The organism is Clostridium sp. YIM B02500, assembly GCF_022324665.1.
GTDB lineage: Bacteria > Bacillota > Clostridia > Clostridiales > Clostridiaceae > Clostridium > Clostridium beijerinckii.
The window spans coordinates 57,672-102,287 of record NZ_JAKGTE010000021.1; the positions used below are offsets into that span (position 1 = coordinate 57,672).

The 44,616-nt window shown below is 29.4% G+C and carries 40 protein-coding genes, 1 other RNA gene, 1 riboswitch and 1 other annotated feature; of the genes, 12 read left to right on the forward strand and 29 right to left on the reverse strand.

Translation table 11 applies throughout. From position 1 onward, the window contains the following. Positions 1 to 809 precede the first annotated feature (809 nt). The 8 genes from hcp to L1S46_RS16920 form a co-directional block, all read right to left on the reverse strand. Positions 810 to 2,513, reverse strand: coding sequence for a hydroxylamine reductase (gene hcp / locus L1S46_RS16885; protein WP_077830463.1), 1,704 nt, complete (start codon positions 2,511 to 2,513; stop codon positions 810 to 812). Positions 2,514 to 2,810: 297 nt separating this feature from the next. Beyond that, entirely contained in the window at positions 2,811 to 3,566 is a 756-nt protein-coding gene (locus L1S46_RS16890) for a DUF438 domain-containing protein (protein WP_171788633.1), read from the reverse strand. 218 nt (positions 3,567 to 3,784) lie between these two features. Further along, the gene (locus tag L1S46_RS16895; RefSeq protein WP_171788634.1) at positions 3,785 to 4,423 is read right to left on the reverse strand and encodes an MBL fold metallo-hydrolase; all 639 of its coding nucleotides are present in this window, start codon (positions 4,421 to 4,423) and stop codon (positions 3,785 to 3,787) included. A gap of 40 nt (positions 4,424 to 4,463) precedes the next feature. Then, complete coding sequence (locus L1S46_RS16900) at positions 4,464 to 4,697, reverse strand: DUF2249 domain-containing protein (RefSeq protein WP_238900487.1); 234 nt, start codon at positions 4,695 to 4,697, stop codon at positions 4,464 to 4,466. A 351-nt stretch (positions 4,698 to 5,048) separates the two neighbouring features. Beyond that, positions 5,049 to 6,326, reverse strand: a complete 1,278-nt coding sequence (serS, locus tag L1S46_RS16905; RefSeq protein ID WP_077830460.1) for a serine--tRNA ligase — start codon at positions 6,324 to 6,326, stop codon at positions 5,049 to 5,051. A 66-nt stretch (positions 6,327 to 6,392) separates the two neighbouring features. Further along, positions 6,393 to 6,599: a binding site (T-box leader), on the reverse strand. Between the two features lie 359 nt (positions 6,600 to 6,958). Next, positions 6,959 to 7,615 carry a hypothetical protein gene (locus L1S46_RS16910; protein ID WP_238858528.1) on the reverse strand — a complete coding sequence of 219 codons (657 nt, stop codon included), beginning with the start codon at positions 7,613 to 7,615 and terminating at the stop codon, positions 6,959 to 6,961. A 442-nt stretch (positions 7,616 to 8,057) separates the two neighbouring features. Beyond that, positions 8,058 to 9,467: a DHA2 family efflux MFS transporter permease subunit gene (locus tag L1S46_RS16915; protein WP_238900488.1), complete on the reverse strand. Its 1,410-nt coding sequence runs from the start codon at positions 9,465 to 9,467 to the stop codon at positions 8,058 to 8,060. 147 nt (positions 9,468 to 9,614) lie between these two features. Further along, positions 9,615 to 10,184: a TetR/AcrR family transcriptional regulator gene (locus L1S46_RS16920; protein WP_238858530.1), complete on the reverse strand. Its 570-nt coding sequence runs from the start codon at positions 10,182 to 10,184 to the stop codon at positions 9,615 to 9,617. Between the two features lie 327 nt (positions 10,185 to 10,511). Here L1S46_RS16920 and L1S46_RS16925 point away from each other — a divergent pair, with 327 nt between their 5' ends. Next, positions 10,512 to 12,173, forward strand: a complete 1,662-nt coding sequence (locus L1S46_RS16925) for a glutamine--tRNA ligase/YqeY domain fusion protein (RefSeq protein ID WP_236895081.1) — start codon at positions 10,512 to 10,514, stop codon at positions 12,171 to 12,173. A gap of 265 nt (positions 12,174 to 12,438) precedes the next feature. Beyond that, positions 12,439 to 14,202 carry a methyl-accepting chemotaxis protein gene (locus L1S46_RS16930; protein WP_238900489.1) on the forward strand — a complete coding sequence of 588 codons (1,764 nt, stop codon included), beginning with the start codon at positions 12,439 to 12,441 and terminating at the stop codon, positions 14,200 to 14,202. Between the two features lie 82 nt (positions 14,203 to 14,284). On the opposite strand, the gene gltX is transcribed toward L1S46_RS16930, so the two are convergent. After that, positions 14,285 to 15,946 (reverse strand): glutamate--tRNA ligase, encoded by a 1,662-nt coding sequence (gene gltX, locus L1S46_RS16935; RefSeq protein WP_236895084.1) that lies wholly within the window; start codon positions 15,944 to 15,946, stop codon positions 14,285 to 14,287. Between the two features lie 264 nt (positions 15,947 to 16,210). Further along, positions 16,211 to 16,852, reverse strand: a complete 642-nt coding sequence (locus L1S46_RS16940) for a lactate utilization protein (protein WP_236895087.1) — start codon at positions 16,850 to 16,852, stop codon at positions 16,211 to 16,213. 690 nt (positions 16,853 to 17,542) lie between these two features. Here L1S46_RS16940 and L1S46_RS16945 point away from each other — a divergent pair. After that, positions 17,543 to 18,121 carry a serine/threonine protein kinase gene (locus L1S46_RS16945; RefSeq protein ID WP_077830452.1) on the forward strand — a complete coding sequence of 193 codons (579 nt, stop codon included), beginning with the start codon at positions 17,543 to 17,545 and terminating at the stop codon, positions 18,119 to 18,121. 88 nt (positions 18,122 to 18,209) lie between these two features. On the opposite strand, the gene lgt is transcribed toward L1S46_RS16945, so the two are convergent. The 5 genes from lgt to L1S46_RS16970 form a co-directional block, all read right to left on the reverse strand. Continuing rightward, positions 18,210 to 18,986 carry a prolipoprotein diacylglyceryl transferase gene (gene lgt, locus L1S46_RS16950; RefSeq protein WP_077830451.1) on the reverse strand — a complete coding sequence of 259 codons (777 nt, stop codon included), beginning with the start codon at positions 18,984 to 18,986 and terminating at the stop codon, positions 18,210 to 18,212. 277 nt (positions 18,987 to 19,263) lie between these two features. Then, a complete protein-coding gene (locus tag L1S46_RS16955) occupies positions 19,264 to 19,515 on the reverse strand; it encodes a TM1266 family iron-only hydrogenase system putative regulator (protein ID WP_011968754.1) in 252 nt (83 codons plus the stop codon). Between the two features lie 118 nt (positions 19,516 to 19,633). Next, the gene (locus L1S46_RS16960) at positions 19,634 to 20,674 is read right to left on the reverse strand and encodes a hypothetical protein (RefSeq protein WP_238900490.1); all 1,041 of its coding nucleotides are present in this window, start codon (positions 20,672 to 20,674) and stop codon (positions 19,634 to 19,636) included. Between the two features lie 14 nt (positions 20,675 to 20,688). After that, on the reverse strand, positions 20,689 to 21,723 hold the full coding sequence (locus L1S46_RS16965; RefSeq protein ID WP_011968752.1) for a phosphodiester glycosidase family protein: 1,035 nt from the start codon (positions 21,721 to 21,723) through the stop codon (positions 20,689 to 20,691). Between the two features lie 198 nt (positions 21,724 to 21,921). Further along, on the reverse strand, positions 21,922 to 23,289 hold the full coding sequence (locus tag L1S46_RS16970; protein WP_077305580.1) for an MATE family efflux transporter: 1,368 nt from the start codon (positions 23,287 to 23,289) through the stop codon (positions 21,922 to 21,924). A gap of 503 nt (positions 23,290 to 23,792) precedes the next feature. Here L1S46_RS16970 and L1S46_RS16975 point away from each other — a divergent pair. Both L1S46_RS16975 and L1S46_RS16980 read left to right on the forward strand, forming a co-directional pair. Further along, complete coding sequence (locus L1S46_RS16975) at positions 23,793 to 24,440, forward strand: hypothetical protein (RefSeq protein ID WP_065415872.1); 648 nt, start codon at positions 23,793 to 23,795, stop codon at positions 24,438 to 24,440. Between the two features lie 241 nt (positions 24,441 to 24,681). Then, positions 24,682 to 25,326, forward strand: coding sequence for a macro domain-containing protein (locus L1S46_RS16980; protein WP_023974219.1), 645 nt, complete (start codon positions 24,682 to 24,684; stop codon positions 25,324 to 25,326). 102 nt (positions 25,327 to 25,428) lie between these two features. Here the strand turns inward: L1S46_RS16980 and L1S46_RS16985 are convergent, their stop codons facing one another. Beyond that, complete coding sequence (locus tag L1S46_RS16985) at positions 25,429 to 25,971, reverse strand: NADH peroxidase (protein WP_011968748.1); 543 nt, start codon at positions 25,969 to 25,971, stop codon at positions 25,429 to 25,431. 409 nt (positions 25,972 to 26,380) lie between these two features. Between L1S46_RS16985 and L1S46_RS16990 the strand changes: the two genes are divergently transcribed. From L1S46_RS16990 to L1S46_RS17000, 3 genes are all read left to right on the forward strand, one after another. Next, positions 26,381 to 27,286, forward strand: a complete 906-nt coding sequence (locus L1S46_RS16990; protein WP_077831079.1) for a DUF5685 family protein — start codon at positions 26,381 to 26,383, stop codon at positions 27,284 to 27,286. Next, on the forward strand, positions 27,286 to 27,891 hold the full coding sequence (locus tag L1S46_RS16995) for a J domain-containing protein (RefSeq protein WP_077305572.1): 606 nt from the start codon (positions 27,286 to 27,288) through the stop codon (positions 27,889 to 27,891). The genes L1S46_RS16990 and L1S46_RS16995 overlap by 1 nt, the downstream gene beginning before the upstream one ends. 183 nt (positions 27,892 to 28,074) lie before the next feature. After that, positions 28,075 to 28,569 carry a hypothetical protein gene (locus L1S46_RS17000; protein ID WP_011968745.1) on the forward strand — a complete coding sequence of 165 codons (495 nt, stop codon included), beginning with the start codon at positions 28,075 to 28,077 and terminating at the stop codon, positions 28,567 to 28,569. A gap of 164 nt (positions 28,570 to 28,733) precedes the next feature. Here L1S46_RS17000 and L1S46_RS17005 read toward each other — a convergent pair whose 3' ends face one another. After that, on the reverse strand, positions 28,734 to 29,756 hold the full coding sequence (locus L1S46_RS17005) for a pyruvate kinase (protein ID WP_077831080.1): 1,023 nt from the start codon (positions 29,754 to 29,756) through the stop codon (positions 28,734 to 28,736). Between the two features lie 144 nt (positions 29,757 to 29,900). On the opposite strand from L1S46_RS17005, the gene L1S46_RS17010 reads away from it, so the two are divergent. Both L1S46_RS17010 and L1S46_RS17015 read left to right on the forward strand, forming a co-directional pair. Continuing rightward, the gene (locus L1S46_RS17010) at positions 29,901 to 30,383 is read left to right on the forward strand and encodes a DUF4883 family protein (RefSeq protein ID WP_077831081.1); all 483 of its coding nucleotides are present in this window, start codon (positions 29,901 to 29,903) and stop codon (positions 30,381 to 30,383) included. A 251-nt stretch (positions 30,384 to 30,634) separates the two neighbouring features. Continuing rightward, positions 30,635 to 31,474, forward strand: coding sequence for a PHP domain-containing protein (locus tag L1S46_RS17015; protein WP_077305569.1), 840 nt, complete (start codon positions 30,635 to 30,637; stop codon positions 31,472 to 31,474). A gap of 86 nt (positions 31,475 to 31,560) precedes the next feature. On the opposite strand, the gene L1S46_RS17020 is transcribed toward L1S46_RS17015, so the two are convergent. The 3 genes from L1S46_RS17020 to L1S46_RS17030 form a co-directional block, all read right to left on the reverse strand. After that, the gene (locus tag L1S46_RS17020) at positions 31,561 to 32,958 is read right to left on the reverse strand and encodes an aminopeptidase (RefSeq protein WP_023974225.1); all 1,398 of its coding nucleotides are present in this window, start codon (positions 32,956 to 32,958) and stop codon (positions 31,561 to 31,563) included. Between the two features lie 99 nt (positions 32,959 to 33,057). Next, positions 33,058 to 33,966, reverse strand: coding sequence for an HPr(Ser) kinase/phosphatase (gene hprK / locus L1S46_RS17025; RefSeq protein ID WP_011968740.1), 909 nt, complete (start codon positions 33,964 to 33,966; stop codon positions 33,058 to 33,060). A gap of 6 nt (positions 33,967 to 33,972) precedes the next feature. After that, the gene (locus L1S46_RS17030; protein WP_078115016.1) at positions 33,973 to 34,170 is read right to left on the reverse strand and encodes a DUF896 domain-containing protein; all 198 of its coding nucleotides are present in this window, start codon (positions 34,168 to 34,170) and stop codon (positions 33,973 to 33,975) included. 308 nt (positions 34,171 to 34,478) lie between these two features. Between L1S46_RS17030 and L1S46_RS17035 the strand changes: the two genes are divergently transcribed. Further along, complete coding sequence (locus L1S46_RS17035; protein ID WP_017211484.1) at positions 34,479 to 34,691, forward strand: hypothetical protein; 213 nt, start codon at positions 34,479 to 34,481, stop codon at positions 34,689 to 34,691. A 182-nt stretch (positions 34,692 to 34,873) separates the two neighbouring features. On the opposite strand, the gene ssrS is transcribed toward L1S46_RS17035, so the two are convergent. The 4 genes from ssrS to L1S46_RS17055 form a co-directional block, all read right to left on the reverse strand. Beyond that, a non-coding RNA gene (gene ssrS / locus L1S46_RS17040) (6S RNA) lies at positions 34,874 to 35,067 on the reverse strand. 56 nt (positions 35,068 to 35,123) lie between these two features. Then, on the reverse strand, positions 35,124 to 35,522 hold the full coding sequence (locus tag L1S46_RS17045; protein ID WP_238858537.1) for a hypothetical protein: 399 nt from the start codon (positions 35,520 to 35,522) through the stop codon (positions 35,124 to 35,126). A gap of 16 nt (positions 35,523 to 35,538) precedes the next feature. After that, positions 35,539 to 35,784: a DUF1292 domain-containing protein gene (locus L1S46_RS17050; protein WP_011968737.1), complete on the reverse strand. Its 246-nt coding sequence runs from the start codon at positions 35,782 to 35,784 to the stop codon at positions 35,539 to 35,541. Positions 35,785 to 36,055: 271 nt separating this feature from the next. Next, a complete protein-coding gene (locus L1S46_RS17055) occupies positions 36,056 to 36,604 on the reverse strand; it encodes a hypothetical protein (protein ID WP_023974228.1) in 549 nt (182 codons plus the stop codon). Between the two features lie 248 nt (positions 36,605 to 36,852). Here L1S46_RS17055 and L1S46_RS17060 point away from each other — a divergent pair, with 248 nt between their 5' ends. After that, entirely contained in the window at positions 36,853 to 37,656 is an 804-nt protein-coding gene (locus tag L1S46_RS17060) for an MBL fold metallo-hydrolase (protein WP_238900491.1), read from the forward strand. A 110-nt stretch (positions 37,657 to 37,766) separates the two neighbouring features. Here the strand turns inward: L1S46_RS17060 and L1S46_RS17065 are convergent, their stop codons facing one another. The 5 genes from L1S46_RS17065 to L1S46_RS17085 all read right to left on the reverse strand — a co-directional run bounded on the left by L1S46_RS17065 (position 37,767) and on the right by L1S46_RS17085 (position 44,236). Continuing rightward, positions 37,767 to 40,172, reverse strand: a complete 2,406-nt coding sequence (locus L1S46_RS17065) for a homocysteine S-methyltransferase family protein (protein ID WP_238900492.1) — start codon at positions 40,170 to 40,172, stop codon at positions 37,767 to 37,769. Next, positions 40,162 to 40,845 (reverse strand): vitamin B12 dependent-methionine synthase activation domain-containing protein, encoded by a 684-nt coding sequence (locus L1S46_RS17070; RefSeq protein WP_238900493.1) that lies wholly within the window; start codon positions 40,843 to 40,845, stop codon positions 40,162 to 40,164. Before L1S46_RS17070 ends, L1S46_RS17065 begins: the two co-directional genes overlap by 11 nt. 158 nt (positions 40,846 to 41,003) lie before the next feature. Next, positions 41,004 to 41,112: riboswitch (SAM riboswitch) on the reverse strand. Positions 41,113 to 41,214: 102 nt separating this feature from the next. Next, entirely contained in the window at positions 41,215 to 42,165 is a 951-nt protein-coding gene (locus L1S46_RS17075; protein ID WP_017211490.1) for an MraY family glycosyltransferase, read from the reverse strand. A 162-nt stretch (positions 42,166 to 42,327) separates the two neighbouring features. After that, positions 42,328 to 43,791, reverse strand: coding sequence for an MFS transporter (locus L1S46_RS17080; protein WP_238900494.1), 1,464 nt, complete (start codon positions 43,789 to 43,791; stop codon positions 42,328 to 42,330). Positions 43,792 to 43,864: 73 nt separating this feature from the next. Then, positions 43,865 to 44,236 carry a MerR family transcriptional regulator gene (locus L1S46_RS17085; protein ID WP_236895109.1) on the reverse strand — a complete coding sequence of 124 codons (372 nt, stop codon included), beginning with the start codon at positions 44,234 to 44,236 and terminating at the stop codon, positions 43,865 to 43,867. Positions 44,237 to 44,616: the final 380 nt, after the last annotated feature.

Sequence of the window (44,616 nt, forward strand, 5' to 3'; positions counted from 1 at the left end):
ATTAACTTCATAGTATTGGCTACATAATTAGGGGCACATTAAGATTATAAAGAAGTTAGCAGTTAAGCATTAAATATTCAAGAATGAATATGCCTTCTCAATATAGAGTCAAAAGACTTAACTTGAGAAATAAAGATGCAATCCTATAGTTAGAGTTTTCTATAATTGATTAGTTATTGTAGGGTTACGCGAAAATTGCAATTATGTTAGTCTGTTGCAATAAGGTTTGATTGTTATTTTCTTTATTTAAGGACTGTAGATAAACTTATTGTATGATAGGTTTATCTATGGTTTTTTGTCTTTATGAATATTTGAAAAATAATTTATGATAAGATTCTTTGCATAATACTTAACACTATTTAGGCGCTCAAAATTGCTTTAAATATTAAAAACTCATTTTACTCAGCAACTAAGTAGTTTTTCTATTATTTAGTCTTCTCTACTCTCTTAGCCCTGATGTTTCCTATAAATATTTATATATTTTCATATTTATATAGAAAAAAATGTTTATAGGAATATATAAACATATATTTATTTTTATATTTTTTCATATTTTTATATAAAACTATGAATCTATAAAAATATGAAAATTTCTCTATTAGTGAAAATAGATCGCTGAATATCTGCTTCATCCTTAAAAGGATATTAAAAATTAAAATAAATTCTTTTAAAAGCATTTAAAAAAATCCTAGCAGCAATCATGCTACTAGGATTATATACTTTAAATATATTGTAGATTATTAAATAGGGTGTTTCCTTATTTGATCGAACTTATTTTATTTACCATTGTAATTTGCCACAAATTATTTTTATGCTTCCATAAACATCTTCATGTCATCTTCTACATTAGTGATTCCACCAATTCCGAAGTTGTCCACTAATACTTTAGCAACATTTGGTGAAAGGAATGCTGGAAGTGTTGGTCCTAAGTGAATGTTTTTAACTCCTAAGTGTAATAATGATAATAATACTATTACAGCTTTTTGTTCATACCAAGCTATGTTGTATGAAATAGGTAATTCATTTACACTCTTTAATCCAAATACTTCTTGAAGCTTTAGTGCTATTACAACTAATGAATATGAGTCATTACATTGTCCTGCATCTAATACTCTTGGGATTCCACCAATATCACCTAAGTTTAATTTGTTGTATTTATATTTTGCACAACCTGCAGTTAAGATAACTGTATCTTTTGGTAATTTTTCTGCAAATTCTGTGTAGTAGTTTCTTGATTTAGCTCTTCCATCACAACCTGCCATTACAAAGAATCTCTTTATAGCACCAGATTTAACTGCATCTACCACCTTATCTGCTAAAGCTAAAACTTGGTTATGAGCAAATCCACCAACTATTTGTCCTTTTTCTATTTCTGTAGGAGCTTTACATTTCTTGGCCATTTCTATAACTTTAGAGAAATCTTTTGTCCCATCAGCCTTAGCTTCTATATGAGCACATCCTGGCATTCCTGTAGCACCTGTTGTAAATAATCTGTTCTTATAAGAATCCTTTGGTATAACTATACAGTTAGTAGTCATAAGGATTACTCCATTGAAGCTTTCAAATTCTTCTTTTTGTTTCCACCATGCATTACCATAGTTTCCTGCAAAATGACTATATTTTTTAAATTTTGGATAGTATTGTCCAGCAAGCATTTCTCCGTGAGTGTAAACATCTACTCCAGTTCCTTCTGTTTGCTCTAGTAACATTTCTAAGTCTCTTAAGTCATGTCCTGAAATTAATATTCCTGGATTAGTTCTAACTCCAATATCTACTGTTGTTATTTCTGGATGTCCGTAGCTTTCAGTATTTGCTTTATCAAGTAATGCCATACCATCTACACCAAATTTACCTGCTTCTAATGCCAAAGCTACATAGTCATCAACAGTTAAAGAATCATCTATTGTAGCAGCTAATGCTTTCGCCATAAATGCGTGAACTTCTTCGTTGTTGTATTTTAAGTTCATCGCATGCTTCATGTAAGCAGATAATCCTTTTAATCCATAAGTTATAAGCTCTCTTAAACTTCTTATATCTTCATTTTCAGTTGCAAGAACTCCAACTTTTTCTGCTTTTTCATCAAATTCTATTGTATTGTCAGCTGTCCAAGTGGCTGCTTCTGGCATAATCATTTCTGTAGTTTGCATTCCGAATATTTTCTTGAAGAAACCACCAGTTACTTTTACTTCTCCAACTTTACCACCAGAGCTAATTACTTTAGCTTTTAATTCCTCTCTTAATTTTAAAGTTTCTTTAACTCTATCTAAAATAGAATCTCTATCAAAATTAGCGTTTGTAATTGTTGTAAATAAGTTTTCTGTTATATATTTATCAACCTTACTATCCTTAACTCCAACTTTTCTTCCTTCATTACTTACTATAGCTAGTCCTTTAGTTACATATATTAATAAGTCTTGAGCCTTTGCTACATACTCATCCTTACCGCATACCCCTACTTTAGTACAGCCCTTACATCCAGCTGTTTCTTGACATTGATAACAAAACATTGACATATTATGTCCTCCTATTTCCTATTTTTCTTTTTATATAAATAATTAATAATTTCTTGTTAATCTCTCTTAACTTTGACAATTTAGAGTTTACTATATTACAAGTATCATTTCTGTAACATACGTTACTAAAATAAAATTAATATTTTTTAATTTCTATATTAGCTCTGTGCTACAGATATATATTACTAAAATACTCTACTTAAATCTGTAACAATAGTTACGCAATTTCAAAAATAAAAAGACAGCTAGTTTGCTGCCTTTTCTATTCCTACTATATGAAGATTATATTTATAGGAATTATGATTCTGGTGTAAAACTACAATATCCTATTTCATCACATCGTGTCTTCATACTATTCCATACATCCTTTTCAGTTATGGCTTCCACTGCTGTAGGGTATAATATATAATTTTCTTTAAATATATGATCTCTCAAATTGAATATAATATATTTTGCAGTTTCATCAACTTTTTCTTTAAATTCAATAAATTTTAATTTAGATACTTCTGTTGCTATTTGCTTCAAAAATTTTTTTTTTGCTCTTAAATCATCATGTTCCATTCTCATAATTCTTGTTGGTCCTGTAATTTTTCTATCTTCCATCTCAGCGAAAAGCACTTCTTCCTCTCTTTTATGGTGATTTTCTGCATCTAATATATTATCAATAACCTTTATTAATTCTTCAAATTCAATTAAATTGCTATCATAGCTTTCTAATTTTTGAATCTTTGAATTAATATCTTCAAGTTCTTTTAAAAATCCAAGAATTTTATCATGTTCTGCAATAAATGTGTATACAACATGCCCTGGTTCAATTTTATTCTTTATTTTATCAAGTTCTCCTCTTAAAACTTCCATATGAATATCACACAGATGCCTTAAATCCTGTGGATTCATTCCTTCTTCTATTAAATTTTGCTCCGCTATTGAAAGCTCAATAGGATTTATGTCAGACACAATCTCCAATGCTTCTTTTCTTAATGTATCTGTTATTCCATCTTTATTTAATTTTTGTAAAACTTCAGTCAAACTTTGTATTTTGGTATTATTCATCTCAAAATCCTCCTATGGATATATAAATTTATATATTCAGTATCTCTATGACCTAATTCTACTTAAATTTTTATTATAATAATGTGATTTAAATCAAAATTTCAAATATTTAAGTTATAAAAGAATTACCATTAGAATATTAAACGTTAAATTTAAAGAAAAAAGGTTATATTTAAGAATAAATTGATTTGTTTCTTAAATATAACCTTTATTTTATTTTATTTTAGTTTAAGACATGGCCCATGGCCTGTAGCTATAAGGTCAGGCTTTAACTTTTTTAAAGTTTCTTTTAAATCTTCCAGCTTATTATTGTCTGGTATTTGTTCTTGCCTAATGCTGTTTACTTCTGTATTCCAATCAGATTCTTTTACTGTGCCTATTTCTTTTCCCAGCGCAAACATCAAATCACTGCTAAAAAATATCCTACGTTTATTTTCTATAACTAATAATCCATCCCAAAGATGCATTTCCGAAGGGTAATTGATAAACTCTAATTCATAATTATCAGTATTTAAAGTTTCTTCTGCTTTCTTAGTAATAATTTCTGCTTTTATTCCAAAACCATTTAACTGACGCGCTGTAACTTCAGAGCAAATTGTTTTAGCTTTAGGAAAATGTTCTAATATTAATGATAATCCTCCACATTCATCTGCTTCAAAATGTGAAATAAAAATATACTTTAGCTCTTTACCATTAAGTACATCTTTTAAGTCTGGTAGCAAAGCTTCTGCCTGCATAACGTTACCTGTATGAACTAATAATGGTTCATCCCCTAATAACAAATATTGATGAAATGTAAGGTTAATTGGTTCAACATAGCTATTAAATTGGTATAAATCTTGACTTATAAATGGCATATTATAAAAACAACTCCTTTTCTATCTTATTGAATGTGCCTTATTTCTTTGTGATACCTATTCTCCATATTTCAGGTCCCTGCTCTAAATATTTCCACTCAAAGTGTTCTGGAAGGTTAACTATAAACTGCTGATAAAGTGGACGAGGATCATGATCATTTATAAGCTCCATTGTTTCACCTTGTTCAAGCTCTTCAAAGGCTTTAAATATAATCTCCTTTTTATGACCTCTTTCATAAATTCTAACATCTATACTAACAGCAAAACTTGACATAATTAATTCCTCCCTTAATATTATTATCTAAACTTCTTCTTAGATGATAATATTATAACCATTGTACTGGATTTTTAGCGTGATTTATATCACAGTGTCAGTAACTTTTGCTTTTATGTGTATATATTTCAATTTCTTTAGAATTCTTGTTTTTATATTAAAGTAATATTATGTAAACTATTCTTATAATTCTTAATCGCTACCATGTATAATATCTTAATCCACTACTAAAAATATTATTGAAAATATTTAATAATATTTTACTGTATGAAAAAGACAGCAAATTAATGAGCTTAATACCCCATTGATTTGTTGTCTTTCTAAATTTAAATATATCTGGTCAATCTTATTCTATTTAATTACTGTCATTCCACCCATGTAAGGTTGTAATGCTGCTGGAATATTTATAGAACCATCCTCATTTAGATTGTTTTCTAAAAATGCAATAAGCATTCTTGGTGGTGCTACTACTGTATTATTCAATGTATGAGCAAAGTACTTTCCATCTTTACCATCTACACGAATCTTTAATCGACGTGCTTGTGCATCCCCTAAGTTAGAACAGCTTCCTACTTCGAAGTATTTCTTTTGTCTTGGAGACCATGCTTCTACGTCTACTGATTTTACTTTTAAATCTGCTAAATCACCTGAGCAACATTCTAAAGTCCTTACTGGTATATCTAAAGAACGGAATAAATCTACTGTATCTTTCCACATTTTATCATACCAAGTCATGCTGTCTTCTGGCTTACATACAACAACCATTTCTTGCTTTTCAAATTGATGAATTCTGTATACTCCTCTTTCTTCTATACCATGTGCCCCTTTTTCTTTTCTAAAGCAAGGTGAGTAACTAGTCAAAGTTTGAGGAAGTGAAGTTTCTGGTAATATTGTATCTATAAATTTACCAATCATAGAATGTTCACTTGTTCCTATTAAGTATAAATCTTCACCTTCAATTTTGTACATCATAGCATCCATTTCAGCAAAACTCATAACTCCAGTTACAACCTGGCTACGAATCATAAAAGGTGGAATACAATATGTAAATCCTCTATTTATCATAAAGTCTCTTGCATAAGAAATTACAGCTGAGTGAAGTCTAGCTATATTTCCCATTAAGTAATAGAAACCATTACCAGCTACTTTTCTAGCACTATCTAAATCAATACCACTTAATTTTTCCATAATATCTGTATGGTATGGAATTTCGAAATCTGGAACAACTGGTTCACCAAACTTTTCTACTTCTACATTTTCGCTATCATCTTTACCAATTGGAACACTTGGATCTATTATGTTTGGAATAGTCATCATGATAACTTTAACTTTTTCTTCTAGTTCTTTTTCTTTAACGTCTAACTCAGCCATTCTTTCTGAATCCGCATTAACTTTTTTCTTTATTTCCTCAGCTTCTTCTTTTTTACCTTGAGCCATTAAGCCACCAATTTGTTTTGATAACTTATTTCTATCAGCTCTTAAAGCTTCTACTTCTTGCTTAACTTTTCTAAGTTCAATATCTAAAGTTAATACTTCATCTACTAACCCCAACTTATTATCTTGAAACTTATTTTTTATGTTTTGTTTAACAATCTCTGGATTTTCCCTTACGAATTTAATGTCTAACATTTTTTTCCCTCCTGATTAAATATATATATTATTATTTCAAAAAATAAAAAAACCATCCCAATATATAATTGGGACGGAATAATCCGCGTTGCCACCCAAATTGCTGGTTAATATTACAACCAGCCCCTCGACACTAGTATTATATAGGTTACTAACCTTTGCATTTATCACGCACAGCTCCAAAAGTGGAAAGATTTAACCTTTCACCGATTCGCACCACCCATCGGCTCTCTGAAGAAATTTATAAATCGTAGTTTTTATCATCGCTGTTTTTATAACTATTAATTTGTTGCTATGTATATTATATATATATTTATGTTAATTTTCAAGTATATGTTTATATTTAACTTAATAACTAGTTTTGGAATTATATTTACCAGTTTATAATATATTAAATTTCTTTATTAAAGCCCACCTTATTTAAGAATTTAAGGTGAGAAAATTCATATAAAAAATCTTCTCACCTTAAATAAATATACCCTTAAAAATTTTATAGTAATACACAATTATACTACCTACCATAAAATTTTTCACTTACTTTGAATTACTATATTATATAGATACATAAAACTAGACATACTTTTTCGATTCTATATCTTTCTTTATCAGTTAAAGTGGATTGTATTAGAATCTTAACAAATGGTTATACATTCATTAACAAATTTTAATCCTTCCATTATACTCCTATGCTTTAGCACCTTTATATCAAATCCAAATACTTTATAAATTAATTGTACGCAATACCCAATTCCAATGGCAGTAACTAAAGTTCCAATTCCGACAAACCCACCTAAAATCCATCCAATAATTAGAGCTCCTGCTTCTATACATAGTCGTATTATTCCAATCGGTTTACCAGTACGCTTAACTAACGCAATCATGAGACCATCTCTAGGACCGCATCCCATTTCACATCCAATATACAAATAGCTTCCTAAAGCTGTAACAAATAAACTTCCAATTAACATTAATATGCCTGTATATACGTTATTGCAAACTGGAATGATTTTAGAATATATGATTAAATCTATAAAACATCCAATTACTATCATATTCGCTATAGTTCCCAATCCAACTCTAAGGCCTAAGATACTAGTGATTGCTACTATAATTATTCCAACTACAATACTTGCCTGTCCTATAGTTAAACTAGTTACATTTGTTAATCCCTGGTGAAATACATCCCATGGACTTAATCCTAAATTCGAATTAAGAGCTAACACAGTTCCTAATGCGCATAATAAAAATCCGAATGTCATTCTAATTATAAGTGTTAATAATTTCTTCATACTTCTCCTTTACAATTTTCAAAATTATTTTTGGAATTATAGACCCAATTATTTGCAATAATTCCATTAGTTCAAATTTTAGTTTCACGTGTGCAAAGCTGATTATAAGCTAATCTTCTAACTAATAGTCAGTTTACATCAATTTAATAAAATATTCAATTCATTTTTTAATTTATATCATAATTATTATTCAATTCTTTCATGGTTTATCTTATATTCCTCAAATTTATTTATACCTTTTATAAATTCTCACTATTAATATTATTATTCAAATAGTGCATAGCTAAGTCAGACTTAAATTTTGTAAAAAAAGAATAACCTAGTCATAAACTGCCCTAAAACAGTTCCATTAGAAGTTTATAGAACTACTTTTTAAGCTAGTATAACAGATTATCCTTTTAATATGATATATTAGTATTCTTATTACATCTATAAATTTTTTCTATTTTTTATCTCCCAATTTAAGAGTAAATGATAAGCCAAGACCTATTATAACAAATATTACAGCAACTAAAGTCCCTGATTGAAATCCAGTTGCTATAGCAGCTTGTTCTGGTACAGAATTGCTTAAAGCTTTTAATTCTGAAGCTGACATAATGCCTATAAATAATGAGGAACCAATTGCAGCCGATATCTGTTGAAGGGTATTTAATATCGCTACCCCATGAGGATAATATTCCTTTGGCAATTGATTTAAAGAGCTTGTCTGACACGGTGACATTGTAAAACCAACTCCAATACATACTAAAACATATAGAACTATAATCCTTATAACTGGTGTATCACTATTGGATCTAGATAAAATGAATAATGATATTAAAGTTATAGTCAATGCTACTGGTACTAAAATCTTTATTCCAAATTTATCATAGATCTTTCCACCTATAGGAGTCACAAAACCATTAGCAAGTGCTGCTGGAAGTAATGCCATTGCAGCTACAAAAGTCGTTGCGTTAAGAGCCCCTTCAAGGAACATTGGTAACATAACATTCATAGTGAACATTGTCATCATTGAAATCATAACAATTAATACCCCTATTGAAAATACCGGATATTTAAATGTACGTATGTCCAGCATAGGTTCCTTTAAGTACATCTGACGTAGTCCAAATAAAATTAACGCTATTATTCCAATGGCAAAAATTGCGCCAATAATCCTTATATCTCCATCTCCACTAATACTACTAATCCCATATATTGTCCCTCCGAATCCTAAGCTTGAAAGTGCAATTGATATAAAATCTATTTTAGGTTTAGTAAGTTCTCCTGCTGTAATTAAATAAATTGATCCTAAGATCATAGCTAAAATTATAATTGGAATTAACATTATAAATAGAACATGCCAGCTATAAAATTGAAGTATAATTCCTGAAACTGCAGGCCCTAATGCTGGTCCAAGTGAAATTGCACATCCGCATACCCCCATTGCTGAGCCATGCTTCTCGGGCGGTGTTACAAGTAAGACTGTATTCATCATAATAGGAATCATCATTCCAGTTCCTGATGCCTGCAACATTCTCGAAATAAGCAGCATTACAAATGATCCTGAGCAAGCTGCACAAATTGTACCAATTAAAAGTAAAGTCATAGCTCCAAAATATAATTGCTTTGTTTCAAATGTTTGAATTAAGAATGCTGTAACTGGAACTAGAACTGCTACCACTATCATATATGCTGTAATTATCCATTGTATAGTTCCCCCTGTAACATTCATCTCATCCATTAAAGGAGATAATGCTACGTTTAATATAGTTTCATTAAATACTGAAATAAATGCACTGAATACTAATACTGCTACAATCGCTTTTGTATTAATATTGATTTTAGATTTTGCTATTTTCGTTGCTTCCATATAAAATTCTTTCCTCCTTTTTAGACCAGTCTACATAATTAGTAATTAAAAAGAAAACTATCTCAAGACAAATCAAATCCTAAACAAGAAATTTTGAGATAGTTATATTATTTGTTGTTAGTAATTATATAGATTATTACAAATTCACTAGATGCTTATTAAATTAGGTATTTGCTTTGCAATTAATCTAAGTGGATTACCATTCTTTTTTGTTAATGATAATGTAATCCCACCTTCCATCATAGCTCCAATTACGCAACCTAATTCATATGCTTTTTCTCTATTCATTCCAGCCTCAATTAGCCTTTCAGAATACATATTCTCCAAAGTCATAAATACTTCCTCGCAAGCCCCTCTTAGAACCTCGCTTGTCAAATATGTTTCCAACGCTAATAGACTTATAGACATATCATGGGTTTTTTGTTCATTATCAATTACTTGCGCCAAATGCTCCATATTAAATATAATAGCTTCTACCGGATCTTTAATACTTTCCAAGTTCTTTTGTAAATTAGCTTTTATTTTTTCCCCTGCTAAATTTATAGATTCTAAAGCAAGCTGCTCTTTTCCTTTAGGGAAGTGATAATACAGCGACCCCTTTGGTGCCCCACTTTCTGCCAGAATTTCATTTAATCCAGTTGCATTGTATCCCTTAAGCTCAAATAGTCTTGATGCAGTTTCTATAAATTTCTCCTTTGTATTTACCTTATTACTCATACCTATTATACCTTTCAAAAATTATAGTGACTGGTCTATATTTTATAATATCTAATGTTATTAAAAATGTCAATATTATAATACACATGTTATCCTACGTCTATTTTTCATAGTAATATGTATAATAATAAAATTAAAACTAAATTTAAGTTTATTAAAGCTCATGTTTAGCAACTTTAGGCAATTTAAATAATTTTATCTTTATTTTTTCTTTATATTAGATTAAAATTATTATTAAGCAAAAATAACAATATAGTTAAGAGGGAATACTACTTCAAGTAAATATTCTTTTCTTAATTTAAATACACTTATAAGTGAGGTAAGACTATGTCAAACGAAATAAATTCTTCTAATTTTATAAGAAATATCGTTGTAGAAGATCTAGAAAGCGGAAAGCATAAAGAGATAATTACTCGTTTTCCACCAGAACCTAACGGTTACTTACATATAGGCCACGCTAAATCAATTCTTTTAAATTTTGGTTTAGCTGATGAGTTTAAAGGAAAAACTCATTTAAGATTTGATGATACTAACCCTGTTAAAGAAGATACAGAATATGTTGAATCAATTAAAGAAGATGTACAATGGCTTGGTGGTCATTGGGATGAACTTTTCTTTGCATCTAACTATTTTGATGAAATGTACAATAGAGCTGTTCTACTAATAAAAAAAGGTAAAGCTTATGTTTGTGACTTAACAGCTGAAGAAGCTAAAGAATATAAAGGTACACTAACTCAGCCTGGTAAAGACAGCCCTTATAGAAATAGATCCGTTGAAGAAAATTTAGATTTATTTGAAAGAATGAAAAATGGTGAATTTGCTGACGGCGAAAAAGTTCTTAGAGCTAAAATAGACATGACATCACCAAATATAAATATGAGAGATCCTGTTATATATAGAATATCTCATTCTACTCATCACAATACTGGTGATAAATGGTGCATATACCCAATGTACGATTTTGCTCATCCATTAGAAGATGCTATTGAACATGTTACACACTCTATTTGTACTTTAGAGTTTGAAGATCACAGACCACTTTATGACTGGGTAGTAAGAGAATGTGAAATGACCGCTTCCCCAAGGCAAATAGAATTTGCAAGATTAAATATGACTAATACTGTTATGAGTAAAAGAAAATTAAAACAATTAGTTGATGAAAAAGTTGTTGACGGATGGGATGATCCTAGAATGCCTACTATTTCTGGCCTTAGAAGAAAAGGATGTACTCCTGATGCGCTAAGAAATTTCTGCAGCGCTATCGGTGTTGCTAAGGCTAATTCTGTTGTTGATTCCCAAATGCTAGATTATTTTATAAGAGAGGATTTACAACTTAAGGCGCCATTGTCTATGGCTGTGTTAAATCCTTTAAAGCTTGTAATAACTAATTATCCTGAAAATGAGACAGAAATGCTTTCAATAGAGAATAATGCAAAAGACGAAACTCAAGGTACAAGACTTGTTCCATTCTCTAGAGAATTATATATTGAAAAAGAAGACTTTATGGAAAATCCACCAAAGAAATACTTCAGGTTATTCCCTGGTAATGAAGTTAGATTAAAGGGTGCATACTTTGTTAAATGTACTGAGGTAATCAAAGATAAAAATGGTGAGGTTGTAGAAATTCACTGTACTTATGACCCAGAAACTAAGAGTGGTTCTGGCTTTACTGGCAGAAAAGTTAAAGGAACAATCCATTGGGTAGATGCAAAAACTTGTCTTCCTGCTGAATTCAGGTTATATGAACCTTTAATTTTAGATGATGCGCCAGAAAATGAAGGAAAGCACTTCCTTGAACAAATTAATCCAAACTCACTAGAAATATTACAAGGCTTTATTGAACCAACTGCATTTAAAGATGCTAAACCTCAAGATAAATTCCAAATGGTTAGAAATGGTTTCTTTAATGTAGATACTAAATATACAACTGCTGATAAGTTAGTATTTAATAGAATAGTACCATTAAAATCATCATTTAAGTTAAGCTAATAATGCAACTTGAAAAGGCAGAGAAATCTAATGTATAAGATTTCTCTGCCTTAATTTATTTTTAATCTCCTAATCCAGATAATTTTATACAAAACTATCTGATCAAAATTTTTTATACCACTTAAAAATTCTTCACCATTGTCATCATAACCAAGCCATAAATTCCACCTAATTTTCTATATTTCGATAAAAGGTAACATTTGCTATCAAGTTGATAAATTACATTTCGATAATAGAGTAAGTTTATATATTAGGGGGAATGCAAATGATTACAAAATCTACAAAAAAGACAAAAGGCTTACCTATAAAAACAAAACTTATTTTAGTAATGATTTTATTGCTGAGTATACCTGTACTTGTACTCGGATTAGTAAGTTATTATGTAGCAAGAGCTGAACTTGAAAATAGCGGGAAGATTTTATTAAAAAATAGTGTAGAAATGGCATTACAAGTGATTGATGCAAATCAAAAGCTTGTAGATCAAGGAAAACTATCTCTTGATGACGCTCAAGAAAGAGTTAGAGAATATATGCTTAGCGAAAAACAAGCGGATGGTACAAGAAAAATCAATCAAAATTTAAGCTTAGGTAAAAGTGGTTATTTGTTAGCTTATACTCAAGATGGAGTTGAAGCAGCCCATCCAAGTTTAGAAGGCAAAAGCGTGCTAGATTATAAGGATAAAAAGACTGGTACATTATTCGTTAAAGATCAAATTAAAGTAGCTAATGATGGCGGAGGCTATCTAACTTATTGGTGGACACTTCCTAATTCAGATAAGATTTCAGACAAAATAACTTATCAAAAGACTGATCCGCATTGGGGATGGGTAGTTTGCGCTGGTACTTACATGAATGATTTTAATGTTGGTTCAAATAATATTCTTATTACTACTCTGATTATATTATTGTCAGTAATTATTTTAGGTTCTGCAGTAATTATGATATTTGCAAAACACATATCTACTCCAATTAAAGAAATTAGTGACGCTGTAGATACTGTAGCTTCAGGTAATTTGAATATTAAGGCTATGAAAATCAAAAATAGAGATGAAATTGGTAATCTAAATAATTCCTTTAATATAATGGTTAGAAATGTTAACGATTTTATAAGTTCAGTTAAAGATTCAGTTAATGTTGTTTTCGACTCTTCTAAATTGTTAGATGAAATTGTTGCTGAAAATACAGCTTCGATTAATGAAGTATCAGATTCCGTTGAAGAGATCGCTAAAGGTTCAAATGAACAGGCTAAAGAAACTGAAAACGGAGTTATAAGAGTTAAGAATTTATCGGAGAAGATAGATTTAGTTACAAAACTGACAATAGAAACTAATGATATTGCAGTTAAAACAACTAATATAAGTAACAGAGGTTTAGAAGCAATTGATTTACTTTCAAAAAAATCAATTGAAAATAGCAAAGCCACTGAAAAAACTAGTGCCATAATAATGGAAGTAGATAAAACTTCTATTGAAATTGGATCTATTACTGAGGCAATAAGTCAGATTTCAGAACAAACAAATTTATTATCTTTAAATGCTGCTATAGAAGCTGCAAGAGCTGGTGAGCAAGGAAAAGGCTTTGCTGTAGTTGCTGAAGAAGTTAGAAAATTGGCTTCTCAATCTTCAATGTCTGCTTCAAAAGTTAAAGAATTAATCAATGGAATCCAAGATAAATCAAAAGCTGCTGTAAAAGCCATTGAAGACGGAAAGTTAATAGCTAAGGAACAAAATAATTCTGTAATAGACGCTAAGGATATATTTGTTGAAATATTAAAATCTGTAGAAAAGATTACAAACGATATGAAAAACCTAAAAACTTATAGCCTTGAAATGGAAAACGAGAAAAATGAAATAGTTGAAGTTTTAGAGACTCTTTCTGCTTCAACTGAAGAAAGCTCTGCTGCCACTGAACAAATTTCTGCTACAACTGAGCAGCAACTAGCAAGTGTAAATCAAATAGCTAAACATACTCAAGACTTAAATAAACTTGCAGAGAAGCTTAGAGACGCAGTTAATGCATTTCAAGTTTAAATGAATTAAGTTCAAACTTTCCCACAAAATTAAAAAGGCATAGTGTTTGGAGTACATCCACCCTATGCCTTTTGCTTATGGTTTATATATTTAAAAATTTATCAAATCTGTTTCTTGTATTTTCTTCCCCTATGATTTGCATTATAGTATAAATGTCAGGTGAATTAGTTCTATGAGTTAATGCCGCTCTAACTGCTCCTGCAACATCCGAAATCATACCTTTATATTGATCTGGATTTGCCTTAAATTCTTTTCTATTAGCGCAATAGCCAAGTCTAATTCCTATTTCCTTTAAGTCATCAAACCAAGCTTCTTGACTTTCTACATCAAATTTAAATTCTTTCTTGTAAATTTCTACTATTTCTTTTGCTGCTTCTAATGTAACTCCCTTTGGAAGTTCAATTTCTTCTGCTGATTCTTTATAGAATAGTTCATCAAAGAAATAGAAAATCTTACCTTTTACTTCATCCCATTTTGCAAAATCTTTTCTTGGTTTTGGACCTTCTTTATCTATATTGAAGATTTCCTTTGCCATAGTTTCATTTTCTGTAACTAATTTATACATTTCTTCATCAAATTCCTTAGCCCATGCTGTATAGTATTCATAAACATCAGTAGCTTTCATAGCAGCAATTCTATCTTTTGATACATCGTTTAATTTAACTAAATCAAATAATGCTCCACTCTTACCCATCTTTTCTAAATGAACTTCGAATTCATGGTAGTCAGCCTTAGGATTTTCAGCTCTCCATTCTTCATAAGTAGAGTTTACTATATTAAGTAAATATTCAATTACAGTTACTACTGGGAATCCAACTTCTTTGTAGTAAGAAACAGCTGCTTCTGCATCTTTTCTCTTTGAAAGCTTTCTTTTTGATCCACCATCTTGCTTCATTATTGTTGGAATATGAGCATATCTTGGTGCTTCAAAACCTAAAACTTCAAATAATTGAACGTGTATAGGAAGTGATGATAACCATTCTTCTCCTCTTATTACATCTGTTGTTCTCATTAAATAATCGTCTATTGCATGAGCAAAATGATAAGTTGGAAGCCCATCCCCTTTAATAAGTACTACATCTTGATTATTTTCTGGGAATGAGATATCTCCCTTTATTAAGTCGTGAAATTCAACCCTTGTTTCGGGATTTCCTGGAGATTTTAATCTTATAATATATTTTTCTCCGTTTTCAATTCTCTTTATTGCTTCTTCTTCAGTTATATTTCTAAACTTAGCGTATTCTCCATAGTAACCAGGAGTTATTTTATTTGCTATTTGTCTTTCTCTAAGTTCAGCTAATTCTTCTGGGGTACAGAAATCTGGATAAGCTAAACCTTTTATAAGTAAATCTTTTGCAAAAGTATTATATATTTCAGCTCTTTGACTTTGTCTGTATGGACCATATTCACCTTTAGATGTTTCTTCTCCTGTCATACCTTCACTAAAATCCATACCAAAATTATGCATAGTAGCTATTGTATCTTCTATTGCACCTTCAACTTCTCTCTTTTGATCAGTATCTTCTATTCTCAAATAAAAAACACCTTCACTTTGGCTTGCTAGTCTTTCATTTATTAATGCAGCAAAAACTCCACCTATATGTTGGAATCCAGTTGGACTTGGTGCATATCTAGTAACTCTTGCACCTTCCTTAAGACTTCTCTTTGGATATTTTTCAACGTAATATTCAGTTGTATGTTCAACATTCCCAAATATTATATCTGCTAATTTTTCAAAACTCATTATTTGTATCTCTCCTTATCATTCTTCCTTACAAGGTATTATAAGCCCCTTGTCATGGCAATTTATATCAAGTGAAACTTGATTCAGATAGGGTTTGATCCCCATCTGAATCCTAGTTGAACTTATCCAGGAGCGTGCAGCCGTTATCCCCCGCTTAAAGAAGTGTGGGTATTACGGATGCTAGCTATCGGATAAACCACATAATAAATATGTAGAATAAATTAAAATTATTTAATTATCATAATTTGATAACACTACAAAATATTAATATCCTAATTGTTTTCCTACGATTATTACTTTTATCCTACCTTTAACAAATTGTCCTCTGATAATTGTAAAATCATTGCATATTCTATTAGGACTTTTACAATCCACACAATACCCTAATTTAGTACATGGAGTATCTTTACCTAATCTTTTTGCATCAATCGGAGCAGCATAATTTCTAACTCTTTTTTCTGCTTCTTCTATATCTTTAACAATTTTATTTGTTCCAGTTACTAAAATAACCTGCTTGGGGCCATAAATCATTGGTGCAACTCTACTTCCATTACCATCAATATTGTATAGTTCTCCACTTTCAGTCAAGGCATTCGTACTGCACATAAAAGTATCAGCAGAGAAGTTTTGCATATAAACACTTTTCTTTTCTTCGCTTGTAATACCTTCTCTATACTTATCTAAAAATATATAATTTCCATCACGAAGAAAGTCTATAACACCTGTTTCAAACAACGTCATAGAATCTCCAACCCCTACAACAGAATTTTCATCTATGAGTTGTTTTAAAAGTTCTTTTAATTCATTATCATCATTTACAAAGAAACCATCCATATTACGTTGCCTTAAATTTTTTATAGTTCTATTAATTTGTTCTTCTTTGTACCATGAAATATTAATATCCATATAATATATAGTCCTTTCTAAGTTAAATACAAAAAAGCCCTTCGTCCTAAAATATCCTTAGGACGAAAGGCTGACTTCCGCGTTACCACCTAAATTGATTAATTTAAACATACTAATTTTAAATTTCAAATACGTTTGATTTAACCCTCTTAATTATCTTTAAGGGAATAACCCCATAAATATACTACGCTTTAAGGCATATACCTTATGCTTTCTATTTATTACTCCAAAGCTTCCTTCAATAGTTTTAAATTCTAGGATTACACCCTCCCTAGATCTCTTATAATTAAACTTCTATTTACTCTTCTTTTTCATTGCACTTCTCTATGTTTATATTTTATATAGTATTTACAAAATACAAATCAATTATACATTTTGGAAATGCTAATGTAAAGATAATTTATCTTATTATAACAAAAAATGCAATTATCTTAACTTGCTACATTCATTTTACATTCCAGGCATTTGTGGCATATTTGTTAAATCCCAAGGTTAATTATCCGCTAATAGTGACATGTAATGTGTCATATTCATGATTGTTTCCTCCATATAATTTATCTAATTTTCGTAATCTATATTACAAAATTAATATGAAGATTTTATGAATATATCTAGAACAAATTTATAGAAATGTAGAATTCTAAATAGTCTCAGCATATAATATCTAAAGTAATTAATTAAAGTGATAAGATGAGATACATTTTAGATATTAAAGAGTGCGAATTTTTAGGAAAAGGCAAGGAAGGTGCTGTTTATTTAACGCCAGAAGGGTATGCCTTAAAGATATTTTATAATAAAAAGAAAGCTAAAAACGAAGCTGATCTGCTTGAAAAAGTTAATGGCAGCAGATTCTTTCCGAAAGTATTATTTATTGCTAACAACATGATTTTAAGAGATTATGTTGAAGGTGATAATCTAAGTTCTTATATAAAAAAGAATGGATTATCTTATAATCTATCTATCGAAATAATAAATCTTATAGAAGAGTTTAAAACTTTAAAATTTACAAGACTTGATATAAGAGATGCCCATATATTTGTTAACAAAAATGAGCAAATTCAAGTTATAGATCCAAGAAAGGTTTTTGTTAAAAAGACTCCTTATCCTAAGGAGATTATTAAAGTTTTAGTAAAGTTAAATGTTTTTGAAGATTTCTTAAAACATGTTTTAAGTTATAAACCTAAACTTATTAAATACTGGATTGATGGATATAATTACTTTAGATATACATCTAAAAAAGTGATACGCATTGATATGTTTGCTTCTTAAATTTTAATTTAAATAATCTTCCTTATAGCTGCATTAAGTATATTATAACTCTAAATTTATTCGTTTTATAATATACTTAATTTTAGGCTTAAGTTAAATTCTTAGCTTTTTTTCTTTTAATGTATAGTACAATCACTATTCCTAATACCATTCCAATAATACTTATCAATTGTGCAATTCTTATATTACCAAGCATTAAGCTGTCTGTTCTTAATCCTTCTATAAATACCCTTCCTAAAGAATATAGCGTTATATAGCTTGCTACTACAACACCATCCTCATTATTTTTCCTTTTATATAGAATTAATAGCAAAATCAAACAAACCACAACGTTCCAAATTGATTCATATAAAAATGTTGGATTGTAATAACTGCCTTCAATATACATGCCTTTCTGTATAAAGCTTGGAAAATGGCTTATAAATGAATGTGAAACTTCTCCACCATGCGCCTCTCCATTCATAAAATTTCCCCATCTCCCAATTGCTTGGGCCAAAATAATTGATGGTGCTGCTAGATCTAAGTATTTTAGCATATTTAATTTCTTTATCTTAAAGAATACATATGTAGCAATAAATCCACCAATTAAACCTCCATGAATAGCTAATCCGCCTTTTCTAATGTTAAAAATATCTATCAAATTGTTTTTATAATTTTCAAATTCAAATATTACATAATATGCTCTTGCACCAATAATTGCAGTAGGAAAGGCAATAAAAAAGCAATCTAATATTATGTCAAAGTCTATTCCTTTCTTTTTACAATTATAGTTTGCTAATATTATAGCTAATATTACTCCAAGAGCTATTAATATACCATACCACCTAATTTCATATGTTCCAATTTGAAATGCTACCGGATTCATAAAACACCGCCTCTTCCTATAAACTTATGTATTTTCTAAAAATCTGCTTCATAGAAGTTTACCTTAAATCATCAATTAATATTAATAACTGAAATAATTTCGTAAAGAATAAATTATATTGATTAGAACTTATATATTATAGCATTTATTTTAAAATACAAATGTAAAATTTATGTTACGATAAAATTAATGCATACCTACCAGCTTTTAAAGGCGTCAGGTATGCATTCTTTATATTTTTAAATACAGACTTTATTTTCAAATATTTCTTTTCTTGCTAGACTTCAATCTTTGCTATTGAAGTTTTCACTGATACACCATCAATACGGTCAAGCTGCTCTGTAAAATCATTTATTGTTTCTTCTGATTCCCCTGTAAGAGCTATAGATATAACTGATAACTCATCAGCAAAAGGTATCCCCATCCTTCCTTTTATGCTTCCTCTAAATGATGCTACTACATCATTAAATTCATCTTGCACTTCCTTTGGATGCTCTAATATTGCACTCACTACTCCTATTTTAGACATTTTCATTCCTCCATTGATTTTATGTAAAAAAACAAGATCTTCCTTTTTATGAAGATCTTCTTTTCATCAATGTATAGTTTATCTTTTTTTTTTTAACTTATTCATTATTCATATTATTTTATTCCAACTTATTTTTAATTAATGTATTGCCATCTCTAGAAATGATTCCTTTAGAATATGATTGAACCAATTCCCCTTTATATTTTATGTTTTTATTACTTGTTAATTCTAATACACTATTATCTGATTTACTATTAATATAAACTTTACCTGAATAATCGATTAGTATATCATTTTTATCAACAGGTTTCGCAAGTTTTAATTGATTCCATTTCCTCTGACTATCAGATAACACGCTGTAATATATATTTTTAATTTTGTTGTCTGCTACTTCGCCAAAATATACATTATCATTAACATCAGCTCCTAATATTTTTGCACTTTTAACATTAGGTATTGATACATTTCCTTTTGTATTTAATATAGTTATACTGTTATTTTCCTCCATTATCGCATTAGTGCTAGTTGTTGGTACTACAACATTTCCTATAACTTTTTCACTTTTAACCTTCTTCAACTGATTCATTACGTTTGCGTAATACAAATCACATTTTCCACTACTCTTCTTCACTTCTATATATAAACTATGAGTTAATGTTGAAAATACAACATTATTAATTTCATCCTTTGTACTCTCAATCTTAATTCTAACCTTTTTTAAATCAAAGTCTGCAAGATCCCTTGCTTCTCCTTTTTTAGCATCAAAAGATATAGGCTCAAAATAGTACGCACCTTTTTCCTTTATCTTTTGGATTATTATCATATTATCTTCACTATTAAGCCATCTATAGAATACAATTTCTGATCCACTATCTGTATCACATACTTTTTCCTTATCATCATTGCTATCTAATGTTTTAAGCTTACTGTCTTCTATATATGATACATATCTTGCATCTGAAGATACTTTAATTTCACTTACTCCCTTTTTTATATTAATCTCTGTTTTCTTATCAGCCACATTATCCTCATCTTTAACTTCTTCAGCTTTTATATTAAGATCAGATGCCAAATATACTTTATCAAAATATAAAAATATGCATTGCTGTAATATTAGAGCAAGCGCACACCATGCTAATCTTCTTTTAATATTTCTCATCACTTATCCTCCTTTTACTGTTCCACATAAAATGCTGTAGCAACGGTTCTTTCACCATCCCAAGCATTAGGAGAATTTATAACATTTCCTTTATAATACATAGTTGAAGAATATCCTCCATCAAGAGCACCTGCATTAACAGCACCTCTTTCCATCATTATCTCTTGAACATCATATAAACTCGCTCCTGGTGACGTTATCTTTCTGCCATCTATAACTAATAGAATTATAGTTCCATCTTGTTTCTGACCAACCGCAGTTCTAGGATTAAGCCCATCTTCCATTTTATTTTTTACTTGTCTAATCCCATTAATTACAATATTAGGTCTTCTAAAACACATAGCTTCCTGTACATTCATCTTTTTTAAGTCAGCCAAACTATGATCCCCAACTACTAGTTCTCCACTTTTTGTAAATGCAATTACATTTTCAACTTTTTTCTCATCTGCACCAGACTTTGGATAAATAACATTTCCGCCTGATATTACAAATCCACCAGGTTCAGATCCAGTACCTGCATAAGCAGTTCCATCAGTTGATTTATCAATAAATGACCCACCATTAATAGCTGCAACGGCATTATTATCTTCCGCCATCTGACTTGTCTTTTCACCCATTTTACCTAAAAACTTAGTCATTGCAACTTTCATTTTTAATGGATTTTTCACTTCTAACACATATCCATCAAATCTCTGAGTATGTATATCGTATCGATTTATTTCATTTCCAACTTTATATTTAACATTTATTTTTTTCATATCTTGAAAAACTTCTTGACTATCACTCTCTTCATCTATTCCAAGAAGTTTATTTAATGCTGACTGTGGAATTATATCATTTATTAAATATGCATGCCTTGTTGCTAGGACTGTTGATATAAATGTTTTTCTCGTATTATCATATGGTCCAAAGAACAATACCAATGGTGTTGTTATAGCTAAAAAGATAAACATATCCAATAATCCCTTTAAAAGTACTCTCGAATTAGATTTTCTTTTCTTTCTTTTGTGCGTTTTTTTTCTTGGCTTATGGTTTGTTTGTTTATCCATATATTCCTCCGAAATCTATATTTATTTAATATTTTCATTATCTCCTATTATATAGGAAATAATCCTCTGAGAGGTTACAAAAAAATTAAGAATTCCATATTTATACAATTCACTTTTTCATAAATATTTCCTTTTTAGAATAGACAGGGAGAATTCTAAAAATAGACTTCATCTTCTATTTTAAAATCCTCCCCAATTCTAAACTAAATTTTTAAGCCATATTCTTTGCTTATATCTCCTAAACCCAAGTATAAATTTGTATACTTCTTCAAATGTAACCATTGCATATACGAAATATATCTGAAGTTCAAGTAACATTCCACCTAAATAGGCAAACGGTATGCCAACTAACCAAACTCCAGTAATATCTAGCATTAATGCAGCTTTAGTGTCGCCACCACTTCTAAGTATACCAACAATATTTACCCAATTAAATATCTTAAATGGCAAATAGCACGAAAAAACTATTAGGCATCTGCTAATATCTACTGCTACACTTTCAGTTACATTAAATAGCATAATTATTGGACTTCTAATAAACAAGCATGTTGCAGACATTATTAAAGCAAAAATAAACTGTAGTATTATAAAATACTTTGCATGACTTTCTGCATCATCCAATTTATTAGCACCTAATTCATTTCCCAATATAACCGCAGTTGCTGCACTTATCCCCTGAAATACAACTGTCATTATTTGTTCAACTGTTTGGGTTATTGTGATTGCTGCAACAGCTCCATCTCCCATTCTTCCATATACTAAAGAATACATTGTTACTCCTAATCCCCACATAAATTCATTAATTATAACTGGAGATACAGTTGAAGCATATAATCTTGTAAAATTCTTATTAAAAGATATAAGTTCTTTAAATTTTGCGGCTGCGGGTCCTTTTTCATAATATACTATAGCTAAAATACATGTGCATTCAATTGTTCTAGCTATTATAGTTGCAATAGCTTCTCCTTGTACCCCAAGAGCTGGTACACCAAAATGTCCAAATATTAAAGTATAATTTAGCATTACTTTAATACAAATAGAAAACACTGTTATGACAACAGGGGCTTTTACCTGATTTACCCCTCTTAAAAGTGCTACATAAACATTTGTAACTGCAGTTAAAGGATAACTAATGGCAGCTATAGCTAAATACGATGCACCTATTTTTATCGTATTTTCATTTGGTGTAAAAATACTCATAACTATTTGGGGGCATATTAAACTCGGTATTACAAAAATAATTGATCCAACTAAGCCAATAATCAGAGACATACCTAATACTCTTCTTATATTTTTTATATCATTTTTGCCAAAATATTGGGCTGTTAAAATCGAAGACCCACTAACGACACCAAATAATAGTAATGTAAAAACAAAAAATACTTTATTTGCAAGGCCAACTGCTGCAATTGAACTCTGACCTAAACTTCCAATCATTACAGTATCCACAAGATTCAAGCTTGTGTTTAACAGAGCTTGTAATGTTATAGGTACTGTAATAGATATAGCTTTGTGTATAAATTTCTTATCTTCCAAAATGTTTTTTAAAGTCTCAGTTATTATCATATTTAGTACCTCATTATCTGCGCTTTCTTAATATCAAATTCTATTTTACTTTAGTTTACTCAGCTGCGTCTACCATATATTTAATATTTTTTAAGATTTTGTGGGTATACACAATGAAATATAATTTAATGATCTTGGTTGCGCTTAATAAGTTCCAAATTGTGCTTCGCACTCTTTTCATATGTGCGTGCTTTTTTCTAAGGTGTGTACTTTTTTATCAGTTGTTCTTATTATACATAAATGACATTTTTTATTGCTCTCTTTTTTATAAGGTAAGTGCTTTTTCTAATTTTAAATGATCTTGGTTGCGCTTCGCGCTTTTTTCTAAGGTGTATATCTTTTATATTTTTAATCTGGTATAATGATGTAATGTTTAAATTAATTATATATGTGTCATAATATATACAAAACCTTGAAAAATAACTTATTTTGTGTTATTTTTCAAATGAGATTGTCATTCACATATATTAATAAACATTAAATCATGAAAGAGGTGCTTAACCATAAATACAAATTATAAAACTCAAGAAAATAAATATACTGAAAAAGGTAATCTTACTGAAATTACTGTCTTAAAAAAAGATGGAAGTGAACTAGTTTGCAAGATAGACACTTTCGACGCTAAAAAAGTTAAAGAAGCTGGAATTTGGTTTGCTGAATGGCATAAGGATTTCAATAATTATCTTGTTCAAACTTTAGAGACTGCTAAAGTTAATGGAAAAACAGTTTCCACTAAAAAATCAATTCAATCTGTTATTTTAGATGTTAATCCAAAGACTCCAATAAAACACTTAAACGGAAATACTTTAGATAACAGAAAAGAAAATTTAGAATTATATAATAGAAGTTTAAAAAATGATTGTACTAAAATCGATCACGATACAATGGGTATAATTTTAAGAGATAAATTTGGAAATCATAAGGATACTGCTTTAATTTCAATGGAAGATGTAAATAAAGTAGTAAAAGACGGTTACAACTGGGTTCTTTACAAAAAGGGTACTGAAACTATGGTTGTTGCAAATACTTCTGAAGGTAGAATTCGTTTAGACAGGTTAATTATGGACCCAGACGAAACAATGAAAGTACATCATATAAATTTAAATCCTTTAGATAATAGAAGAAAAAATTTAGAAAATCAACCTATTTAATTAATTTATTTTATTAGTTCTTTTTCTAGAATTTAAAGATTATTGTAATTAAACAAAATAATAAAGCATACATTAAATGTGTGCTTTATTATTTTATTATTTCTCTCATATGTATAACTAGAATTTAATTTTCATATAGCTAATTAACATTTTTTTCAAAAAATAGTATTTTTATTTATGTTAATTGGGTGTAAACTATTAAGTGAGAGAATTTTTGTATGACTAATATGAGGTGATTAATTTGACTAACTTTAAAATACTTTTTGATGATATAACAAAAATCAAATTTGATGCTATTGTAAATGCTGCGAATGCATCTCTACTGGGCGGTGGAGGAGTTGACGGTGCTATTCACAAGGCTTGCGGAGAAAAACTATTAGATGAGTGTAGACAGTTAAATGGCTGTTTGACTGGTAGATCAAAATTAACAAGATCTTATAACTTGAGTGACCACGGTGTGCATTGGGTAATACATACTGTAGGGCCCATTTACCGAAATAACGGCTCAGAGGAAAAATACCTAAGAAATGCTTATCGTTCTGTTTTTGAAATAGCTGCTAATTACTCGGAATTTTATTCAAAGCAGTGTAATGAGATTCTAAATAAAAATCTTTATCGCTTTAATACTGATAAACAAAGAGACTTTATACTAAAAGAACTTGATGATTATATTAATGATCATCCCATTAAAACTATTGCTTTACCATCTATAAGCACAGGCGCCTATTCCTATCCATTAGATGAAGCCTGCAATATAGCATTAGATGAGATTTTATCATTTATAAATAACTCTCCAGATACCTTTGATGAAATTGCAATGGTTTGCTTAGATGAGAAAACATATAATATGTACAAATCTTTGTATGAAGAAAGATTACAAAAGTAAAAGAGAAGATAAACTATTATCTTCTCTTTTACTTTGCTTATTAAGCAGAATTATCATTAATTATTCAGTTAAAATATGTGTATATTATTCTATCTTATAATATTATGCAAAATATCTATCTAATAATCCTTTGAATGCTTTTCCATGTCTAGCTTCATCTTTACACATTTCATGAACTGTATCATGAATTGCATCTAAGTTTAATTTCTTAGCAAGTGTTGCTAAATCTTTTTTACCTTGACATGCACCATGTTCTGCATCAACTCTAGCTTGTAAGTTAGCTTTTGTATCTGCTACTACTACTTCACCAAGTAATTCAGCAAATTTAGCAGCATGTTCTGCTTCTTCAAATGCTATTCTCTTATAAGCTTCTGCAACTTCTGGATATCCTTCTCTATCAGCTTGTCTTGACATAGCTAAATACATTCCAACTTCTGTACATTCTCCAACAAAGTTTGCTTGTAATCCATCAATTACTTCTTTATCAACACCTTTAGCAACTCCGATTACATGCTCATCAGCAAAAGCTAGATCTCCGCTTTGTTCAACAAATTTTTCTGCTCCTACTCCACACACTGGACATTTTTCTGGAGCTGTTTCTCCTTCATAAATATAACCACACACTGTACAAACGAATTTTTTCATAATCTCTTCCTCCTAAAATTTTAATTTATTTATTTTTTATTTATATCATTTAATTTTATCTTTTGTTTTCTTGTTTTCTACATTTGTTATTATATAATAATAATTATCCGTTGTAAAGACTTTTTTTATAAATATTTCAAATTTTCCTGAAATACTTATTATTTACTGCTTAACTCCTATCGCTCCTGTTTTGGCCACGATAACATTATACTGGATTCTATAATAAAAAATTCCTACAAATTAAAATTAAATTCATATTTTACAGAAATGCATAATATGTCCAATATACAGTCATACAAATGTTAATATTATCTGAAAATTTTATTATGTATATATGAACTTTATTGTTTATATGCTTAAATTTACTGTATAATTGATTTATATTGAATTTTATAAGGAGTGTTTTTTATTGTTTGGATATGTTACTCCATTAAAAGCAGAAATGAAAGTAAAAGATTTTGCTAGATTTAAATGCTATTATTGTGGATTATGTTGCCATATAAAAAAAGAATTTGGTAATATACCGAGGATGTCTTTAAATTATGATATGACTTTTTTAGGTTTACTATTAGATGCATTAAATCCAGAAGAGCTAGAAATTTCTCATCACAGATGTTCTCTTCACCCTACTGAAAAAAAAATTGTAATAGCTAATAACAAGGCGTTATCTTATGCCTCTGCTATGAATATATCCCTGTTTTATTATAAACTGTTAGATGATGCTCATGATGATAAAAATTACAAAAGTAAATTTTTATCACTTCTTTTATCCCCTTATAAAAGAAAATTTCCTAGTTCAATCATTAGAATTAATAACAACATAATGGAATCTTTAAATAAGCTTTCCACTTTAGAAGATAGTAAATCATTTAATTCTATAGATGAAATATGTGATCCTTTTAGCGATTTAGTTGGCGGAATTTTACGTGACTATCCTTATAAATTAATCGATGACGGATTGGATTTAAGGAATACTTTATATAGATTAGGATATTCAATAGGAAAATGGATTTATCTAATAGATGCCTTAGATGATTTGAAATCTGATATGGAAAATAAAAAGTTTAATCCAATAAATTTCTTGTATAACAAAAATTCTTTAACATACGATAAATTTATGGAATTCATAAAGCCTAAGATAGAATTTACAATTTTAAATTGTGGATATAGTTGTAAAGAAAACTTAGAAAAATTAAACCTAAAAAGAAATGAGGATATATTATATAATATAATTGAATTAGGTTTAATGGATAAATATATGAACATAATTAAAAATCCAGAAAATACAAATGAAACTAAAAGGAGAGATTTATAATGAATCCATATGAAATATTAGGTGTAAAGCCAGGTGCAAGCCAAGATGAAATAAAAAGTGCTTATAGAAAACTTATTAAGCAATACCATCCTGACCAATATGGTGATAATCCATTAAAAAATTTAGCACAAGAGAAAATGATCGAAATTAATGAGGCTTATGAGGCATTAACAAAAAATCCTGGAAGTAACAGTTATAATTCCAATAGTACATCTAGTTATAACAATTCATCAGGTAACTCGTATGATTTTCAAGAAATAAGAAGACTTATTCAATCTGGAAATTATGCAGCAGCTGAAAGTCGTTTAAATTCTATAAATAATAAATCTGCTGAATGGCATTATTTATATGGTGCAATAATGCTTAACAAAGGATGGTTTGATTCAGCACTTGATCATATGACTACAGCTGTTAATATGGATCCAAATAATTTTGAATATAGGCAGGGCTTGAACTCATTAAGGCAAAGAGGTAATAATTACTCTAATCCTTATTATAGAACTACAAATACTAGTAATGCTGACATGTGTAATTGTTGCATAAATCTTTGGTGTCTCGATTCTTTATGTGAATGTGCTGGCGGCGATTTAATTAGTTGCTGCTAATATGAATATGCTTATGCTGAATACTTTTATTTTATAATATATATGTTCTAAATATTATAATTCATTCTTTATAAAATTAACTGACTGCCACTACATTAACTTATACTTTAAAGTAAACTTCTATGAATTAAACTTTTTAGAACATATATATAAGTTGCATTTATTTAGTGAGGTGAATATCTTATGAAGGCAAAATATATAGCTGAAAACGGAATAACTATAGCATTAACATTAATTGTACTTTATGCTGCTTCTATACTTCCAGTAAGCACTTTAACAATATTGACAATAGCTTCTTGCTTAATTCCTATCTCAATAATAAGAACTTCAATAAAAAATACTATATTAGTTTATGTAGCCTCAAGTATTCTTAGTTTATTTTTGATTCCAACCAATATTGCCGTCTATTATATATCATTCTTTGGGATTTATGGAATAGTAAAATATTTTTCAGAAAAACTTAGAAATATTCCACTGGAATTATTTTTTAAATTAATCGCTTTTAATGCATCACTTCTAGTAATTTATTTTATTTTTACTAATCTTTTAGTCGATTTTAACATTGATTATCCTTTATATATGATATGGATTGCTGGGCAAATTGTACTTTTAGTTTATGATTACGCATTGACTATTATCATAAGTTTCTATTTGAAGCGAATACATAATAACATATAGACAAATTAAGAGTATAAGAAATAAATCATATTTATTTCTTATACTCTTAATACATATTTATATATACTTTTTAATATACTCAGTCTAACTAATATCATTTCAATTACTTTCATGATTAATTGATTTCCGCTATTTCATAATCGCTTGGACTTTTTTATTACTGCTCATATATTTCTATATTTTATAATCAAATTATTTAGAAATTCTACTGTTCTTATAGGTGCTTTTCCTATTGACGTTTCCCCTGCCAAAAGAAATCCAGTAGCTCCGATTTTTATGAAATTATATATGCTCTCTACCTCTGAAATCGATGGCATTTTTCCATTTTTCATGCTATTAAGGATATGCGTAGCTATAATTATCTCCTTATCTTTATCTCCTAGAACTTCTTTTATTATTCTTTCTTCATAAATAGGAGTATCTTCTATAGATGTTTCTGGAATCAAATCACCTCTGCCTATAACAATTCCATCTGCTTCACCTAAAATGCTTTTTATATTATTAACTCCATTTAATGTTTCTATTTTAGCCCAAATTTTAGGCTTAAATTGATTTGATTTTCTGTTATTTAGAAATAATTTAACATCATCAATATCTTTCTTTTCCTCAACGAACGATTGGCATATTATATCTACTTTATTGTTAACTCCCCAAACTATTGCGTCCTTATCATTTTCATTTAGTGGCAACTCTTTTCTTTCAAGATTCTTTATATTACAACCCTTCCATTTTCTAATAACTCCTCCCCGAATTGTAGTTGCCTTTATTAGTCCATCAACTTTATCTACGATATCAAAAGTCATCGTATTGTCCTTTATTCCTATTTGTTTATAATCTTTTTCATTCAAAATTTTATTTTTTATATTTAATGGGATAACTTTAATTTTATTTTTACTATTTTTTACTACTTCACTATATTTGTCTTCTCCACAAAAATAAATTACTTCTCCATTATAAACTTTGAAAATATATTGGAATTTACCAGATACTCTTACCTTAGTTCCTGAAAGATCTAGCATTACTTGGATATCACTCTTTATATCTTTAGCCATTTTTAAAAATCCTAAAAATTCTTCTGCGCTTCCGTGTATAAAGTTAAATCGTAAAGCATTTACTCCACTCTCTATTATCCCTTTAAGTACTGCTCTATCTTTTACATTAGGGCCTACCGTTCCTATTATATACATAAACTAATCTCCCAAATTATCACTACTTTTTATTCATATTATAGAATCTTCGTAATTATCACTTATTGGCTAACTGAAAAGTTCTAAAAAATAACTAAAAGAATAAATTTAATAGTATATAACGTATTTCTAGGAGGTATACTTTTGAAAAAATTAACTTTTGCTTTCACAATTTTATTTCTCTGTTTCACCTTGAGCAGCTGTGCTCTTCAAAGTCCTAAATACATAAACTTTTCAGTAAAACCAAGTAATCATTATTATATTGATGAAATTAAAGCTAAAATTTTAAATAATCAAAACTTCACTCTTTATGTATTTGATACTAATCTATATAAGGAAATAGAGGTTCCAAGTGAAGAAAATTCAATAATTGAAGATTTTGTTTCAGCTCTAACAACTGTTAATTATTCTGACGAATCAGTTGATACAAAAGAACCTTTCAGAATAAAAATACTTTTTGAAGATAATAGTCAGTATCTATTTAGGATTTTTAATGATTCAACTATATCAGTTTCACCTTGGGATGGGAATTATAAGGAAGATATTATATCAATTAAAGATTTACCGCTAAGATACAATCCATTCGATTTTTGTAATCATATAGCTAATAAACCTTTATCAAAATAGATATTTTTATAAAAAGATCAGGGTACAATTGTTTTAATTTATATACACATAAGTTAGAAAATGTGAATATTAACTTAAGTTATAAATATCCGCCACTAAGTTTTATTTTAGTATACTTGTATAAGTATCTTATGATATGATTATATTATTAAAATTTGCATAACATATTTTTATATTATTCCAAGTTAATCTACAATAAATTAGATAATTTTATTACTATAAACCTTAAATTAAATTGGAGGTTAAATTATATGCTTAAAGTGGACTTTCACGTTCATACATCTTCTTCAGATGGAACATTATCCCCTAAGGAAGTGGTTAAAAGGGCTCATGATAACAATGTTAAGTACTTAGCTATAACTGATCATGATACCTTAAGTGGTTTAGATAAAGCTATTGAAGAAAGCTTAAAATATGATATCACGCTAATTCCTGGAATTGAATTATCAACTCAACACAATAATGAAAGTGTACATCTTTTGGGATTCTTTAGAGATAATAACTTTAAAAATGATGATCTTATTAGAGAATTAACTAATATTAAGGATCATAGAATAATGAGAGCTAAACTTATGGTTGATAAGCTTAAAGATGAATTTGACATAGAAGTTAGTTTTGAAAAAATTCTAAAAGAAGCTAATGATACTATTGCAAGGCCTCATATTGCTAGAGAAATAGTTAATTGTGGATATCCTTATAACCTAGAGGAAATTTTCAATAAATTTATTGGGAAAGGTTGTAAGGCATATGTCCCAACCTTAAAACTTTCTACTAGCGACGGATTGAAATTACTAAAAAGATATAATGCTCTTGTATTCTTAGCTCACCCTAAATTAATAAATGATTCTAATATTGATGAATTATTGCTAATGAATTTTGATGGGATTGAATCAATTTATTTTCAAAATACACAAGATGAAACTTCCAGATTCCTATCTTTAGCAGATGAACACAATTTGTTAGTTTCTTGTGGTTCCGATTTTCACGGTGATTTAGAATCAGATGATCGTCATGGGGACATTGGCTGTATGCAATTTCCTAGTAACTATCTATCGAAATTTCTATCCGCTTTAGATCTACCACTATTATAATATTAGGTGATTAAATTAACTGTCAATAAAAAAAGATATTATCAGTCCTTAGACTTGATAATATCTTTTTTCTTAATTTATTGAGATTAAGCCTCTATTAAAAAAGCTTTATATCCATTCATTGTTTCAAATATATCAACTTTACTTGCAACTTCCCAAGGTGCATGCATATTGTGAAGTGCAACTCCACAATCTATTACTTCCATATTGTATTGAGCTAATATATATGCAATTGTTCCACCGCCACCAGCATCAACTTTTCCAAGCTCTGCAGTTTGAATTGAAACATTATGCTTTTCCATTATATTTCTAAGCTCTGCCATATACTCAGCACTAGCATCATTAGAACCTGATTTTCCTCTAGCTCCAGTATATTTGTTAAATACCATTCCTTTTCCAAAGAATGCAGAATTCTTCTTTTCCATTACTGATGGGTAATTAGGATCAAAAGCTGCACTAACATCGGATGATAGCATCTTTGAATTAGTAAGACATCTTCTTAATTTAAGATCAGAATATCCCTCAATTCTATCAATGATTTCTGCAACTATATTTTCAAAAAATCTTGAGTGCATTCCAGTTGCTCCGATACTACCTACTTCTTCTTTGTCAACCAATAGACAGCAGCAAGTTTTATCAGGCTCTTTTATTTCAAACATAGCCATTAGTGAAGTATATGAACATACTCTATCATCATGCCCATAAGCCATAACCATACTTCTATCTAAACCATAATCTCTAGCCTTTCCAGCTGGTACAATCTCAATTTCAGCAGATAAAAAGTCTTCTTCTTCAAAATCATATTTTTCTTTTAATAACTTTAATATATTTCCCTTAACAGCATCTTTTTTGCTTCCCTTTAAAGGCATACTTCCAACTAATACATTAAGATCTTCACCTTCTACTACTTTGTCAGCTTTTTTGCCCATTTGATCTCCTGCTAAGTGAATTAAAAGATCAGATACTCCAACAACAGGATCATTATCATCTTCACCTATGCAAATATCTATTACAGTACCATCTTTCTTTGCTACCACTCCGTGTAATGCTAGTGGCAATGTAACCCATTGGTATTTTTTAATTCCACCGTAATAATGCGTATCAAGTAATGCTAACTCACTATCTTCATAAAGTGGATTTTGCTTTAAATCTAATCTTGGCGAATCAATGTGAGCTCCTAATATCTTTAGCCCCTTTTCTATAGATTCACTTCCTACAATAAACAACGCAACAGCTTTTCCTTTGTTATTTGCAAAAACCTTGTCGCCTGGTTTTAATTGTTTATTATTTTTTATAATTTCCTCTATATCTTCATAGCCTTCAGCTTTAGCTAATCTAAGTACTTCCTTAACACATTCTCTTTCAGTTTTACATTTAGACATAAAATTCTTATATCCTTCACAAAACTCGAATATGCTTTGAACTTCTTTCTCATCATATTTATTCCATGCATTTTTGCTTAAATCTTTTTTTTCATTTTCCATAGTCAATCCTCCTTTTGATGATAAATATATATCTCATCTTCTAAGCATTTCAAATCATTTACTTAGACTTGAGTTATGTAAAAATAGTTACATACTATATTAATCATTAAGCTCATTCATTCTATTTTCTATTACATCAACTGGTGTAATTTTAGACATTAATGCGTGTCTATAATTTACTGCTGCCGCTTCTATAATAACCGCGATATTTCTACCTGGTCTAATAGGAACCGTTAATTTCTTCACGTTAATTCCTAGTATATTCATATATTCATTATCTATTCCTAGCCTATCATAATCATTGTCATCTTTCCAATGTTCAAAATGCATAACTAGCCTTATCTCTTTCTCTTGAACTACTGAACTTAATCCATATAAGGTTGTAACATCAATTATCCCAAGGCCTCTAACCTCTAACATTCCAACAGTTATTTTAGGTGATCTTCCTATTAGCTGTCCATCTATGTCTTTTATATCAACTGCATCATCTGTGACAAGTCTATGTCCCCTTTTTATCAACTCTAATGCAGTTTCACTCTTTCCTATTCCACTCTCTCCAGTAATCAATATTCCTATACCAGATACATCTACCAAAACTCCATGCAATCTTGTTTCTGGCGCAAGCTTATCAGCTAGATATATTGTAGTTTTGCTTATAAATTGTGTAGTAACTAAATTACTTCTAACAAACCATATATTGTGCTTTTTCGCTTCCTTTATAAACTCTGGATGTGGCTCCAATCCTCTAGTTATGATTAAGCAATTTATGTCAAAGCTAAAATATTTTTTAACTCTTTTTTTCCTTAATTCAATTTGCATATAATCTAAGAAGCTCCATTCTGCTTTACCTATAACCTGGATTCTCTCTGGAGCAAAATAATTATAAAAGCCTGCAAGCTGTAGCCCCGGTCTATTTATATCATTTACTGAAATTTCAACATCTTCTTTTCCTTCTACAAGCACTTCTAAGTTTAAATCATCAATTAACTTTTTAACTAAAACACCCAATTATCATCATCCCTTTTTCTTATTGTTAAGTTCTATACCTTCTAATTGCGCTCTAAAATTTTTCTTAACATTATCTATATATCTTTTTCTTAATCTACTTTGCAAATCCTTCTCTTCATTACTTAATTCTCTTTCTTGACTAGTCTTATATAATGAATTGATTTTCTCTATAACTTCTTCTATTTTAGCATTTTCAATGTCCATCATATTTTCATCCTTTCTATCCGTATATCAATAATTTTACCATTTAAAATAATATAATCAACCCGAATTTTTTCGACACCATTTATTCTTCTTCGTAATCGTTTGTCGAACACTTTGCCTGTAAAATATATACAATTATGTTCTATGCAGGTATGAATCTACTAGAAAAACAAATTATTAACCGTTTTATTAAACATTTCTGCAAATTATTGTCATTAATTGTATTATGAAATATTTTTACAAATTTTCTTTTCTTGTTTATAATAATCATATAACAAAAACCAAGTCTGATAAAAAGAGGTGTTAGTATGAAAACTTGGGTAATTTTTAAACTAAAATGTAATATTGTACTTAGGAAAAACCTGCTTAACTTATTATTATTGTTTTTTTCACCAAGTAAAACATTTATAGTTGATTTATCTCAAAATTTGGACAAGTACATTGTCTTATATCAAAAAGAATTGATTTCAATATATTATAAGCAACATAACTCTAAATCTGTAAAAAACATAGCTGCTTAAAATATAGCAATAAATAAAATATAAAAATAGCTACTTTATAAGAACTAGAATATTTAATTATAACTTTAGTTTTATGTTAATATAACTGAATACCAAACTAGATATAGGTTTGGTATTTTCTTTTTAGTTTATATTTTATTGTACATAAAAAAACACCTCTAATAGAGGTGTTGAATTCAATCATAGCTCCCAACATGCCGTTCACCTATATATTCAAGTCCTGCGCCTCGCAGGTGGGTTAAACTCAATTCATTCCTGTCTTCTACTGACACAATACTGTGCTTTTAATGAAGCCTGACATTTATGAATATGTTGTAAATCCCGATAATGTCATGTAGGTTGAATATCATAAGCTTTACGTACATCTCAGGAAATCTATGATTTAATTATAACATAAGGAAATATATTTTCAATAGTATTTTAATACCAGTTTTACTCATAGTAATCGTTTAAAATATCTTCCATTTCTACATCTGTTAACTCTTCAGAAAATGCTGCTATAAACTTGAAATATCCACTATTCCCATTTTCCATTCCGAATTCTTTATATTTAGATTCTAGTTCAAACTCATCTGATATTTCTTCCATTATTGATTCTACATTATCTACGGCAATATCTCTTAAGTAAGGAATGTAATATTCGTTATACCATTCATCACTTTCGGGTTCAAAATCACTTTCTTCAGTTGAGTATGCTTTTGCAGCGCTTAATTCTTCTTTGTCAAAGTCATAATAAAATTTTATTATCACATAATTGCTTTTGTGTTTTATTTCTTCAACCTCTGCTAAATCATTGTCTTCCAAAAAATCAATTATTTCTGAACTCTTCATTAAATTTCACTCCTATTTAATACAATAATTTCTTATATTCTTTCTTTATTTCCTCAAATTCCTTATCATCTTCCACAAGGTTTAATTCTTCATTGCCTTCTTCATTAATATCTATTCTAAATGCAAACATATCATCACACTTTTCATCTACTGGTGATAGTAACAAATATCCTTGTTCCTCTAAATATATCTTTGCAATAGCTTCAAAATCAACTTTATTTCCATTTTCATCTTTAAACGACATTATTTCTTTTTCTTCCAAAATGTTCACCTCATTGTATTCTAATTTGAAATTGTTTTTCTTAAGATTCTTAGTCAAATAACATTTAACATACTTCTCAATTTTACAACTTTAAATTTATTCTATCCTTATTATATGATATTTAGTATTTTTGTCTATATCTTTTTTATTATTTTCTATAACTTTCCATATAATTTTAAAAAACAAAGCTGAATGCATCTAAATATAATGCACTCAGCTTTAAATATGAACAGCTCTATTATATTCTATAAATTATAAGTACTAATTATCCTTATCTCTGTAAAGCTCTTTGAGTCTTGAATTCTCCAAAAACATTATAAATGTTTTTCTTTCTTGCTTTTGCCATAGCTTTAACTATTGCATATGCTATTATGCTATCTGCTGAATGATGCAATATTGCACCAACAACTGTAATGATCAATGCAGGATAAACCGCAACCGAAAATCCTATAAATGGTATTGTAACTAAAGCCTCTAAGATTCCATGGATTGGAGCTGTTATTGCTATTGCCTTAACATAGCTTTTATTTTTCATAATTATCATTGCTCCAACATATCCTACAACTATATGAGTTGCTGCCCTTGCCACTACTGGTGCTGGTGTTCCAGCTATTAAAAACCCAATTGTAGAACCTATTCCAACTACAGCTGCCACAAAAGGCGATATCAACATTGATAACATCATAGGTACATGAGCCGCTAATGTTGCAGTAAAGTATGGTGGAATAACTATTCTTAAAAATCCAAACTGAATAGGAATTATTATTGCTAATGCTGTAAGTAATCCGGCATACACCATTTGTTTTATTTTATTATTCATTATATTTTCTCCTCCTCTTGCATCACATGTATATACACTAGTATATAGCATGTCTAATTATAAGTAAATGCATTTAACAAAATATATTTGTATTTATATATCAAACTTAGGCTAACTTATGTAACACTATCATAATATTGAATTTATTTCATTTAACTCTTATAATTGTAATTATGTTAAATTTAATATTCAGTGATCTTTACTCATATTATCTTTAAAAATTTTATATTTATACAAGGAGATTTACTATGGAAAAAATATATGTTCTCGGCACTGGTTCAGCAATGGTTACAAAATGCTATAATACCTGTTTTACTTTCTCTAATGAAGATGAACACTTCCTTATTGATGCAGGTGGTGGCAATACAATACTATCAAATCTAGAAAAGTTAAATATACCAATTAATAAAATACATAATATGTTCATATCTCATAATCATAATGATCATATACTAGGAAGTATTTGGGTCATTCGTGCTGTAGCACAAAGTATAATAAATGATAAATACTCCGAAAATTTCAATATCTATTGCCACAAAACTTCAATAGATGCTATAAAATCAATTTCTTCATTTGTACTTCAAAATAAATTTTTAAAATTATTTGATACTAGAATATTCTTTAATGAAATTGAAGATAACTATACAACGACTATATTAAATAGACAAACTACTTTCTTTGATATAAAAAGCACGAAAGATCTTCAGCATGGATTTACAACAACATTAAAAAACGGTAAATCTTTAACATTTTTAGGTGACGAACCTTATAGAGAAACTGTAAAGAAGCATTGTGAAAATGTAGATTATTTATTCCACGAAGCATTTTGCCTTTATTCTCAAAAAGAAATATTTAAACCATATGAAAAGCATCATGCTACTGTAAAAGATGCTTGTAAAAATGCGCAAGATCTAAATGTTAAAAATGTTATTTTATATCATACAGAAGATAAAAATCTAAAGAATAGAAAAGATTTGTACATAAATGAAGGTGAAGAGGAATTCAGCGGAAAGATATACATGCCTGATGATTTAGATATAATAGAATTATAATATTTTATAATTTAGCTTTAGTATAAATTTCTCATAAATAAAAAGGCTGTTTCATGCACTTCAAACGCATGGGACAACCTTTTAAATACTAATTTTTGAATTTATATTTACTATGAAAGTACTCTTCTTGCAATTTCTACTGATTCCTTTGCATCTTTGGCATAGAAGTCTGCACCTATTCTTTCTGCTGTATCTTTTGTAAGTACTGCTCCACCAACAAATATCTTTCCATTGTACCCATCTTCTCTTAGCGCTTTTATTGTTTCCTCCATGCTTTTAAGTGTCGTTGTCATAAGAGCACTTAATCCAATTAAAGATGCATTATGTTTTTTCGCTTCCTCTACAACAGTTTTTATAGGTACATCTTTCCCTAAATCTATCATTTCATAGCCATAGTTTTCTAAGATAACTTTTACTATATTTTTACCTATATCATGAATATCTCCTTTTACTGTAGCTACAATTATCTTACCCTTTGATATAGTTTGAGAATTAGTTCTAGATATTTCTTCCTTCAAAATGCTAAATGAATTTTTTACTGTTTCAGCTGCTTGAATTAGCTGCGGTAAAAAAAGTTCCCCTTTTTCATATTTTTCTCCAACCATATCTAACGCTGGAATTAAATACTCATTAACTATTTCAAGCTCCTTCTTTTCTTTTAATAATTCAACAGTAGCTTGCTTCGCCTCTTCTTTTAGTCCTTTAACGACAATATACTTTAAATCATGAACTGTATTTGTATTTGAATTACTCTTTACTGATCCATTACCTTTAATAGTGACTTCTCTTGATAATTCTACATTTGCATAATTATTAATATAACTTTCAGCGCCTTTATCATGATTATATAAAACATTATATGAATCAATAACTCTAGTCATTCCATTCATATTAGGATTAATTATTGGTAAATCTAGCCCATTGGCAAGAGCCAGCGCCAAGAAAGTTTCATTAATTAATTCTCTATTAGGAAGGCCAAACGATATATTTGAAACTCCAAGTACTGTTTTAACTCCTAATTTCTCTTTAACCATTCTTACAGCTTTTAAAGTTTCTTGAACTTCTTTCTGCTGAGCTGACACAGTTAAAACTAAACAGTCTATAAATACATCTTCTTTTCTTATTCCGTATTCCGCTGCTTTACTTATTATTTTCTCTGCAATCTCAAATCTTTCTTCTGCTTTTGCTGGAATACCTCTTTCATCTAATGTTAAACCTACTACACTTGCGCCGTATTTTTTTACTATAGGAAGTATTCTATCTAAAACTTCATCTTCTCCATTTACAGAATTCAATATAGGTTTTCCATTATAATATCTGAGCCCTGTCTCTATTGCTTTATGATCAGAAGAATCTATTTGAAGTGGTGTATCCATGATGCCTTGAATCTCTCTAATTACTTTATGCATCATATCTGCTTCATCAATTTCAGGTAATCCTACATTAACATCTAGAATGTGAGCTCCAACTTCTATTTGAGAAACAGCTTGATTTAATATATAATCTAAATCTCCATTTTTTAAAGCTTCCTTAAATATCTTTTTGCCTGTAGGGTTAATTCGTTCACCTATTATTCTAACACCATCTATCCTTACTACTTTTGACGGTGTACAAACTGCAGAATAATATTCTTTTTCCATGGACACAAGTTTCTTATTTCTCGTTATTTTATATAATTCCTCGATATATTCTGGACTTGTTCCACAACATCCACCTATCACTCTTACCCCTAGGTCAATTAATCCACATAAAGTATCTGCAAATTCTTCTTTAGTAACATCATATTTTGTTTCATTGCCTATTGATAGTGTTGGAAGTCCTGCATTAGGCTGAACCATTACTGGAATATGTGATAAGCTGCATATCTCTTCAACAATTGGTTTTAGCTGCTTTGGCCCCAAAGAGCAATTAACGCCAAGTGCATCTACTCCTAATCCTTCTAATACAAGTACCATGGCTTCTGGAGTACATCCGGTGAATGTTCTCAAATTTTCTTCAAATGTCATTGTACAAAATATTGGCAAACTTGAATTTTCCTTTGCTGCAATCACTGCGGCCTTAAGTTCGTATAAATCTGTCATTGTTTCAATTAAAATTATATCAACACCAGATTTAACCCCTTGAATTATTTGTCGTTTAAAAATTTCATACGCTCTGTCAAAACTTAGAGTTCCCATAGGCTCTAAAAGTTCCCCTATAGGACCTACATCCAGTGCTATATATGTTTCACTATTTCCTTTAGCTTTTTTTGCGATATTAACTGCCGCATCTATTGCTTCTTCAACTACTAAGCCACAAAGTTTTAGTTTAAGCTCATTAGCACCAAAAGTATTAGTAGTTATTACATTAGCACCGCTAGATATATATTCTCTATGAATTTCTTCTATTATATGTGGCTCTTTTAGATTTAAGATTTCAGGATTTTCTCCTAATTTCAGTCCTTTCTTTTGAAGCATTGTTCCCATAGCTCCATCAAATATTAATATGTTATTTTTTATATATTCCCTAATCCCCACAGATTTCTCCCTCTCTTCTAAAACTGCAATTTTTATAGTTAGTACATTTTTTGCAGCTCTTTATTTTCTTTTTACTTCCACTATTTATTATTCCTATTATTGCTGTAACAGATTTCCTGGGAAATAGTAAATTATTTTCTGATACAATAAGTCCAATTTTTTTCTGAGCATCTAATGCCCTTAAAAAGCTACTTTGAACATCTAACGGCAAATCTCCATAACCTGGACTATACCTAAAAGTTATATCCTTATTATTCAATATAGCTTTTTCCTTAACAATCCTTTCTACATAATCACATACTTCCTCTACTGCCGTTGTAGCACAAGCATCTAATATAAGTGCCTTTGTTAAATTTATTTTTTCATATAATCTCGTTTTTCTTTCCACATCATTTCCCAAAGTTACTGCCATTAATACGCAATGTTCTGAATCTTTAAGATGCTCTTTTATATCTTTTCCATATAAAATTAGTTTTGTATTAACAACCTCTATAGCCTCATCAAGCTGTATTATATCTTTATATTCATACATAAATCTTGGGGTAATTATCTTCTTGATTTCTTCTCTACATTCCTCAATAAGATTTACAATATTTTCATCTATATCCTGTCCTTTATATCCAAGATACCTAAGTACTTCATTCTTGTTTATCTGTAGTTTCAAATCTCCCATATATTAATCACCACCTTATTACGAATCTCAAAGCATTACCATGTCCTATAAATTTTCATTGTTACTCTTCACAATTATTTATATTATCTTTCTTTTTGAGAATTTATTTTAACAAAAAAAGCCTAAAGGTATTCCTTTAGGCTTAAATGCTTTTTAATACCTTATCTACCAGCTTTTACGCTGCAGGATTTAGCACCAAGTAATTCTATAAAATTTACCGGTTGCTGGGTTTCTTCGGGCCAGTCCCTCCACCACTCTTGATAAGTTCCTACATTTTTTAATTATATATTATAATATCTTGTTTGTAAATGTTTCATCTTTAACTTTAAATACTTCACTTAAAATATAAAATGTCTAAATATACTAACTTTATCTTTTAATCAATAGCAATATTATAGAAATCGCACTAAAAGATAAACTTATTAACATTATATAATTTACGACTTGTACAGTAGTAAGACCTCTTTTCTCTAATCTAAAATGTATCTGGCTTCTATCTGCTTGATACACTGGTTTGCCCTCCGAAAATCTTTTAATAATGACAAATAAATTATCAAATATAGGTACTGCTAAAGCAAGTATTGGTATAAATAGACTTAAAACAGTTGCCTGTTTAAATGCCCCCTCCAATGCTGTTATACTTAAAATAAATCCTAAAAAATTAGCTCCAGAATCCCCCATAAAAACTTTTGCCGGGAATCTATTATAATACAAAAATCCCAAAATTGTTCCAACTAACATTATAGATACTAATGCAGAATCACTTTGTTCTAATATAATTGCTGCTAAGAAAAATGTTATTGCAGATATGAGGGATAACCCTCCTGCCAATCCATCCATACCATCAGACCAGTTAATTACAGTTGTAACTCCAAATATCCAAGTTATTGTAAGGATAAATTGTATTGTAGTGTTCAACTCTACATAACTGCCTGTAAAAGGATTTGTAAATCCTTGAAAAAAAACACCTGCCTTAAACACTAAGATTGCAGATAATAGCTGAATAACTAATCTTGGAAATATAGCAAATTCTTTTCCTTTAGTCTTATACCAGTCATCTATTAAACCAATTATTATTATCATTGTTGCTGCAACAAAAACAGTTAATTGCTGCTTCATATCGTCCCTTGGGAATATAAAATACGAAACAAAAAAGCCAAAATATAATGCTAAACCTCCACATAATGGTGTTGGCACTTTATGTTGTTTTCTTTTGCTGGGCTTATCCGTGAAATGTAATTTGTTAGCTAGTTTCATAAGAAATGGCATGGTAATTAATGCAGTTATAAGTGAAATTACCATTGCTAATACATAATCCATCTTTCCTACTCCTTAGTTAAATATACAGTAGTAAATTATATCCAAGTATTCCATCTTGGTTTACTTCCTATTTGATTATACTATTAAAGATATCTTATATCAATTACAAAATTATTACGGTCTAATTAAAAACTAATAACATAATTTTTTCCTCTTAAAACACTACTTCTTTTTCACCTTTAGTTGTATTCCAATATTAAAAACTAACGCAATAGCTAACAAAACTAATGCAACTAACATGATATTATGTAAACCACCGTACATAATCTGTTTCATAAGTGGCAATAAATTTTTAGGTAAATCTCCTGCGCTTTGGGAGTCACTTAATTTATTTAGCGCTTCAATAGTGACTTCGCCATGAGATTCAGCCACACCTTTATTTAAAGCATTATTTAAAATTACTCCATATATTGATGACATAAATGTTTGACTTAAAATACGTAAAAGGTATGCAAATGATGTTGCAATTGGAATATCTCGTTTTTCGGCATCCTGTTGTACACTAATTTGTAATATATTAAAACTTAAACCTAAACCAAACCCTTCAAATGCTCCAGCCATTAATAATACCCACAATGGTACAGTTAATCCTGCTGATACCATGATTCCAAAAGAAATTATAAAAGCTAATGTTCCTAGAGCAACTGTACGATACTTACCCAATCCTGGCTGCATAGCTGGTCCAACTACTGAGCCCAGAAAATTAGTAATAGACCCTGGAATCTGAGTCACCCCTCCAATTAAAGCACTTACTCCTAATAACCCTTGCGCCCACATTGGTATGTATATATTAAAGGCAACAAATGCGCCCCATAAAAGAGAAAATAATATGAAATCAACTACTAATGGCCCATTTTTAAAAAGTCTATTAGGTATTATAGGATCCGCTGCCTTTTCTTCAACTTTAAATAGTACTATCAATAAAATAAGACTTATAATAATCAAACTACTAACCAAGCTTAATGAAGCTGTCTCTATCATTTGAATACCTGTTAAAAGAGTTACCAAGCTAACTATCATAATTACAGCACCTAAGTAATCAATTTTTTCTACCGTAGAAATCTTTTGGGGCTCTTTAAAGAAAATTTGAACACTTAGTATTGAGATAATTGCAATTGGGACATTGATATAGAATACCCAATGCCAACTAAAAGTATCAACTATCCATCCGCCTATTAAAGGCCCTATAATTGCTGCTGCACTAAAGCTTGCTGTCGCATATCCAATGACCTTAGCCCTCTTTCTTAAGTTTGTATACAAATCTGCATAAATGATAAATGGGATAGTGTTCATTCCACCTGCCCCTATTCCCATAATGGTTCTTGCAATAAGAAAAAAAATTATATTACTTGATAATGCCTGAAATATTGAACCAATTGCGAATAATAATGTGGCTATTTGATATGTTCTTCGGTTCCCAATACGCTCTCCTAATTTGCTCCAAAGAGGAGTCACTACTGCCATTCCTAATAAAAAAACAGCTACTATCCACCCCATGTATTGAATTCCATGTAAATCACTTATGATTGCTGGTAATGCTGTGTTTACAATTGTTCCATCTAAACCAGCCATTGCATTTGACAGCAATAACGCAAGTGTTACAATCAAAGTTCCTTTCTTACTCATCCTCTAAAAATTCCTCCTTAGCTAAACTTATTATATTCAGTAATTCATAAAAAAATGCTTTATTATGAATCGGCTAAATACTGTTTTCCTTTGCCAGCATCCTCTCCTCATATCCATCAATTTTATTATCCAACCGTTCCAAGGTTTGCTGCATTTCTTTAATCTTTTGGGCAAGCTTACCGCGTTGTTCTATCAAAAGTTCCTTTCTTGCATTAATTGTAGAGCTTCCTTTTTGAAACATTGATATATACTCTATTAATACTTCGATAGAAAGCCCTGCTCCACGCATACACTTCATAAAATGAACCCAATTACAATCTTCCCCGGTATAATCTCTTATACCACTCGAATTCCTAGACACCGGCGGAATCAAACCGATTCTTTCGTAATATCTCAGTGTATCTGCCGTTATATCGTACTTTTGACTTACTTCAGTAATTGTCATAAAAATCACCTCCTTAATACTTAATGAAATTTTACAATCCAATTCTTTTTAGGAATACATTATTTCTATCTTTATTGTCATATATAACTTATCACTTGAAGTTAACTCCAAGTCAAGATGTTTTTTCGGATCTTCAATAGTTATAAATATAAACAAAAAAACTCTTTACACTTTTTAATTACAATTCAAGTGTAAAGATGATTGATTGTCATATCATTATATCCTAGCCATTCATTTAATTCAAAATCAGATTTTCTTAAAATAACAATAGATTTAAATTTAAATATTAACATATGTTTATATTTAAATTAGGTTGTTGAATAACTAATTTTTACAAATGGTTATTTAAGAAAATATTCTTAGAAATTATATATTCCAAG

What these genes read in the sequence shown, in the direction of transcription:
- L1S46_RS16925 (WP_236895081.1), top strand. Translation starts at nt 10,512, where the DNA reads ATGTCAAACGAAATAAATTCTTCTAATTTTATAAGAAATATCGTTGTA.
- L1S46_RS17085 (WP_236895109.1), bottom strand. Translation starts at nt 44,236, where the DNA reads ATGACAATTACTGAAGTAAGTCAAAAGTACGATATAACGGCAGATACA.
- L1S46_RS16955 (WP_011968754.1), bottom strand. Translation starts at nt 19,515, where the DNA reads ATGTCTAAAATAGGAGTAGTGAGTGCAATATTAGAGCATCCAAAGGAA.
- L1S46_RS16915 (WP_238900488.1), bottom strand. Translation starts at nt 9,467, where the DNA reads ATGGAAGCAACGAAAATAGCAAAATCTAAAATCAATATTAATACAAAA.
- L1S46_RS16930 (WP_238900489.1), top strand. Translation starts at nt 12,439, where the DNA reads ATGATTACAAAATCTACAAAAAAGACAAAAGGCTTACCTATAAAAACA.
- L1S46_RS17020 (WP_023974225.1), bottom strand. Translation starts at nt 32,958, where the DNA reads ATGGAAAATGAAAAAAAAGATTTAAGCAAAAATGCATGGAATAAATAT.
- hcp (WP_077830463.1), bottom strand. Translation starts at nt 2,513, where the DNA reads ATGTCAATGTTTTGTTATCAATGTCAAGAAACAGCTGGATGTAAGGGC.
- L1S46_RS16960 (WP_238900490.1), bottom strand. Translation starts at nt 20,674, where the DNA reads ATGAGAAATATTAAAAGAAGATTAGCATGGTGTGCGCTTGCTCTAATA.
- gltX (WP_236895084.1), bottom strand. Translation starts at nt 15,946, where the DNA reads ATGAGTTTTGAAAAATTAGCAGATATAATATTTGGGAATGTTGAACAT.
- L1S46_RS16910 (WP_238858528.1), bottom strand. Translation starts at nt 7,615, where the DNA reads ATGAAGAAATTATTAACACTTATAATTAGAATGACATTCGGATTTTTA.
- L1S46_RS16895 (WP_171788634.1), bottom strand. Translation starts at nt 4,423, where the DNA reads ATGCCATTTATAAGTCAAGATTTATACCAATTTAATAGCTATGTTGAA.
- serS (WP_077830460.1), bottom strand. Translation starts at nt 6,326, where the DNA reads ATGTTAGACATTAAATTCGTAAGGGAAAATCCAGAGATTGTTAAACAA.
- L1S46_RS16995 (WP_077305572.1), top strand. Translation starts at nt 27,286, where the DNA reads ATGAATCCATATGAAATATTAGGTGTAAAGCCAGGTGCAAGCCAAGAT.
- L1S46_RS16900 (WP_238900487.1), bottom strand. Translation starts at nt 4,697, where the DNA reads ATGTCAAGTTTTGCTGTTAGTATAGATGTTAGAATTTATGAAAGAGGT.
- L1S46_RS16945 (WP_077830452.1), top strand. Translation starts at nt 17,543, where the DNA reads ATGAGATACATTTTAGATATTAAAGAGTGCGAATTTTTAGGAAAAGGC.
- L1S46_RS17080 (WP_238900494.1), bottom strand. Translation starts at nt 43,791, where the DNA reads ATGAGTAAGAAAGGAACTTTGATTGTAACACTTGCGTTATTGCTGTCA.
- L1S46_RS17045 (WP_238858537.1), bottom strand. Translation starts at nt 35,522, where the DNA reads ATGAAGAGTTCAGAAATAATTGATTTTTTGGAAGACAATGATTTAGCA.
- L1S46_RS16970 (WP_077305580.1), bottom strand. Translation starts at nt 23,289, where the DNA reads ATGATAATAACTGAGACTTTAAAAAACATTTTGGAAGATAAGAAATTT.
- L1S46_RS17000 (WP_011968745.1), top strand. Translation starts at nt 28,075, where the DNA reads ATGAAGGCAAAATATATAGCTGAAAACGGAATAACTATAGCATTAACA.
- L1S46_RS17075 (WP_017211490.1), bottom strand. Translation starts at nt 42,165, where the DNA reads ATGGATTATGTATTAGCAATGGTAATTTCACTTATAACTGCATTAATT.
- L1S46_RS16890 (WP_171788633.1), bottom strand. Translation starts at nt 3,566, where the DNA reads ATGAATAATACCAAAATACAAAGTTTGACTGAAGTTTTACAAAAATTA.
- L1S46_RS16965 (WP_011968752.1), bottom strand. Translation starts at nt 21,723, where the DNA reads ATGGATAAACAAACAAACCATAAGCCAAGAAAAAAAACGCACAAAAGA.
- L1S46_RS17060 (WP_238900491.1), top strand. Translation starts at nt 36,853, where the DNA reads ATGGAAAAAATATATGTTCTCGGCACTGGTTCAGCAATGGTTACAAAA.
- L1S46_RS17055 (WP_023974228.1), bottom strand. Translation starts at nt 36,604, where the DNA reads ATGAATAATAAAATAAAACAAATGGTGTATGCCGGATTACTTACAGCA.
- L1S46_RS17030 (WP_078115016.1), bottom strand. Translation starts at nt 34,170, where the DNA reads ATGGACATTGAAAATGCTAAAATAGAAGAAGTTATAGAGAAAATCAAT.
- lgt (WP_077830451.1), bottom strand. Translation starts at nt 18,986, where the DNA reads ATGAATCCGGTAGCATTTCAAATTGGAACATATGAAATTAGGTGGTAT.
- L1S46_RS16985 (WP_011968748.1), bottom strand. Translation starts at nt 25,971, where the DNA reads ATGAAAAAATTCGTTTGTACAGTGTGTGGTTATATTTATGAAGGAGAA.
- L1S46_RS17035 (WP_017211484.1), top strand. Translation starts at nt 34,479, where the DNA reads ATGAAAACTTGGGTAATTTTTAAACTAAAATGTAATATTGTACTTAGG.
- L1S46_RS17005 (WP_077831080.1), bottom strand. Translation starts at nt 29,756, where the DNA reads ATGTATATAATAGGAACGGTAGGCCCTAATGTAAAAGATAGAGCAGTA.
- L1S46_RS17070 (WP_238900493.1), bottom strand. Translation starts at nt 40,845, where the DNA reads ATGGGAGATTTGAAACTACAGATAAACAAGAATGAAGTACTTAGGTAT.
- L1S46_RS17015 (WP_077305569.1), top strand. Translation starts at nt 30,635, where the DNA reads ATGCTTAAAGTGGACTTTCACGTTCATACATCTTCTTCAGATGGAACA.
- L1S46_RS16920 (WP_238858530.1), bottom strand. Translation starts at nt 10,184, where the DNA reads ATGAGTAATAAGGTAAATACAAAGGAGAAATTTATAGAAACTGCATCA.
- L1S46_RS16940 (WP_236895087.1), bottom strand. Translation starts at nt 16,852, where the DNA reads ATGGATATTAATATTTCATGGTACAAAGAAGAACAAATTAATAGAACT.